The sequence below is a fragment of the Actinomadura macrotermitis genome, from assembly GCF_009604375.1.
Taxonomy (GTDB): domain Bacteria; phylum Actinomycetota; class Actinomycetes; order Streptosporangiales; family Streptosporangiaceae; genus Spirillospora; species Spirillospora macrotermitis.
Map to the genome: position 1 here is coordinate 611,498 of NZ_WEGH01000002.1, position 54,346 is coordinate 665,843.

Below are 54,346 nucleotides of genomic sequence, written 5' to 3' on the forward strand. Positions count from 1 at the left end.
CGGGCGACCGCACCCAGCTCGGCCAGCTCTTCCAGAACCTGGTCGGCAACGCGATCAAGTTCCGCCGCCCGGGCGTGCCGCCCGAGGTGCGCGTCACCGCCGAGCTCCGCGACGACGGGATGTGGGAGTTCGCCTGCGCCGACAACGGCATCGGCATCGAGCCGCGCTACGCCGACCGGATCTTCCTGATCTTCCAGCGGCTGCACCCGCGCGAGGAGTACACCGGGACCGGGATCGGGCTGGCGCTCTGCAAGAAGATCGTGGAGTATCACGGCGGCGAGATCTGGCTGGGCGAGGGGGACCCGGACCGGCCGGGCACGACCATCCGATGGACCATGCCCGCGGGGGCGAAGGAGACGAACGACGATGAGTGACCCACTGCAGTCCGGCCGCCCGATCGAGGTCCTGCTGGTCGAGGACGACCCCGGCGACGTGCTGCTCACCACCGAGGCGTTCGAGCACAACAAGGTCAAGAACAACCTGCACGTGGTCAACGACGGCGAGCAGGCGATCGCGTTCCTGCGGCACGAGGAGCCCTACGCCGGCTCGCCGCGGCCGGACCTGATCCTGCTCGACCTCAACCTGCCCCGCAAGGACGGCCGGGAGGTGCTGGAGGAGGTCAAGGCCGACGCCGGGCTGCGCAGCATCCCGGTCGTGGTGCTGACCACCTCCGAGGCCGACGAGGACATACTGCGCAGCTACCACCTGCACGCCAACGCCTACGTGACCAAGCCGGTCGACTTCGACCAGTTCATCAGGGTGGTCCGGCAGATCGACGACTTCTTCGTCACGGTCGTCAAGCTGCCCCGCTGATCCCCGGGCCTCCCGGCGGGGCCCCTCAGCCGGCGGACGTCTTGCCCGTCCAGTCCAGGCAGACGACCACCGCGTCGTCGGCCGGCTCGGCGCCGCCGTGGTACTCCAGGAAGTGCCGGATGAACGTGCGCACCGCCTCGGGCGGGTTCTGCAGCCGGGTCTCGCGGATCGCCTGCATCAGCGCCACCGTCCCGTACAGCTCGCCGGAGTCCGACGCGGCGGCGTGCACGCCGTCGCTGACGATGATCAGCCGGTCGCCGGGCTCCACCGCGAACTCCTCGGCGCTGTAGTGCGAGTCGCCGAACATGCCGAGCGGCAGCTGCGCGTCGAAGTCCAGCGCCTCGGTGGTGTTGCCGCGCAGCCGGAAGGCCTTCGGCGACCCGGCGTCCACGACCCGCGCCCGGCCGGTGACCAGGTCGAAGTCGAGCAGCAGCGTGGACAGGTACCGGTCGCCGCGGTGGTGGGCGTACAGCGTCTGGTCGGCCAGCGCGGCCTGCTCGGCCAGGCCCGCGCCCGAGCGGCGGGCGTTGCGCAGCGCGCTGATCGCCAGGTGGGTGAGCGCGGCGGCCGCGGTGCCCGACCCCATCCCGTTGGTGATCGTCAGCGTGAGGTGGCGCTCGGACACCGACCAGTCGAAGTTGTCGCCCCACACCGCGTAGGCCGGCTCCAGGTGCCCGGCCAGGTGGAACTCGCCGGTGCTGCAGGCCCGGCCGGGCAGCAGCTCCCACTGCATCTCGGCGGCCAGCGTCAGCCGGGACCGCCGCCGGATCCGGCGGTACAGGTCGGTGTGGGCGTCGGCGAGCTTCAGCGCGCGCGCCAGCACCGTCGCGATCAGCGCGAGCCGGGTCCGCGGCTCCCCGGCGGCGTCCCCGGGCAGCGTGACCGACAGCACCCCGAGCCGGTCGCCGTGCACGCTCAGCGGCAGGTGCAGCGTGTGCTCGTCCTCGGGGTCGGCGATGATCTGCTGCGCGGCGAACGCGTGGCCGGGCGCGGTGTTGTCGACGGCGACGTCGGGCTCGTCCTCCCGGACCGGGATCAGCCGCGACTGCCGGTAGTCGGCGAGCAGGATCCGCACCGCGGTCGCACCGGTGCACGCCTTGACGGCGTTGACGGCGACGTCCGGCAGCTCGTGCGGCTGCGCGCTCCAGATGGCATGCTCAAGGTCATGCGCTCCCGTGTCCTGCATGATTCCTCGTCATAGTGGTAGTGCCGCCCGGGACCGCCCCGGCCGAGCCGGGGTGGGTGAGATGCCAGGGCCGACGCAGTATGTAACAGTGGGGGGCATGGTCGCTATGCCGGGTGAGGACGCCGCGGAACAGGCGGCCGCCCTCGATCGGGCCGCGAACAGCCTGATGAACGTGTGGTCGCGGGCGCACAACGCGCCCGACGTGCCGGTTCCGGCCACCCAGCTGCGGGCCCTGCTCGTGCTGGAACGCGGCCCCGTCAACGTCAGCGCGCTCGCCGCCGAGCTCGGCGCCCTGGTGTCGTCGGCGAGCCGGCTCTGCGACCGGCTGGAGGCGGCCGGGCTGCTGCTCCGCGACAGCGGCGGCGGCGACCGGCGCGAGGTGACCGTCCGGCTCACCGCCGAGGGGCGCGGGCTGCTGGAGCGGATCCGGCTGCGGCGGCGCGAGGAGCTGTCGCGGGTGCTGGCGGCCATGTCGGCCCCGGCCCTGCAGGCGCTGCTGTGGGGGCTGGCGCAGTTCCAGGAGGCCGCGTCGGCCAAGCCCGTGGAACCGGACGACTCGTTCTCGCTGCCCGCCTGATCCCGCCCGCGGCCGGTCGCTCGGCCCCATCACCGGCTCCTGTCCGCGCGGTCGTGCGCTGAGCGGAGAATACAGCGGCGGCGGCGCACTCTGAACGCCCGAATCCATAACGAACGCGCAGCATTCCCTGGAAAACCGGCCGACGGTCCCCATGGAACGCTCCACGCGGCAGTAGTGGCCGACAATTCGGGAATTGCCCGACCTATCCGCTGATCATTTTCGTGCGGGCCGGGTAAATTCCCTTCCCGCTTTTCAGAGCCTTGAACATGCCTGAGCGGATACGGCTAGCATCCGGCGAGATGGCGACCACGACCACCTTTCCCGAAGTCGCCAGGAAATGGACCCGACGCCTCCTGGAGGCCCTCGAATGATCGAACGCCGTACCCTGCTCGGCGGCGCGCTGCTGCCGGCGGCCGCCGCGCTCCTGCTCGGCGGCTGCGGCGGCGGCGACCCCGCCGGCCGCGGCGCGGCCGGCGGGGCCCCGGCGGACAACGGCGGGGCGTTCCAGGCGACCGAGAGCACCACCTACACCCGGGTGCCCGCCGCCCCGGCCGACACCCGGACCGGCGGCGACACCAAGGGCATGGTGGTGCACCCGGACACGCCGGTGCCGGTCCTGGACCGTCCCGGCGGCAAGCCGGTCGCCACGCTGCCCGCCCGCCAGCTCGGCGGGCCGACCTGGGTGCCGGTGGTGGAGACCTCGGGCGACTGGCTGCGCGTGCTGCTGCCGAGCCGGCCGAACGGGTCGAGCGGCTGGATCTCCGGCCGCGGCCAGGGGCTGCGCACCGCGCGCTCCCCCTACGCCGTCCGGGTCGACCTGTCCGAACGGCGCCTCACCCTGCTGAAGTCCGGGCGCAAGACCGGCTCCTGGACGGTGGCGGTGGGCGCGCCGAAGACCCCGACGCCGAGCGGCCGCACGTTCGTGCTGGCGGTGCTGGAACCGGCCAAGCGCACCCCCAGCCCGCTGGTGCTGCCGCTCGGTGCGCACTCGGCGTCGCTGGACTCCTTCGGCGGCGGGCCGGGCACCGTGGCCTTCCACGCGTGGCCGGACCGCTCGGTCTTCGGCAAGGCCGTCACGCACGGCTGCGTGCGGGTCCCGGACAAGGCGCTGCGCGCGCTGTCGGCCGTCCCGCTCGGAACCCTCGTAAACATCACCGGCTGATCTCCACGTCGGCCGTCCTGAACGTGAATCGGAGACGATCCATGCGCCATATCAAGTTCGCCCAGACGGGCCTGCTCGCCGTCGCGCTCGGCCTGACCATGGCCGCGCCCGCCGCCGCCTCGCCCGCCGCGGGCTCGGACGCGGGCAGCGGCTCGGCGTTCGGTCTCGCCGGCGCCGGCCCGGTGCCGGTCGCGCCGCTGCCCGCGGTGTCGTCCGCCGGCGACGTGGTCAGCCGCACCCTGCTGCGCGAGAACCGCACCCAGTACGTCAACGCCGGGGCGCTGGACGTCAAGGCCGCCCGGGAGCAGGCGCACTCTCATGTCGCCGACCTCACCGTCCCCCTCGCCGGGCTGCAGGCCGAGTCCGTCAGCGCGACCTGCCGGCAGGGGCAGGGCGCGGCGCACCTGACGCAGGCCGTCGTCGCGGGCAAGCGGCTGGACTCCTCCCCGCCGCCGAACACCACCATCCCGGTCAAGGTGGACGGCGTCGGCAACGCCGACCTGGTGCTGAACAAGCAGGAGCGGATGCGCGACGGGCGGCTGAACGTCACCGCCGTCGCGCTGGACCTGCCGGTCAACGGCAAGACCGAGTCGCTGCGCGTCGCGTCGGCGACCTGCGGGAAGCGGCGGCCGGCGCACCACGCCAAGCCGCCCGCGCACCACGCCAAGCCGCCGGTGCGGCCGGCCGGCGAGGCGCCGAAGCCGACTCCGGTGAAGGGCGACCTGCCCGTCACGGGCTGACCGCGGCGCAGGCCCGGGCCCCTCGACCGCGGAGGGGCCCGGGCCTGCGGCGTGTCACGGCTCCAGCACGCCCTCGCCGGCCGGCCGCACCGCGTCCTCCACCGTCTCGTGCAGAGGGAAGATCCTGGTCAGCTGGGTGACGTGGAAGACCTCGCGGACGCGCGGGGCGCCGCCGGCGATGGCCAGCGTCCCGTTCCCGGCGCGCAGCCGGTGGAAGATCCCGACGAAGACGCCGAGGCCGGTGGAGTCCAGGAAGGTCACCTGGTCCAGGTCGACCACCAGGCGGCGGGACCCGGCCCCGACCAGCTCGATGAGGAGCTCGCGCAGCCGCTGGCTCGAATGGACGTCGATGTCGCCCGTGAGCGCGACGATGGTGTGCTCGCCGTAACGGCGGTGGCCGGCGCTGAACTCCACGGTCTCTCCTGGCGGGTGATCGGCGTGAAACGTGGATATGTGCGCCGAGCCTAGCGAATCAGGCCGATCGATTGGCGCCGATCCGCCGACCCTTTCCGCTTTCCCGGATCAGCCCGCCAGTGATTTCTCGAAATGCACGATCGCGCCGTTTTTGTGGGCTCGATCCTTGATGTGCAGTTCCTCCGTGAACGCTTGGATCAGCTGGAGGCCGCGGCCGTGCTCGGCGTTCAGCGGCGCCCCGGTGCCGTCCCAGGCCACCGGGTCGGTGTCCCGCCCGCCGTCGATCACGTCGATGACGCAGCGCCGGTCGTCCACATGGGCGCGGACCTCGTACTCGCGGCTGGCCCGGGCGTGCTGGATCACGTTCGCGCACGCCTCGCCCAGCGCGAGCGCTATGTCGGCCCGGATGTCGAAGGTGACGCCGAGCCCCCGCAGCGAGGCGTCGAGCGTGTGCCTGGCGAGGGGCGCGCTGCCGGCGTCCCTCGGCAAGGTCATCTCGAGCACGACCTTCATGACCCCTCCGTATCCCTCGATAGAGGCAGACTGCCCGGAAGTGACCGAGGGAAACGCAAGGTGCGATGAATGTGACGACCGCCCCAAGGAAAAGGTTATGCAACAGAAGCTAGTCGGCTATGGCGGCCATCGCCGCGGCGGCCTCGTCGGCGACCTGCGCCACGGGCGAATGGGCCAGGCCGTGATCGAGCACGGTCCCCGCGGCGTCCAGGGCGGCCCGGGCCGTGACGAGGCAGGTCCGGGCACGTTCGACCTCGCCCAGCCCGATGCAGTCGAAGGCGACCCGCGCGTCGTGGATCGCCAGCTGCAACTGGCGGACGACTTCTTCCATGCCCATCTCTCTGCCCCCCGATGGCAATGACCTGTGCCGCGCTTTGTTCGCCCCGCCGTGCAAGGGCGCTCACTTCCCGGCAATCTTCCACTCCCATAGGGGCCGAACACCCTGCTTTACCCGGCCGCTCCCGTCAATCCTTTTATAAAAATACCCGTTCCGTTACCACCCCATTACCCGGCGCGCTCTAACGGCCGCGCCGCCGGAGGCGGTCAGACCTCCAGCGACACGGCGTGGATCTCGTCCGCGGGATGGCCGGCGCGCTGGTGGATCCGCTGGACGGCGTCCGCGGTCGGCGCCTCCGACAGGCAGTAGACGACGCCCGTCTCAGGGTCGGCCCAGGCGTGCTCGAAGACGACGCCCTCCTCGTCCTGGATCTGGAGATCGGCCTGATGCGCCTGGTTCAGATCCTCGGCGCTGATCCCGCTCATGCCCCTGTGGACGTCCATGAACTTCGACATCGTCTTCCCCCCTGTTCGAACGCGTGTCCTCCTCCAATGCTGCGCCTCCGTCACGCAAGAGCACCAGCCCGGGCGGCGCCGCACCCCGGGGTTTCCGCTGCTCAGAGACGGTTCTGTCGCGGCCTGAAAAACTTCGGCCGGGATGTCGATCCAGGGCGGGCCCGCTCGACGCGTCAGCGAAGACCGAGCGAGAGGGAGCACGACATGGCGAAGCCCAGCACCGTCCAGGAGTACATCGAGGCCGTCCCCGCGCCGCTGCGGGAGGTCGCGGAGAAGGCCCGGCAGATCATCGACGCCGCGCTGCCGGACGCCGGGGCCCTCTGGCACGGGCACCCGACGTGGAGCCTCGGCGGCGCCCCCGGCCGCGAGCCGGTCGCGCTGCTGAAGGCCTACAAGGACTACGTGACGTTCGGGCTGTGGCAGGGGCAGGAGGTCGACGACCCGTCCGGGCGGCTGGAGGCCGGCGCGCGGCGGATGGCGAGCGTCAGGCTCCGCGGCCTGGACGACATCGACCCCGGCCTGTTCGCGGACTGGCTGCGGCAGGCGTCGCAGGGGTGAGGCCCGGTCAGCCGGACTGCCACAGCTCGATCCGGTTGCCCTCGGGGTCGGTGACCCAGCCGAACCGGCCGACGCCTGCCATGTCCTGGGTCTCCTCGGCCACGTCCGCGCCCTTGGCGCGCAACTGCGCGAGCATCGCGTCCAGGTCGCGGACACGGAAGTTGAGCATCGTCTGCTGGGCGCGGGAGCCGAAGTACTCGGTCCCGGACTCGAAAGGCGCGAACACCGTCGGCCCGGCCTCCTGGAGCCACAGGCCGTTCTCGTCGGCGTCCAGGCCCAGGAAATCGCGGTACCAGGCCGCGAGGGCCGCCGGGTCGGCGGCCCTCATGAAGTATCCGCCGATTCCAAGCACGCGTTCCATGCGGCCATCCTGTCAGTGCCGCGGGATGCCTTCGCGCACAACGGGTACGCCTGTGCGGAGGAGGCGTCATGAGACTCAGCCGGACCGCCGACCTGTGGTGGAAGAACGCCGTCGTCTACTGCCTCGACGCCGAGACCTACCAGGACGGCGACGGCGACGGGTGCGGCGACTTCCACGGCCTCACCCAGCGGATCGACCACCTGCACCGGCTCGGCGTCACCTGCATCTGGCTGATGCCGTTCTACCCGACGCCCGACCGCGACGACGGATACGACATCACCGACTTCTACGGCGTCGACCCGCGGCTCGGCACCCACGGCGACCTGGTGGAGTTCCTGCGCACCGCCCGCGACCGCGGCATCCGGGTGATCGCCGACCTGGTCGTCAACCACACCTCCGACCGCCACCCCTGGTTCCAGGACGCCCGCGGTTCCCGCGACGCGCGCCACCGCGACTGGTACGTCTGGGCGGACGAGCCGCCCGCCGACGGCCCGAAGGGCGTGGTCTTCCCCGACAAGGAGAAGGGGCTGTGGACCTATGACCGCAGGACCCGCCAGTACTACCTGCACCGCTTCTACCGGCACCAGCCCGACCTGAACATCGCCAACCCCGAGGTCCGCGACGAGATCGCCCGGATCATGGGGTTCTGGATGGAGCTCGGCCTGTCGGGGTTCCGGGTGGACGCGGTCCCGTTCATGCTGGAGACGGCCGGCCAGGCCGACGCGGCGCGACTGCCCGACCCGCACGACTACCTCGCCGACCTGCGCTCCTTCCTGGACCGCCGGGACGGCCAGGCCGTCCTGCTGGGCGAGGTGAACCTGCCGTACAAGGACACGATGGCCTTCTACGGCGAGGAGGCGTCGGAGCTGACGATGTGCTTCGACTTCATCGGCATGCAGCAGATGTATCTTGCGCTGGCGCGGGGTGATGCGCGTCCGCTCGTCGATGCGCTGCGCGCGCGCCCGCTGCCCCCTCCGGACGGGCACTGGGCCACTTTCGTCCGCAACCACGACGAGCTGACCCTGGACAAGCTGTCCGACGCCGAACGCCAGGAGGTCTTCGACGCGTTCGGCCCCGACAAGGGCATGCAGCTGTACGACCGGGGTCTGCGCCGTCGTCTTCCGCCGATGCTGAACGGCGACCTGCCCCGCATCAAGCTGGTCTACAGCCTGATGTTCTCCCTGCCGGGCACGCCCGTGCTCTTCTACGGGGAGGAGATAGGGATGGGCGAGAACCTGGAGGAGGAGGGGCGTAACGCTGTTCGCACGCCGATGCAGTGGCGTCCCGGGCCTGGAGCGGGGTTCTCTACGGCCGACCCGTCCCGCTTCCCCGCGCAGCTGGTCGAGGGCGAATACGGGCCCGATCGCGTCAATGTGGCGTCCCAGCGCCGCGACCCGGCGTCGCTGCTGTCCTGGATACAGCTCCTCATCGGGCGCTACCGGGAGACGCCGGAAATGGCCTGGGGCGATTTCGCCCTGCTGGAGTCGGGTTCCGACGCGGTCATGGCGCACTGCTACACGATCGACGGCGGCACCATCGTCGCCGTCCACAACCTCGGGGACACCGAGACCGGCGTAGAGCTGCACCTTGAAGGGCTGGACGATTCCTGCGTGCTGAGCGACCTGCTGGTGGACGGCGACACCGCCGTCTCCGCCGAAGGGCGCGTCACGCTGCACCTACCGGCCTACGGCTGCCGGTGGCTGCGCGCCGTCCGCCCGGACGAGACCCCTGTCTGACGGAATCCTTTCCGATCACCTGGGTAAAGCCTCCGCGTGCACCCATATCGTCGGAACACCGCCATCGTCACGCTCGGATTGACGGCCGCGCTCACCTGTGCGGGATGTGATCGCGCCGGTGACGACACCGACGTCCGCCGGGCCGCGCTGTCGTTCCTGGAGGCCGCCCAGCGCCATGACGGCGCCGCGGCGTGCGCGGCACTGGCGCCGAAGGCCCGGTCCGGCCTGGAGTCGGGCGGCGACGAGTGCGCCAAGGAGATCGTCGGCCGCGGCCTGCGCACCGGCGCGGTCACCGGCGTCCAGGTGTGGGGCGAACGCGCCCAGGTCCGGCTCGCCGGCGACACCGTCTTCCTCGCCCGCTTCCCCGGCGGCTGGAAGGTCACCGCCGCCGCCTGCGAGAGCAGGCCGAAGGGCCCCTACGACTGCCAGGTGGAGGCCTGACATGCGCACGGTCTTCGCGCTGACGCTGTTCATCATCGTGGGCGGGCTCGCCTACGTCATCACCATCGGCCTGCTGGGGAGGTGACCGCGATGCGCCGTTTCCTCCGCGACAACGCGCTCACCCTGTTCTTCCTCGCCATCCTGCTCCTGGCGCTCGCCGGCCAGGCGGTCTCGGGCTGGTACGGGTACAACGACGACCAGCTCGCGCAGGCGGGCGCCGAGATCTCGTTCGGCCGCTACCTCACCTCGTCCCAGTTCGCGGTGGACGTCGCGGAGAACTGGCAGTCCGAGTACCTGCAGTTCTTCCTCTACATCTTCGTGACCGTCTGGCTCGTCCAGCGCGGCTCGCCCGAGTCCAAGAAGCCCGGCGAGGAGGGCGAGGAGTCCGACCGCGAGCAGAAGACCGGCCGGCACGCCGACGCCGGCTCCCCGCACTGGGCCGCGGCCGGGGGCCTGCGCGGCGCGCTGTTCGCGCGCTCGCTCGGCCTGGTGATGGGCGCGATCTTCCTGGTGTCCTGGCTGGCCCAGTCGATCGCGGGCCGCGTCGCCTACAACGCCGAGCAGCTCGCCGACTACGAGGACCCGGTGACCTGGTCCGGCTACGTCACCTCGGCCGACTTCTGGAACCGGACGCTGCAGAACTGGCAGTCGGAGTTCCTGGCCGTCGCGTCGATGGCCGCGCTCAGCATCTACCTGCGGCAGCGCGGCTCGTCCCAGTCCAAGCCGGTCGGCACCTCCGACGAGGCCACCGGCGTCGAGGGCTGACCCGCGCGTGCACGACGAGAGGACCGCCATGCGCATCGACCCGGCCAACGCCGACCAGGCGCGCTCCTGGGACGGGGACGCGGGCGAGTACTGGGCCCGGCACGCCGACCGGTTCGACCGCAACCTGGCCGGCTACCGGGCCCCGCTCCAGGAGGCCGCCGCCGTCGGCCCCGCCGACCAGGTGCTGGACATCGGCTGCGGCGCCGGCCGGACCGCGCTGGACGCCGCCCGCCGCGCCGTCCGCGGGGGTGTTCTCGGCGTGGACCTGTCGGCGCGGATGCTGCAGGTCGCGCGCGACCGGGCCGCCGCCGAAGGGATCTCCAACGCCGTCTTCGAGCAGGCCGACGCCCAGGTGCACCCCTTCCCCGACGCGCACTTCGACGTGGCCGTCAGCCGCACCGGCACGATGTTCTTCGCCGACCCCGCCGCCGCGTTCGCCAACGTGGCCCGCACCCTGCGCCCCGGCGGCCGCCTCGTGCAGCTGGTCTGGCAACCGTTGCAGGCCAACGAGTGGTTCCTGTCCCTGGCCGGCGCCCTCGCCGCCGGCCGCCCGCTGCCCCCGCCGCAGCCCGGCGCGCCCGGCCCCTTCGCCCTGGCCGACCCCGGGCGGGTCCGCGGCCTGCTCACCGGCGCCGGGTTCACCGATCCGGACATACGCCCGTTGCAGAAGTCCATGTGCTTCGGCGCCGACCCCGACGAGGCCTACGACTTCCTCGCCGGCCTGCTCGGCTGGATGCTCGAAGGGCTGGACGACGACCGGCGCCGCCAGGCCCTCGGCGCCCTGCGGGCCACGCTGGAGGAGCACCACGGCCCGGACGGCGTCCGCTACGCCTCGGCGGCCTGGCTGATCACCACGACCCGCTCTTAGGACACGCGGACCGCTCGCGGCCGGAACGGGCATCCGGGGTTGCCTTCGATCAGGATCCTCCGCAACGGTGAGGACCGTGCGCATCCCAGCGGTGACCGAAAGCATCATGACCGCCGTGATCTCCGCCTGCCTTTTGACGGCTTGCTCCGGCTCGGACACCCCGCCCGCCCAGGGACGGACGAGGCCGTCTGCGAGCGGCTCACCGCAAACCGGGGCCATGGAAGAGGGCTGGAAGCGCAACCGTGCGTGCGCCGCTTCCAAGGCGTTCACCGGTCAAGCCGCGACATACCGGCGCAGTGGCCCCAACCTGTTCACCCAGGAATGGTTCAACGGCGGTTACACGGCGGTTCCCACACCCGAGTTCCCGCGCGATGACGATGCGTTGCTCGCGAAAGTGTTCCTCCCCGACGGGTGGGAGCCCGGCCCTCGCGAGGGTTACCAGGTGACCGCCGCGGCGCTGGTGCTCTGCCATACCGCCACGCCGTCCGGGAAGCGCCGGGTCGCGACGTGCGAGTTCAGGGACATCGGGGGGCCGGGCTCGCACACGAGCACGGTCCCGGTCGTGCCGGCGACGCATCACTTCGAGGTCTACGCGTCCAAGTCCGGCCGGCTCGTCACGTCGTTCGACCTCAGCGGAACCGATCGGGACCAAGCGGCGCCGTGCCCCGACAGCGCCCACTGGGTCAGCCGTCTGGACGTGATCGCCCAGCCGCCGTCGAGGCGGGCCCTGGTGGACAGGCTCCAGCCGCTCCGCGACGGTGTGACCCCGTGATCCCCTGAGGAATCCCGAACCTGGCACCGGGCTACCGGCGGCGTTGACAGAATATGTAGATCGGTCTACTTTTCGACCATGGGACGGAAGGGCGCCGAGACGCGGGACCGCTTGCTGGACGCGACCCAGGAGCTCATCGAGTCCGGGGGCTACTACGGCGCCGGCCTCAACCAGGTCATCGCTGCCAGCGGCGCGCCGCGCGGCTCGCTCTACTTCCACTTCCCCGGCGGTAAGGACGAACTGGTCGGCGCGTCCCTGCGCAGGGCGGGCCAGGAGATCGCCGCCACCCTGGACGGACCGGCCGCCCCCTCGGCGGCGGAACTCGTCGAGGCGATCCTGCGGGCCCTGGGCGCCCGCATGGAGGAATCGGACTGGCGCAAGGGATGCCCGATCGCGACCGTGGCCCTGGAAATGGCCGCCGGCAACGATCCGCTGCAAAAAGCGTGCTCGGAAATCTACACCTCATGGGAGGAGGCACTGCGCGCGCGCTTGGCCGACCGCCCGGACGCCGACGACCTGGCCGTCACGATCCTGGCCCTGATCGAAGGGGCGCTCCTGCTGGCCCGGGCGCACCGCAGCAGAGAGCCGCTGACCCGCGTCACCCGCCAGATCACCGCACTCCTGCACTGAACCGGCCCGCCGTGACCGGCGGGCTTTTTCCTGCTCCAAAAATATGTAGACCGATCTATTTCAGGAGTCCGCATGGACGCGCTCGTCTTCGGTGCGACCGGCTTCATCGGCCGCCACCTGGTCGCTGAACTCCTCAGCCAGGGACAACAGGTGGCCGCAGTGGTCCGCGACGACACCCGTACCCCCTGGCCGACCGACACCAGCGGGCTGACCGTCATCGCCGCCGACATCGCCCAGCCCCTCTCCGGTCTGCCCGCTGCGCGTGACGTCTACAACGCCGCCGCCCGCTATGCCTTCGGCCTCGGCGTGGAAGAGGCGCGGGCGGTCAACGTGACCGGGGCCGTCAACGTGCTCGAATGGGCCGCCACGCTGCCCGCTTTGCGGCGGCTCGTACACATCAGCGGGTATCGGGTGAGCGCGCCCGACGGACGTCCCGACTACGCCGCCCTGGGCGCGTACGAGGCGTCCAAGTTCGAGGGCGACCTCGCGGTACGCCGCCGGGCGCGCGAACTGGACGTCCCGCTGACCATCGCCAACCCCAGCACCGTGATCGGGCCGGGCCAGTACATCGGCCTGGCCGGCCTCGTCGCGGACCTGTGGCACCGGCGGCTCCCGGCGCTTCCGGGCGGCCCTGACACCTTCGTGCCGATCGTCACGATCGACTACTTCACCCGCTTCCTAGCAAAGATCCCGGAAGCACCAGCCGGAGAACACCACTGGGTGCTCGACGACGACACACCCCTCTTACCGGAACTGGTCAGCACGCTCGCCGCCCACCTGGGCGTGCCGACACCCCGCCGCGCCATACCCGTCGCCCTGCTGCGACGGCTGCCGCGCAGGCTCACCGGCGCCGACCCGGAGACGCTGTCGTTCCTGTCGCCCGACCGCTACCCGACAGCCTCCGCCCGCGCCCTCGCCGAGGCCGCCGGCCTGGAGATGCCCCCGGCCGCCGAAGCCCTGCGCACCTGGGCCGACGACCTGGTGGGCGCACGCTTCGGCACCACGACACCCTGGCTGGAGCCCTATGGCTTCCACGACCGCACCTGGATCATGGGCGAGCGGCACCGTCCCGGCCACGTCCTGCTGCACGGGGCACCGATGAACGCCGACCTCTGGGCACCCCTCGCCGCCCACCTGCCCGGCCCGATCCTGGCGCCCGACCTACCGGGACTCGGCCGCTCGGCCTCCGCCCACTCAACGGACGCGTGGCTAGCCGACCTGATGGCTCCAGTGCAGACCCGCCCGGTCCTGGTGGCGCACTCACTGGCCTGCGGCCCCGTACTTCGGTACGCCGCCGCACATCCCGAAAGAATCGACGGGCTCGTCCTCATCGCCCCGTCATTCCTGCAGGCCGCCAGCCCGCGCTTCACCCGCTCACTCCTGGCCCCACCACTCCTACGCCGCCTGTCCCCCGCCCGCCTCGCCAAGACGCTAGGGCTCCCAGAGGGCGCCGAAATCAAAAGCGCAGCCATCGACCTGCACCGCCCCGGCGTCGCCCACCGGACGATCCAGGCTCTGCGCAAGGACCACGCCGAACGCGAGGAATCAAGAGCCCTCCTGGCCCGGCTGACCGTCCCCACCCACATCATCACCGGCTCGGCCGACCCGCTGACCGCACCCACCATCCACCCGGTAACCGAGATCGCCGGCGCTGGCCACTACCCCCAACTCACCCACCCGGCCCAGATCGCCGGCCTTCGGCTCGTCAGATCGCGCGGTGCATGATGTGCAGCCCGACATAGCCCTCTGTCGGGTGACGGAAGCCCTCCGGCAACGTGCCCAGCACCTCGAAGCCCAGCGACTCGTACAGCTTCACCGCCCGCACGTTCGTCTCCACGACCGCGTTGAACTGCATCGCTCGGTAACCAGCCGCACGCGCCCATTCCAGCGTGTACTCGCACAACGCACGCCCCACGCCCCGCCCGGCATGCGCGGGATCGACCATGTAGCTGGCGCTTGCGATATGCGATGCGTTCCCCATGTGGTTGCGGTTCATCTTCGCCGTGCCCAGGACAACGCCCGCATCGTCCACCGCCACAACCGTCCGGTCGGGAGCGGGCAGGAGCCACCAGTCACGTCCCTGCTCCTCACCGAGGTCCGTCGGGTAGGTGAAGCTCTCACCTGCGGCAACGATCGAGTGGAAGAAAGGCCAGATGGCAGGCCAGTCATCCGCGGTGGCTTCCCTGATCAGCATCCGGCCAGGATGCCCGCACGGCCACGGCTTCTCCACCCCTTATCGACGCATGATGCGAGGCTGCGCCGATGGTGAGAAGCAGTGGCTAACGCCAGAGGTAGTCATATCGCTCTGGCGCTCGGCCGATGACGAGAAAGAGCCCGCAGACACGGTCGTCGTCCTCGTCAGCGGCGGGAAGTGCAGCGATCTTCCGGATCAGGTCGAGAACCTCGTGCTCGGAGCGAACCGCCCGGGCGTAGCACGCAGCGTCGAGCCAGCCGCCTTGCGGGAAGGTCCACCCCTCGGCATCTCCGTCGCGGATAATGCGCTCGGCGTCGGCTTTCTGCTCATAGAACTCCAGCCAGCCGCGTATGTAGACCCAGATGGCTGCCGCGCACGTCTTCGCCGAAAAGACGGACCTGGCGGCACATGGCCAGAGATCGACCTGAGCGAGGACCTCCGGAAGGCAGAGGGGACCAGAGAACGGCGTCGCCAACAGGATGGCGGCACGCCCTCGTGGCCACCGTTCGGACGGAAGTTGCGAGAGGCGCCCGCCAGCCATCACTACTCCATGAGCAAGCCCGCGCCCACCTTGAACTGCGGCGGCCTGAAGGCTGTCCCATACTGGCTGTCGAGGCGTGCGATGGGCCTGCGCGATCTTGCACTGGATCAGCTGGCTTCGCTCCACGGCGAAGACGTCCTGCCCATCCGGCGTCTCCACCGCATCCGGTGAAGCCGTGGAGATCTCAACGATCGCGTTCTCGGCCGCAGCCGCGTCTCCGCGGACCTCGCACCTCAACCGGAAAGACCACATCAGGGGTCAGTACATCGAGTCGGCCAAAGATCACGCACTGTCAATCAGGGACCAGCGCCGACCTGCCGCATCGACGACCTGAACCTCGACGACGCACGGCCACGACTCATCGTCGATCCAGCGAACCGCTTCACAACGCAACTCCGGCACCTAACGACGCTGGACGCCAGTACGTCCCGGGAGGATCCCGGACTTAGGGACGCCATTCCTGGCGGTAGTCAGGGTGTTCGGCATACGACTGCGCAAGAACACGAAGCGCGTGGGCAAGACCGGCCGAGCGAGGGTCGTCGGGCCCCATGGCTGTGTAGTCCCTGGCCAGACTGTCGATCAGATCAAGCATGGGCAGGTGGCTGTCGAGGAGGGCCTCACCGCCGAAGACCTGAGCCACGTAGGCAAAGGCGTGACAGTCCGCCTCATAGCGAGCGTGGATAAACCTCACGAGATTATCCATGCCCTCATCCTCCAGCACCCAGGCCGACGGCCCCCAACGTAACCACATTGAGCGGCGCAGCCCCTGATTCGAGCTCGTTCAGCCAGCGAGCCGGCAGTAGGCTTCAGGCATGACGATCAACCGAAAGGATCGTGCCGCGTAAGCGGCCCGGCCGGCTGCGGACCGACGTGCTTCCTCGTCGGCTACCGCGGCCCAGCCGTCGAACTTCCCATCTGCCTGGGCTTTCTCCCCACGGCCTACATGTAGTCGCTTTGCTGGAGAGCCACAGGTTTTGGCCTGGCATCACCGCTGAAGCGTTGCGACTCTGGTCGGGTCACATCCACAATCCTGCTCACCGCGTCCACGATGACGCCAGCGGTTGCGGCAAATGGGGATGCTGTACGCCCATGACAGACGTGCGCCATGTTCTTGAAGTCGTTGCCCATAACCTGTTAGGCCGCGACGGCCGCAAGTTCCGGGCCCATCTGGCCGAACTTGATGAGCGTTGGTGAGCACGCCAGCCGCGCAGCGACGCGAACACCGCCTCCCCATGATCCCAACATCCAAGGCTCAATAAGCCCTGGTCACAGGGCATGCGCACTCCGCTGGCGCCACCAGTAGAGGACGGTGTAGTCGTCTGGCCGGAGAGCCAAAGGGGCAGCGCGAGGTTCGAAGCGGTCCCGACGAGGGTCGATGGGGCGCCAGCCCTGGTCTATCGGTTCGTCGTCTCGGGCCGGCCGGACGTGCTTCGCCATCCGCTCCTCACAGGCACCGAGCGTCTTGTAGTTCTGCTGTGCCTGGATCAGGGAGACCCGGTTGGGAGGTGCCGCCCAGTCCGGCCACCGCAACTGATCCGCATCGTCCTCCTAAAGCACACAGGACAGATCTGGTAAGAATCCGGCGACGCCTCCATCGTCAGATGGCCGCAGCACACGCAGGGGTACCTCAAGTCCGTGCGGCCATCCTGGTAGACGCCGCATGGTCTCACTGACATGGCTCTTTGCACCGATCTATCCGGTCGATGTTTCTACAGCCTCCGATCTAGGCTGCATGGGTGAGTCGACGCAGCCCCCAGGACAAGAAGCGCCTGAGCTATGCCCGCGACCGCCGCGACGACTACGGCGAGAACAACAAAAGTTCGCGAACCGCCATCCGCTTGAACAAGCGGTTCCCTCACAGAGCCAACCGGCACCGCGCCCGCCAGACCCTGCACGCAGCCACCGGCACTCCCGATCTCGAACGCGCGGACCTCGCTGAGAACACCCTCGGATCCCGGCGCTCGAAGGTATGGCGCAAGGTTCCCGACAGGGCACTCGGCGACCATGTCGAAGCGATCCTGATGCGTCGGATCCGCACAGACTCCAACGACACGACCTCTGTTCCCCGCCTGGCGAGCGTCCGCGCACACCGCTCCAACCCGAGCGACTGGACCTATCCGGGATCACCACTCAGCACTGGTGAGACCTGACTAGAGCCGCTGTTCACAAGTGAGATCAACACCGTCCAGATCACCCACGCGCGCATGGTCAGCTACCTCTCCCAACCTGCGGTCGCGGTGCGACGGCGGACGGGAGCGGTGGGCGTCGGCATACGTGGTGAGCGATGACCGACGCTTGTTCGCCTGATGGCGGGCCGGTGGCCGATGTGCCAGGGGCGGCGCTGCGGCTGGAACGACGAAGGCCCAGGTTCAGGAGTTGTCCCCGGCCTGGGCCTTGTGTGGAGCGGATGACGGGAATCGAACCCGCGCTATCAGCTTGGGAAGCTGAAGTTCTGCCATTGAACTACATCCGCGTCGACGGGGGTGCCGTCGTTCGGACATGGTACCGGATAGTCGGGGGGCTGCGGGAACCGTGGCGGGTGGGCGGACTCCCCGCTGGAGCCGGTACCGTTCTGACGTGCTGCTCTCCGATCGCGATATCAGGGCCGAAGTCGAGTCCGGGCGGGTCAGGATCGACCCGTTCGAGCCGGACATGGTCCAGCCGTCCAGTGTGGACTGCCGGCTCGACCGGTACTTCCGGGTGTTCGAGAACCACAAGTACCCGCACATCGACCCCGCCATCGAGCAGAGCGATCTGACGCGGCTGGTGGAGGTCGAGCCCGACGAGGCGTTCGTGCTTCATCCGGGCGAGTTCGTGCTGGCCTCGACGTATGAGGTGTTCGCGCTGCCCGATGATCTGGCTGCCAGGTTGGAGGGCAAGAGCTCCCTCGGGCGGCTCGGGTTGCTGACGCACTCGACGGCCGGGTGGATCGACCCCGGGTTCACCGGGCACGTGACGTTGGAGCTGTCCAATGTGGCGACGCTGCCGATCAAGTTGTGGCCCGGGATGAAGATCGGGCAGATGTGCCTGTTCCGGACGAGTTCGCCGGCGGAGTACCCGTACGGGTCGGAGAAGTATGGTTCGCGCTATCAGAACCAGCGGGGGCCGACGCCGTCGCGGTCGTATCTGAACTTCCACCAGAGCAAGGTCTGACGTCCGGTCGATGCGCCCCCCGCCACTGGTGGGGGGCGTTTTCTGTGGCCGGGATCACTCAAAGATGAAATATCTGCTCTTTACAGGTACTTTCGCTTGACGCACAGTCAGGGTGCCTGTTTTGCCTGCGGTTTACTCACGTGCGGCATCGGGCGCCGGAGAGCTCTGAACCGGTCTCCACGTGCCTCCGCCCAGGGGACGGCGCCCGTGCGGCGTCGCGCCCTGGGCCGACGCGCGCAGGGGACCTCCGGGAGGAGAACATGTCCACACTGCGCGCCGAGGGCGTCACCAAGATCTTCGGCCGGAAGGCCGCCGAAGCGCAACGCAGGCTGAGGGACGGCGCGGACATCGCCGGGCTGGGCGTCACGCCCGCCGTGCTCGACGTGTCGTTCGAGGTACGGCCCGGAGAGATCTTCGTGGTCATGGGCCTGTCGGGGTCGGGCAAGTCGACCCTGATCCGCATGCTGAACGGGCTGCTGGAGCCGACGGCGGGGCGGGTGCTGATCGACGGCACCGACCTGACCCGCCTTTCGCCGAAGGGCCTGCGCGAGGTGCGGCAGAAGAAGATCAGCATGGTCTTCCAGCACTTCGCGCTGTTCCCGCACCGCACGGTGCTGGAGAACGCCGCCTATGCCCTTGAAGTTCAGAACGTCCCGAAGGAGGAACGGCTGGGCAAGGCCCGTGAGTTCCTGCGGGTCGTCGGCCTGGAGGGCTGGGAGGACAAGCTGCCGGGCGAGCTGTCGGGCGGCATGCAGCAGCGCGTCGGGATCGCGCGGGCCCTCACGGCCGGCACCGACATCATGCTGATGGACGAGGCGTTCAGCGCCCTCGACCCGCTGATCCGGCGGGAGATGCAGGAGCTGCTGCTGGAGCTGCAGTCCGGGCTGGGCAAGACGATCGTGTTCATCACCCACGACCTGAACGAGGCGATGCGGCTCGGCGACCGGGTCGCGATGATGCGCGGCGGCCGGGTCATGCAGATCGGCACCGCCGAGGAGATCCTGACCGACCCCGCCAACGACTACGTGGCCCAGTTCGTGGCCGACGTGGACCGGGCGCGGGTGCTCACCGCCGACTCGGTGATGGAGAAGCCGCTGGCGATCGTGGACGCCGGGAACGGCCCGCGGGCGGCGGTGCGGGCGATGCGCGAGACCCAGTCCGCGGGCGCCTTCGTCGTCGGCCGGGACCGCCGGCTGATCGGCGTCGTGCACGCCGAGCCCGCCGCGCGGGCCGTCCGCGACGGCGTCTCGTCGCTGGAGGGGCTGATCGACCGCGAGGTGGCGCCGGTGAGCCCCGACACCGCGCTCGCCGACCTGTTCGGCCGGTGCGCCGAGAGCCCGGTGCCGGTGCCGGTGGCCGACGGGGCCGGGCGGCTGCTCGGCGTCATCCCGCGCGTCACGCTGCTGGCCGCGCTCGGCAACGCCGGGGAGGTGGCCGCGCATGCGTAAGCTCCCGATCGGGGACCGCGTCGACGACGCCGTCTCCTTCCTCACCGAGCACGGCCGGCCCGTCTTCGACGTGGTCAAGGACGCCGTGTCCGGCCTGGTCGACGGGGTGGAGGCGGTGCTGTCCGGCCCGCCCGCGCTCGTCATGGCGCTGATCGTGGCGCTGCTCGGCTGGTGGCTGCGCGGCCCGCTGTTCGCGCTGTTCGGCCTCGCCGGGATGCTGCTCATCGACAACCTCGGCGAGTGGGACTCGGCGATGAAGACGCTGGCCCTGGTGCTGGTGTCGAGCGTGGTGGCGCTGGCGGTGGGCGTCCCGCTCGGCGTCTGGTCGGCGCGCCGCCCGCGGGTGGCGGCGGTGGTCCAGCCGCTGCTGGACTTCATGCAGACGATGCCGGCGTTCGTCTACCTGATCCCGGCGATCTTCTTCTTCGGGGTCGGCCAGGTGCCCGGCGTCATCGCCACGATGATCTTCGCGCTGCCGCCGGGGGTGCGGCTGACCCGGCTCGGCATCGCCCAGGTCGACACCGAGACGGTGGAGGCCGCGCAGGCGTTCGGCAGCCCGCCCGCGCGCATCCTGACCCGGGTGCAGCTGCCGCTGGCGCTCGGCACCATCATGACCGGCGTGAACCAGGTGATCATGCTGTCGCTGTCGATGGTGGTCACCGCCGGCATGGTCGGCGCGGGCGGCCTCGGCGCCGAGGTGTTCGGCGCGATCACCCAGCTGGACGTCGGCAAGGGCTTCGAGGCGGGCCTGGCGGTCGTCGTCCTCGCCATCACCCTGGACCGGCTGACCGGCGCGCTCGGCTCCCGGCTCAGCCCGGCCGGGCGCACGCGCACCGCCGAGGCGGGCCGCCGCGCCGTGCTGGCCTACCGGCCGCGCCCGGCGTTCGCGCTCGGCGGCGTGCTGGTGCTGGCGCTGGTGTCGGCGGGGTTCGGGCTGACCGGCGCGGACGGCGTCAAGGGGAAGAAGCTGACCATCGGCTACATCCCCTGGGACGAGGACGTCGCGATCAGTCACCTGTGGAAGCGGGAGCTGGAGAAGAAGGGTTACGACGTCAAGCTGCAGCAGGTCGACGCGGGCCCGCTGTACTCGGGCCTGGCCTCCGGCGACGTCGACCTGTTCCTGGACTCGTGGCTGCCCGCCACGCACGCCGACTACTACACCCGGTACAAGGACAAGATCGAGACGATCGGGCCCTGGTACGGCGACGCGAGCATGCAGCTGGCGGTGCTGAAGGACGACCCGGCGAACAGCGTCGCCGACCTGGCGAAGAACCCGGGCCGCTACAAGAGGCGGATCGTCGGCATCGAGCCGAGCGCCGGCGAGATGAAGATCGTCAAGGGCAAGGTGATCCCGGGCTACGGGCTGGCCGGCAAGTACGAGCTGGTGCAGGGCTCCACGCCCGCGATGCTGGCCGAGCTCAGCCGGTCGGCGGCGGCGAAGCAGCCGATCGTGGTGACGCTGTGGAAGCCGCACTGGGCCTACAGCAAGTTCCCGATCAAGCCGCTGGCCGACCCGAAGAAGGCGTTCGGCGACGCCGAGAAGGCCACCATGCTGGCCCGCCAGGGCTTCGCGAAGGACTTCCCCGAGCTGAACGGGTGGCTGAAGAGGTTCACCATGACCGACGACAAGCTCTTCCCGCTGGAAGATCTCGTGATCAACCAGCACAAGGGCGACCCGGCGGCCGGGGTGGACGCCTGGACCAAGGCCAACCCGGACTTCATGTCCAAGATCATGAGCTGAGCCGGCGCCGGGACCGGCCCGCCCGCCAAGGGGCCGGTCCCGGGACCGCCGCTCATGCATGATGGGCCCATGAGCAGCGAGGGACCGCCGGTCGACCCCGGCACCGCCCACAACGCCCGGGTCTGGAACCACTGGCTCGGCGGCAAGGACAACTTCCCCGCCGACCGCGCCGTCGGCGACCGGGTCTTCCAGATGTATCCGAGCATCGTGCGGGTGGCCCGCGCCGACCGGGCCTTCCTCGGCCGCGCGGTGCGGTTCCTGGCGGGCGAGGCCGGCATCCGGCAGTTCCTGGACATCGGCACCGGCCTGCCCACCGCCGACAACGTCCACGAGGTCGCCCAGCGCATCGCCCCGGACGTGCGGGTGGTCTACGTCGACCACGACCCGCTGGTGCTGCGGCAGGCGCGCGCCCTGCTGACCAGCACCCCCGAGGGCGCCACCGCCTACGTGCAGGCCGACGCCCGCGACCCCGGCACGATCCTGCGCGAGGCGGCCCGCACCCTGGACTTCGCGCGGCCGATCGCGATCATGATGCTCGGCATCGTCAACTTCCTGCTGGACGACGCCGAGGCCCACCGCGTCGTGGACCGCCTGGTCGAGGCGGTGCCGTCCGGCTCCTACCTGGTGCTCACCCACCCGACGCTGGAGCTCGGCGGCGAGCACAACGTCCAGGCGATGGACTTCTGGAACCGCAACGCCGAGCCGCCGATCCGGGCCCGCACCGGCGCGCAGATCGCCGGGCTGCTGCACGGCGTCGAGCTGGTCGAGCCGGGGCTGGTGTCGTGCTCGCGGTGGCGGCCCGAGGGCGGCGTCCCGGACGAGGTGGCGCAGTACGGCGCGGTGGGCCGCAAACCCTGACCGCTCAGTGCGAGAGGGCGACGACGGCGAAGACCGTCAGCAGCCCGGCCCCCGTCAGGCACAGCGTGAGGACGCGCGGGTGCGGGCTGTGCGCCTCCGGCAGGATCTCGGCGGCCGCCAGGTAGAGCAGGACGCCCGCGAAGAACCCCAGGTAGGGGCCGAGGACGGCCTTCGGCACCGGCACCAGCAGCGCGATCCCCGCGCCCGCGATCGGGGCGAGCGCGTCCAGCAGCAGCAGGATCCGCGCGGGCCGCTGGTCGCTGCGGTTCAGCGACGCGGCGGTGAAGGTGTTGAACCCGTCGGCGAGGTCGTGCACGATCACCGCCATCGCCACGACGATCCCGGACCGGGCGTCGGCCTGGAAGCCCAGGCCGATGCTGAGGCCGTCCACGAGGCTGTGCCCGACCAGCGCGCACGCCGCCAGGATGCCGACCCGCCCCCCGGCCGAGCCGTGCGCGTGGGTGTGCGGCGCGTACTCGCCCTCGTGCCCCTGGTGCAGCGCCGCCGCCTGCTCCACCAGGTGCAGCAGCAGGAACCCGGCGGCGAACCCGATCATCGGCAGCGGGACGTGCAGCAGCTCGGTATCGGAGATCTCCAGCGACTCCGGCAGCAGGTCGAACGCGACGACGCCGAGGATCAGCCCGCCGGCCAGGCCGAGCACCAGGTGCCGGCGGTCGCGCACGCGCATGGCGAGCAGGCCGCCGGTCAGCGTCATCAGGAAGGCCACGACGGCCAGGAGCAGCGCCATTCCCCGGTCCTACCAGCGCGCCGGGCCGCCGCGCCGGGAAAGCGCGATCAGCGGCGGGCCATGAGGGCCTAGAGATCCCTTGACCCGCCGGGGACGGCGAACGGCCCCGCTCCGTCGGGAGCGGGGCCGTCCACAGGGTGTTGCTACTCGGCGGCGACGGGCTCCTTCGGCGCCTCACCCTTGACCGAGCGGATGAGGAGCTGGGAGACGTCGACGACCTCGAGGGTCTCCTTGGCGGCGCCCTCGTTCTTCTTCTCGTTGATGGCGTCGCCCAGCATCACCAGGCAGAACGGGCAGGCGGTGGAGACGGTGTCGGGGTTGGTCTCCAGCGCCTCGTCCACGCGCTCGGTGTTGATGCGCTTGCCGATGCGCTCTTCCATCCACATGCGCGCGCCGCCGGCGCCGCAGCAGAAGCCGCGGTCCTTGTGGCGGTGCATCTCCTGGGTCTTGACGCCCGGGACGGTGGCCATGATGTCGCGCGGCTGCTTGTAGACCTTGTTGTGGCGGCCGAGGAAGCAGGGGTCGTGGTAGGTGATGTTCTCCTCGATCGGGGTGACCGGGGTGAGCTTGCCCTCCTCGACCAGGTGCGCCAGCAGCTGGGTGTGGTGCACGACCTCGTACTCGCCGCCGATCTGCGGGTACTCGTTGGCCAGGGTGTTGAAGCAGTGCGGGCAGGTCGCCACGATCTTCTTGGCGCCGACCTCGTTCAGCGTCTCCACGTTCTGCTGGCCGAGCATCTGGAAGACGAACTCCATGCCCAGGCGGCGGGCCGGGTCACCGGTGCAGGCCTCCATGCCGCCCAGCACCGCGAACTTCACGCCCGCGATGTGCAGCAGCTCGGCGACGGCCTTGGTGGTCTTCTTGGCCCGGTCCTCCAGCGCGCCGGCGCAGCCGACCCAGAACAGGTACTCGGTGCCCTCGGGCAGGGAGTCCTCGACGACGGGGACCTCGAAGTCCACTTCCTCGACCCACTCGAGGCGCTTGGACTCCGACATGCCCCACGGGTTGCCCTTGTTCTCCAGGTTCTTCAGCATGACGCCGGCCTCGGAGGGGAACGAGGACTCGATCATGACCTGGAAGCGGCGCATGTCCAGGATGTGGTCGATGTGCTCGATGTCGACCGGGCACTGCTCGACGCAGGCGCCGCAGTTGGTGCAGGACCACAGGACGTCGGGGTGGATGACGCCGTTCTCGCCGACCAGCTCCTTGTCCACCTGCATCTCGAGCTTCTGCTCGTCGGTGAACTTCTCGCGCTCCTCCTCGGAGGCGATCAGGTAGGGGGCCTTGGCGAAGGCGTGGTCGCGCAGCTCCAGGATGACCATCTTGGGCGACAGCGGCTTGCCGGTGTTCCACGCCGGGCACTGGGACTGGCAGCGACCGCACTCGGTGCAGGTCGCCATGTCCAGCAGGCCCTTCCAGGTGAAGTCCTCGATCTTGCCGCGGCCGAAGGTGTCCTCGTCGGGGTCGGCCTCCTCGAAGTCGAGGGGCTTGCCCTTGCTCATCATCGGCTGCGCGGCGCCCAGGCCGTTCGGGCGGCGCTTGAACATGACGTTCAGCGGCGCGATGAAGATGTGCAGGTGCTTGGAGTTCACCACGATGACCAGGAACACCAGCGCGACGCCGATGTGGGCCAGCAGGCCGACCGACTCCAGGATCTCCAGCGTGTGGTGGCTGAGGCCCTCGAAGGGGGTGCCCGACAGGTAGGAGAAGTAGGCCGCCTTGCCGTAGGCCAGGTTGCCGTTGGCCCGCTCGACGCCGCGGAAGAAGAACATCGTCCACACGACGTTGAAGATCATGAAGAGGATGACCCAGGCGCCGCCGGTGTGCGAGCCCTTGAAGCGGGACTTGCGGTCCAGCCGCTTGGGCGAGTCCTTGAACCGGATGATCGCGAACACGATCAGGCCGAGCGCGCACAGCAGCGCGATGGTGTCCTGGACGAAGCCGATCGGGCCCCAGGTCTGCAGGAACGGGATGTGCTTGTCCAGCCCGAACAGCAGCGCGACGCCGGCCTCGAGGTAGACGGTGGCCAGCAGGAAGAACGCCCACATCACCGCGGCGTGCGCGAGACCGGCAACGGTCCATTTCAGCAGCTTGCGCTGCCCGAGGACCTCGGTCACCTGTCCTTCGACGTCACCCTTGGGGTCGCGCTTGACCTGCAGCACGCGCTCGGGATCGGGCTGTCCGCTCTTGAAGAGCTTCCATAGGAACAACACGCGCTTGCCGGCGAGCGCCAACGCGACCGCCGTTCCGGCAAGGCCGATCAGCAAAGTGGCCAGGAACACTGTTCCGTCCTCCTGAGGTACGGGCGTTGGCTGTCAGCGTAGGGCGCGCGACAGACTGCTCTTCATCCGGGGGCCGAATACTACTCGTCAGTAGCTTATGCCGTCACCGGTGCGGTACCGGACGTTACCGAACCGAGGTATGTGCGCTTGCTCACGTATTGCCTAACCCTGCGGCGATGACTTTCCCGCGCCGGACCGGTCTACCCCCGTATGGAACCCGAATTCGATCTGGGCCCGGCGGCGCGCGCCGTGGCCGGCCTGCTCGCGGACGTCACCGACGAGCAGCTCAAAGGCCCCACCCCCTGTCCCGGCTACACCCTCGGCGACCTGATCGACCACGTCGGCGGGCTGAGCCAGGCACTCGTTCACTCCGCCCGCAAGGAGCCCAAGGAGGAGAGGCCCGGCGACGCGTCCCGGCTCCCCGCCGGCTGGCGCGAGGAGTTCGCCGGGCGGCTGGACGGCCTCGCCGAGGCGTGGCGCGACCCGGCCGCCTGGGACGGCATGACGCAGGCGGGCGGTCTGGACCTGCCCGGCGCCGTCGTCGCCACCGTCGCGCTGAACGAGCTGGTCGTGCACGGCTGGGACGTCGCCCGCGCCACCGGCCGCCCCTGGACGGCCGAGCCCGCCCACATCGAAGCCTGCATGAAGCTTTACGCGGGGCTGCCCGACGAGGCGCGGGAACCCGGCGGCCCGTTCGGCCCGCGGGCGGAGGTCCCGGCGGACGCCACGCCCCTGGACGAACTGGTCGCCTTGTCCGGCCGCGACCCGTCCTGGCGCCCCTAGACCCGCTCGAAGACCGCCGCGAGGCCCTGGCCGCCGCCGATGCACATCGTCTCCAGGCCGTAGCGGGCCTCGCGGCGGTGCATCTCGCGCGCGAGCGTGGCGAGGATGCGGGCGCCGGTGGCGCCGACGGGGTGGCCGAGGGAGATGCCGGAGCCGTTGACGTTGGTGCGGTCCCAGTCGGCGTCCTTGAAGTCCCACTCGCGGGTGACGGCCAGGACCTGCGCGGCGAACGCCTCGTTCAGCTCGATCAGGTCGATGTCGGCCAGGGACAGGCCCGCCGCCGCCAGGGCCCTGGCCGTCGCGGGGACGGGGCCGATGCCCATCGTGCGCGGCGGCACGCCCGCGTGCGCCCAGGAGACCAGCCGGACCAGCGGGTTCAGGCCGAGCTCGGCGGCGCGCTCGGGGGTGGTGACGACGCAGACCGCGGCGGCGTCGTTCTGGCCGCTGGCGTTCCCGGCGGTGACGGTCGCCTCGGGGTCGGCCTTGCCGAGGATCGGGCGCAGCCCGGCGAGGGTCTCCACGGTGGTGCCGGGGCGCGGGTGCTCGTCGGTGTCCACGACCGTGTCGCCCTTGCGGGACGCGATGGTGACGGGGACGATCTCGTCCGCGAACCGGCCCGCCTGCTGCGCGGCGACGGCGCGCTCGTGCGAGCGGGCGGCGACCTCGTCCTGCTCCACCCGGCCGATGCCGTACTCGCGGCGCAGGTTCTCGGCGGTCTCCAGCATCCCGCCGGGCACGGGGTGGTGGTCGCCGCCGGCGGTGACGCGGCCCCGGGCGAGGGCGTCGTGCAGTTCCAGGCTCGGGCCGCGGACGCCCCAGCGGGCGTCGGTCGTGTAGAAGGGCGCGTTGCTCATGCTCTCCACGCCGCCCGCGATGATCAGGTCGTCGACGCCGGTCTGGACCTGCATGGCCGCGTTGATCACGGCCTGCAGCCCCGAGCCGCAGCGGCGGTCCAGCTGGACGCCGCCGACGGTGACCGGCAGGCCCGCGTCGAGGGCGGCGACCCGGCCGATGGCGGGCGCGTCGGAGCTGGGGTTGCACTGACCGAGGATCACCTCGCCGACCGCGTCGCCGGGCAGGCCGGTGCGGGCCAGCAGCTCGCGGATCACGGTGGCGGCGAGCGCGGCCGGGGTGACGGCCTTCAGCGCGCCGCCGAACCGGCCGATGGGGGTACGCAGGGGTTCGCAGATCACCACGTCGCGCATCGTGCTCCTCCGGGGTCGGGCGTCGCCCGCAGGGTATGCCCCCTCGGTCCGGGCGGTTGAATGAGGGGCGTGGAGACGATGCGGCAGTGGGCGGAACAGGTGGCGGCGGTCCGGGTGATCGGGACCGGGGTGATGGGGCGCGGGATCGCGCAGCTGGCGGCGGCGGGCGGGCTGCGGGTGGAGCTCGCCGACGCCCGGATGGACGCGGTCGTCCAGGCGGTGGAGCAGATCGGCGCGATGTTCGACCGGCTGGCGGCCAAGGGGCGGATGTCGCCGGCCGACGCGGCGGACGCCAAGACGCGCCTGGTCCCGGTCGGTGATCCGCTGACGCCGCTGCAGGACTGCGACCTGGTGATCGAGGCCGTCCGGGAGGACTTGGCCGTCAAGCAGGAGCTGTTCGCGGCGCTGGAGAAGGCCGCGCCCGCGCACACCGTGCTGGCCACCAACACCAGCTCGCTGTCGGTCACCGCGATCGGCGCGGCGCTGCGCGACCCGTCCCGGCTCGCGGGCCTGCACTTCTTCAACCCGGTGCCGCTGATGCGGCTGGTGGAGGTCGTGCCGGGGGCGCGGACGGCGCCGTGGCTGCAGGGCGCGCTCGCGGACCTGGTGCGGCGGCTCGGGCACGAGCCGGTGCTGGCCGCGGACACGCCGGGTTTCCTGGTCAACCACGCCGGGCGCGGCCTGGTCACCGAGGCGCTGCAGCTGCTGGCGGAGGGCGTGGCCGAGCCGGTGGACGTGGACCGCGTCGCGCGCGACGTCCTCGGGCTGAAGATGGGCCCGTTCGAGCTGATGGACCTGACCGGGCTGGACGTGTCGCACCCGGTGCTGGAGAGCATCTGGGCCGGGTTCTACGACGAGCCGCGCCTTCGCCCGTCGCGGATCACGCGGGCGCGGATGGAGGCGGGGCTGCTCGGCCGCAAGACCGGCGAGGGCTTCTACCGCTATGCGGACGGCGCTCAGGAGGTGCCGCCCGAGCCGGCCGCGCCGCAGGTGGAGGCGCGCCCGGTGTGGATCGCCGAGGACGTGCGGGAGACGCTCGGCGCGCTGCTCGGCACGAACGGCGTCCAGGTGGAGTCGGGCGAGCGGCCCTCGGCGGAGGCCGTCGCGCTGGTCGCGCCGTGGGGGCGCAGCGCGCTGGACGCGGCGCGCGACGCGGGGCTGCCGGTGGAGCGGACCCTCGGCGTCGACCCGTTCGGCGGCTTCTTCACCCGGCTGACGCTGGCCGTCCACCCCGGCGTGGACCCGGCGGCGGGGCGGGCGGCGTGGGCGGCGCTCGCCGCGTCCGGCCGCGCGGTGACGGTCGTGCGGGACGCGCCGGGGACGGTCGCGCAGCGGCTGCTCGCCTCGATCGTCAACGTCGGCTGCGAGATCGCGGCGCAGCGGCTGGCGTCCCCGGCCGACATCGACACCGCGGTGCGGCTCGGCCTCGGCTACCCGCGCGGGCCGCTGGAGTGGGGCGACCAGGCGGGCGCCGGGAACGTGCTCGGCGTGCTGCGCGGCCTGCAGGAGGCGACCGGCGACCCCCGCTACCGGCCGAGCCGGTGGCTGGTGGAGCGGGCCGGGCTCGGTCTCTCCCTGTCCGAGCCCGGCACGTCCCCGGCGGACCTGCTCGGCTAGCCCCCGGAACGGCTCATCCGCGGACAAAGAACCCGGGACGCCGCACTGCACAAGCGCGCATGCTGTGGCGGAAGGCGCGCTATATGGGCACTGCACCCTTAAGATCCGGAATGTGATTCTTCTGGTGGTGGGCGGGGCCCTGCTCGCGGGCGCCGTGCTCGCCTGGAAGACGGCCGGGTCCCGGCCGCGCGCCGGCGTCGGCGTGCTGGCCGCCACCGCGCTCGTCCCGCTCGCCGCCGCGGCGGCGGGCGGCACGGGCTGGACCGCCGCGCTCGTCACCGCGGCGGCCTTCCTCATCGCGATGAGCCTGCCGGTGATCCTGCTCGCCGTGAAGCACGACGACGGCGCGCTGTACCTCTCCATGATCGCCCTCTTCGCCGCCGGCGCGGTCGCCTTCTTCTCCGGCGTCGCGGTCCACATGGCGGCACCGGAGCGGCCGGCGGGCACCAGGGACCGGCTGGTCTTCACCACCGAGCCGGTGACGCCGGTGAACCCGCGCGGCGCGGACCGGGTGCGCGCCGCCGCCACCGCGCTGCTGAAGGCCGACGCGGCGGGCGACGCCGCCGGGGTCTGGAACCTGTGGACCACCGCAGGTCAGCGCCTCATGTCCCAGAAGGCCTACACGCGGCTGCTGAAGCGGTGCCGTCCCCTCCACCAGGGCGCCCCCTACACGATCACGAGCGTGCGGGTGAAGGGCGACACCGCGACCGTCCGCACCGTCCAGGCCGGTACCCGCAGGTTGCGGCGGTTCGCCCTGGAGCAGGGGGAATGGCGGCTCGTCCTCGCCAAGAAGGACGCCCGCGACTACCGGCTCGGCGTCAAGCGCCTGGTCGCCAAGCGGAAAAACCTGGGGCTCTGCGCCGCCTAGCGGCGTACAACAGAGGGCATGGAAGAACAGCGCCTGCCGGGAGGCAGGCATGTGGGCGGCGTCCGCGTCGGCGACACCGTCCACCGGCCCGCCCATCCCTGGACGCCCGCCGTCCACGACGTGCTGCGCCACCTGGAGGCGGCCGGGTTCCAGGGCGCGCCCCGCGTGCTCGGCTTCGACGAGCAGGGCCGCGAGGTCCTGACCTACCTGCACGGCGACACGATCGGGGAGCGCCGCCCGTGGCCGGGCTGGGCGCACGCCGACGAGGCGCTGGAGCAGGCCGGGGCGTGGCTGCGGCGGCTGCACGACACGACCGCCGGGTACGTCCCGCCGGACGGCGCGGTCTGGCTGTCGGGACGCCCGTGGCGGCCCGGCCTGGTCATCGGCCACCACGACGCCTCGCCGTACAACGCGGTGTGGGACGACGGCCTGGTCGGCTTCGTCGACTGGGACACCGCGGGCCCCTCCTCACGCGAGCTCGACCTGGCGTTCACCGCGCTGACCTGGGTGCCGCTGCACGCCCGCCGGGTCGTCCGGGCGACCGGGTTCACCGCCTTCGACGAGCGCTCCCGCCGCCTCGCCCTGCTGCTGGACGCCTACGGGTACGAGGGCGACCGGGCCGCGTTCGGGGCCACGGTCGCCGCCCGCGCCCGGCTGAACGCCGCGATCATCCGCGGCATGGGCGGTGCGGTGCCGATGTCGGTCGCCGCCGACTTCGAGCAGGCCGCGGTCGAGATCGAGGCGCTGCCCGCGTCGTTCTGGACCTGACCCGGTCAGGACCCGTACCGCTTGCAGGCCTCCTTGACCGGGACGCCGTCCTTGGTGAGGTTGCGGCGCTCGGCGGGCAGGGCGGGCCGCCGGGCGGTCCAGCGCGCCTCCTGGATCAGCTCGTACCGAAGGAGCTGGCCCTTGCGCCGCTCGATGCCCGGGTACAGGGCGACCTCCTCGGTCGACAGCAGGCGGCCCGTCGCCGGGTCCACCACGATCCGGGTCTCCACGGCGTTGCGGCTCATCGCGATCGCCTGCCCCGTCCGGCCGAGCGCGTCGGTGACCCGGCCCCGCCCGGCCACTCCGGGCAGCGCGGCCAGCATGCGGTAGACGGCGGCGCGGAGGGCGGACGGCGCGGGCCGGTCGACCAGCAGCCTGATGCCGAGATCGAAGATCCACGCGTCGAGGTCCCTGGCCGTCATGCCGTCGCCGAAGCGCTTCATGTCCTTCAGCAGCCGGACCTTGAGCGCGCCGGGATCGACCGGCATCGCGGCCAGCTGGGCCACGGAGTAGCTGTGGCCGGCGTATCCCGACCAGCCCGGCTGCGCACCCCAGGGGAGGGCGTACCGCTCCCCCGGTGACGCCGTGACGGTCAGGGACCTGTTCATGCCTTCACCGAGGGGCCCGATGCAGCCGGCCCTCCCGGCCGGGAAGTCGCCGTCGCCCCGCACCTTCCATTCGCGGGGCGAGCCGTCGCGCTTCCACGCGGCCTCGTCGACCGGCTTGATGCCGAGGAGCCGCTCGATGCCCCAGGAGTACTCCTTCGGGGAGGAGGGGGCCCAGACCTCCCGTTCGACCCGGCGGTCGAGGAGGTAGTCCTTGCCGAGCGGGAACCTCTGCATGCCGTCGATGCGCTTGGTGTACCAGTACGCGCCCTTCGACGGTTCCTTCTCCGCCTTCGTCGCGGCGGCCAGCAGGAGGGCCTGAGGAGACAGCACCGTTCCGGGCGGCTTCGGGGTGCCACCGGACGGGAGCAGGGTGAGCGCGGCGGCCCCGGCCGTGGCGGCGGCGACCAGGCCGAGGCCGGCCTTCAGCCGCCACCGGCGGCGGGGCGGCGGCGCTGCGGCGGTCATCCGCAGCCGGGCGGCGGCGACGGTGTGCGCGGACGGCGCGGGCGGGTCCTCCGGGTACAGCGCGCGGACGGCGTCGAGGTCGTTCATCGGGAGGCCCCTTCCTGGTCGTCGAGCAGCGGATCGGTGTCGCCGAGGGCCTTGCGCAGCTTCTTGCGGGCCCGGTTCAGCCGCGAGGAGACGGTGCCGAACGGGACGTCCAGCGCCACCGCGACCTCCTCGTAGGACAGTCCGCCGAGCACGACGAGCAGCAGCACGTCGCGCTGGCCCGCGGGCAGCGCGGCGACGGCGCGGGCGAGCGGGCCGCGCACGCCCTCGGCGGTGACGCGGGCGGCCACGGCGTCCTCGTGGCCGGCCGCGGCGGCGCCGGGGCCGACCCGGGCGAGCGCGGTCAGCTTGCGCCGCTCGTCGCGGCGGTGCCGGCCCGCCAGGTTGGTGGCGATCCCGTACAGCCAGGGCCGCGCGTTCGGGCGGGACAGGTCGTAGCGGTCGCGGCCGCGGAAGGCCACCGCGAACGTCTCGGCCGCCAGGTCGTCGGCGGTGTGCGCGTCCAGGCGGCGGGCCAGGTAGCGGTGGATCTCGGCGAAATAGGCGTCGAAGATCGCACCGAACAGCTCCGGCTCGTCCCGCGACCGCCCGATCACCCCGGCGTCGCCGGGCGGGGCCTCGGGGGGAGCGATCATGCGCGGCTCCTTGTGGTGACGGTGCTGTGCTGGGCGATGGTCACCCCTTGTTGTCCGCTCGCGCGATCGCCTTCCCCGGAAATGGAGGAAGCGGGCCGCCCGCGAAGGACGGCCCGCTCAAGGATGGATCAGAACGGCAGCCTGGCCGGCGGCTTCGGCTGGCTTTCGGCCCAGCCGAGCCCGCGCACCAGCACGTAGTTGATGACGAACCCGGGCCGCTGGGCGCGGTACGGGCCGCCCGGCTCGACCAGCTCCTCGTGCTGCCCGAGCAGCGCCCCGGTCTTCTGGTCGAAGACGATGACCGCGCGGCTGGAGAAGGTGCCCTGCTCGGCCTTCGGCGCGCCGAACTCGCCGGTGGCGGTATTGCGGACCGGGTCGGAGGCGAGCGCGACGCCGGTCCGGCCGAGCAGGTCGGTGACCTTGCCGATGGGGTGGATCCCCGGCTGCCTGGCGAGGGCCCGCATCAGGCCGGCCCGGACGGCGGGCGACACCGGCAGCTCCTCCAGCAGCGTCCCGACGGTGAGGACCTTGAGGCGCGGGGTGTTCAAGGCGAGCCCCTTGGCATCCCCCGGCTTCGGCTTCAGGAACCTGGCGGCGAGGGCGGCGGGATCTGACGGCAGGTCATGGACCTGCCGGGTGGTGAGCCGGCCGAAGGTGCCGCCTCCGATCGCGGACGGGCGGTCCACCTTCCAGTCCGTCGCCGCGGCCGTGTAGGTGTAGTAGTGGTCGTTGGACCAGACGCGGAAGGACTTCGGGGAGCCGTCGCGCTTCCAGACCGCCTCGTCCGCGGCGGTGAGCGGCCGGGCGGGCAGGTCACGGCCCCAGAACCCCTCGCCCATGCCCTTGCGGGCGCCGGCCCAGCGGAAGAACTCGGTATGCGCGCCGGCGATCGCGTACGTGCCGGCCTTGGTCCGCATGATGTAGGACTGCCCGGTGATGTGGTCGGAGTACCAGTACTTGCCGGCGGGCACCTGCTCGGCCTTGGACGCCGCCGCCAGCACGGCCTCGCGGTCCAGGTCGACCTGGGCGTGCGGGGCACCGGGCGTCCCTCCGCCGCCGCCGGGGCCGGTGAGCGCGATGGCGACGGACGCCGCCGCTCCTACCGCGACCAGGCCGATCCCGGCCTTCAGCCGCCACCGCCTCCGGCGCGGGGGCGCCTCATCGGTGAACAGCGCGCGCGCACGGGTCATCTCCCGCAGGGTCGGCGGGGCGGGCTCGCCATAGGCCTCGCGGACCATCCGGATCTCATCCATCGTCTTCCTCCAGGTCGAGCATCGGGTTGGTCCCGCCGAGCGCCTTACGCAGCCTTTTCCTGGCCCGGCTCAACCGGGACCCCACCGTGCCGTAGGGGATGGCCAGGGCGGCCGCCACCTCCTCGTGGCTGAGGTCGGCGAGCGCGACGAGCAGCAGCACGTCGCGCTCGCCGTCCGGCAGCGCGGCGATCGCGCCCGCGAGCGCGCCGCGCAGGCCCTGCGCGCTCACCCGCGCGTTCACCCGGTCGGCGTGGCCCTCGGCGGGCGGCGCGGCGCCGAGGCGGGCGCGGGCCCGGAGCGCGCGCTGCTCGGTGCGGCGGTGCTTGCCGATGAGGTTGGTGGCGATGCCGTACAGCCAGCTGCGCACCGTCCCGCGCGACCCGTCGAAGCGGTGCCGGCCCCGGAACGCCTCCAGGAACGTCTGGGACGCGACGTCGTAGGCGGCGTCGCGGTCCTCCAGGCGCCGGGCGGCGTAGCGGTGGATCTCGGCGAAGTGCCCGTCGAAGATCTCGGCGAACCGCTCCGGGTCGTGCAGGGACGGTGCCGGCACGGGCTTCTCCAGCACGGGTGAGTCGCCGTTGAGTGGCTCCCCTGTCATTGGCGGCCTTTCGTGGCGCGGACGGCGGTCACCCCGGTATCACCCGGTACCGCCGATCGCTTTCGCGGGTCGTCCGCGCGGCGGAGCCGCCCTCATCCCCGCAGCCGATTCTGCGGCGCACGGCGCGGTTCGGGGAACCGGAATAGGGCACTCACACGTCCTGTTGTAGAGGACATCAGCAAAGTTGAGCCGGGTGGACTCAAGTCATTTGACAACCGGAACCGCCCACGGCACCCTGTACTGCAGAGAGAGCTACGACCGGGCGCGCCTTCGGGGGCATCGCGGCCGGACCTGAACAGGCAAGAGCAACGACGGAGGACGAGAGACATGGCACGTGCGGTCGGCATCGACCTCGGGACGACCAACTCGGTCGTCGCGATCCTGGAGGGCGGCGAGCCCACCGTCATCGCCAACGCGGAGGGGTCGCGGACCACGCCGTCCGTCGTCGCCTTCGCCAAGAACGGCGAGGTCCTGGTGGGCGAGGTCGCCAAGCGCCAGGCGGTGACCAACGTGGACCGGACGATCCGTTCGGTCAAGCGCGAGATGGGCACCGACTGGAAGACCACCGTCGACGGCAAGGACTTCACGCCGCAGCAGATCAGCGCGTTCGTGCTGCAGAAGCTCAAGCGCGACGCCGAGGCCTACCTGGGCGAGAAGGTCACCGACGCGGTCATCACCGTCCCGGCCTACTTCTCCGACCACCAGCGCCAGGCCACCAAGGAGGCCGGCCAGATCGCGGGCCTGAACGTCCTGCGCATCATCAACGAGCCCACCTCCGCCGCGCTGGCGTACCACCTGGAGAAGGAGAACGAGGCCACCATCCTGGTGTTCGACCTCGGCGGCGGCACGTTCGACGTGTCCCTCCTGGAGGTCGGCGACGGCGTGGTCGAGGTCAAGGCCACCTCCGGCGACAACCACCTGGGCGGCGACGACTGGGACGACGCCGTCGTCAAGTGGCTGGTGGAGAAGTTCAAGAACGCCAACGGCGTCGACCTGTCCAAGGACAAGATGGCGCTGCAGCGGCTGCGCGAGGCGGCCGAGAAGGCCAAGATCGAGCTGTCCAGCTCGACCGAGACCCAGATCAACCTGCCCTACATCACCGCCTCGGCCGAGGGCCCGCTGCACCTGGACGAGAAGCTGTCGCGGGCGGAGTTCCAGCGCCTGACCGCCGACCTGCTCGAGCGCACCAAGGCGCCGTTCAACAACGTCCTGAAGGACGCCGGCATCTCGGTCTCGGGCATCGACCAGGTCGTCCTGGTCGGCGGCTCGACCCGCATGCCCGCGGTGTCGGAGCTGGTCAAGGAGCTGACCGGCGGCAAGGAGCCCAACAAGGGCGTCAACCCCGACGAGGTCGTCGCGATCGGCGCCTCGCTGCAGGCCGGCGTGCTGAAGGGCGAGGTCAAGGACGTCCTGCTGCTGGACGTGACCCCGCTGTCGCTCGGCATCGAGACCAAGGGCGGCATCTTCACCAAGATCATCGAGCGGAACACCACGATCCCGACCAAGCGCTCGGAGACCTTCACCACCGCCGACGACAACCAGCCCTCGGTGGAGATCCAGGTCTACCAGGGCGAGCGCGAGATCGCCGCCTACAACAAGAAGCTCGGCACCTTCCAGCTGACCGGCCTGCCGCCGGCGCCGCGCGGCGTCCCGCAGATCGAGGTCACCTTCGACATCGACGCCAACGGCATCGTCAACGTCTCGGCCAAGGACCAGGGCACCGGCCGCGAGCAGTCGATGGTCATCACCGGCGGCTCGGCGCTGCCCAAGGACGACATCGAGAAGATGATGCGCGACGCCGAGGAGTACGCCGAGGAGGACCGCCGGCGCAAGGAGGAGGCCGAGGTCCGCAACCAGGCCGACACCCTGGCCTACTCGACCGAGAAGTTCCTGCGCGAGAACGACGAGAAGGTCCCCGCGGAGCTGAAGTCCGAGGTCGAGGGCGCCGTCGCCGAGGTGAAGCAGGCCCTGGAGGGCACCGACACCGACGCGATCAAGGCCTCCGCCGAGAAGCTCGCCCAGGTCAGCCAGAAGATGGGCGCGGCGATGTACGCGCAGAACCCCGAGGGCGCGGCCGCGGCCGGCGACCAGGGCCCGACCGCCGACGCGCAGGGCCCGCAGAACGACGACGAGGTCGTCGACGCCGAGATCGTGGACGACGAGAAGCCGAAGGGCGGTGCCTGACCCGTGAGCGAAGCGAACAAAATGATGGAGCACCCGAGGACACGCGGCTCCGAGCCGCTAGGCGAGGAGGCGCCGTGACCTCCCCCGGTAAGGGCGAGGAGCAGGACGGTCCCGTGATCCGCGACAGGCGGCGCATCGACCCCGAGACCGGCGAGGTGCGGGAGGCGGCGGCGACGCCGTCCCCCGAGGCCCCGGCCGCCGGGCCGGCGCCCGCCGCGGACGGCGAGGCCGCCGCGCTCAAGGAGCAGCTCGCCGAGCGCACCGCCGACCTGCAGCGGCTGCAGGCCGAGTACGCCAACTACCGCAAGCGCGTCGACCGCGACAAGGGTCAGCTGCGCGAGCACGTGGTCGGCAACGTGCTGGGCGACCTGCTCCCGATCCTGGACGACATCGGCCGGGCCCGCGAGCACAACGAGCTGACCGGCGGGTTCAAGTCGGTCGCCGAGGCCCTGGAGGCCACCACCGGCAAGCTCGGCCTGGAGCGCTTCGGCGAGCCCGGCGAGGCGTTCGACCCGAACGTGCACGAGGCGCTCATGCACTCGTACTCGCCGGACGTGACCGAGACGAGCGTGGTGAACGTCCTGCAGCCCGGTTACCGCATCGGTGAGCGGATCCTGCGGCCCGCGCGCGTCGCGGTCGCCGAGCCCGAGGCGGGCGGCGACGCCGCCGGCGCGGGCGAGTAGCACCAAACCCGGAAGGCCCCGTCCCGCACGGGGCGGGGCCGCCCGGGGCATGAACGACATGAGGTTTCGGCAGTAGCGGAGAGCGGGGCGTTGTGAGCACCAAGGACTACCTGGACAAGGACTACTACAAGGTCCTCGGTGTCTCGAAGACCGCCACGACCGACGAGATCAAGAAGTCGTACCGCAAGCTGGCCCGCAAGTACCACCCCGACACCAACAAGGGCGACGCCGAGGCCGAGGAGCGCTTCAAGGAGATCTCCGAGGCGCACTCGGTGCTGTCGGACGACAAGCGCCGCAAGGAGTACGACGCGGTCCGCTCCATGCCGAGCGGGTTCCGCGGCGGCGGCCAGCCGGGCGGCGGCTTCGGGTTCGACCTCGGCGACCTGTTCGGGCAGCAGGGCGGCGGCGCCGGCACCGGGGAACGCATCGGCGACCTGTTCGGCGGGCTGTTCAACCGGGGCGGGGCGACCCGTCCGGGCACCGGCGCCCGGCGGGCCCGTCGTGGCGCCGACATCGAGACCGAGGTGACGCTGTCGTTCGGCCGCGCCATGAACGGCGTGACCGTCCCCCTGAAGCTGACCAGCGAGGCGGCCTGCCCGACCTGCCACGGCACCGGCGCCAAGTCCGGCACCGTGCCGCGGGTCTGCGCGAACTGCGAGGGCACCGGCCAGGAGACCCGCAACCTCGGCAAGTTCGGCTTCCAGGAGCCCTGCCATGTCTGCCACGGCCGCGGCCTGGTCGTCGACGACCCGTGCCCCACCTGCAGCGGCAGCGGCCGCGCCACCGGCACCCGCACCATCCAGGCCCGCATCCCCGCGGGCGTCGCCGACGGCCAGAAGATCCGGCTGAAGGGCAAGGGCGCCCCCGGCGAGAACGGCGGCCCGCACGGCGACCTGTACGTCAACATCAAGGTGCTGCCGCACGCGGTGTTCGGGCGCAGCGGCGACAACCTGACGCTGGAGGTCCCGGTGATGTTCGCCGAGGCCGCGCTCGGCGGCGAGATCAAGGTGCCCACGTTCCAGGGCCAGCCGGTGACGCTGCGGCTGCCCGAGGGCACCCCCAACGGCCGGGTGCTGCGGGTCAAGGGCCGCGGCGCGACCCGGCGCGACGGCACCAAGGGCGATCTGCTGGTCACCGTCGCCGTGCAGATCCCGCAGAAGATCGACGACGACACCCGCGCGGCGCTGGAGCGGCTGCGCGCGGCGGGCGGCGGCGAGGACCTGCGCGCCGAGCTGCTGCAGCAGGCCAAGGAGGAGTAGGCGCCATGAGCACCGCCCCGTTCGGCGACGACACCCCCGTCTACGTGATCTCGGTGGCGGCGCAGCTGTCCGGGCTGCACCCGCAGACGCTGCGGACCTACGACCGGCTCGGCCTGGTCTCCCCCGGCCGCACGGCCGGGCGGGGCCGCCGCTACTCGATGCGCGACATCGTGATGCTCCGCGAGATCCAGCGGCTCTCCCAGGAGGAGGGCATCAACCTGACGGGCATCAAGCACATCCTCGAACTCCAGCGCGACAACGCCCGCCTGCACGACGAGCTGGCGCTGGCGCGCCGCGCGCTGGAGGAACTCAGCAACGAACTCGAATCGACCCGTGCCGTCGCCGCGCGCCTCGCGCAGCAGCAGCGGCGGGGCGGGGCCTCCGGTGGCACTCCAGGATCCGACCTGGTGCCGATCCGCCGCACCGGCGTCGTGGTGTGGCACGAGCGCAACCGGGACTAGGACCTTCCACGGGGAGCCGTAGATGAGCAGCAACCTGACCCTGAAGAGCCGCGAGGCGATGACGGTCGCGATCCGGCGGGCCGCGACCGAGGGGAACCCCCAGATCGAGCCCGTCCACCTGCTGGCGGCGCTGCTGGCGCAGCCCGAGGGCACCACCGCGCCGCTGCTGGAGGCCGTCGGCGCCGACCCCGCCGCCATCCGCCGCCTCGCCGAGGAGCAGCTGGCGCGGCTGCCGAAGGCCAGCGGCGCCACCGTGCCCGAGCCGCGCATCGGCGGGCAGCTCCAGCGGGTGCTGGCGACCGCCGAGCACCGCGCCGAGGAACTGCAGGACCAGTACGTCTCCACCGAGCACCTGCTCGTCGGCCTCGCCGCCGACGGCGGCCCCGCCGCCGCGCTGCTGAAGGACGCCGGCGCGACCCCGCAGGCGCTGCTGGACGCGTTCGAGAAGGTCCGCGGGCACGCCCGCGTCACCTCCGAGAACCCCGAGGAGACCTACCAGGCGCTGGAGAAGTACGGCGTCGACCTCACCGCCGCCGCCCGCGACGGCAAGCTCGACCCCGTCATCGGCCGCGACACCGAGATCCGCCGCGTGGTGCAGGTGCTGTCGCGGCGCACCAAGAACAACCCGGTGCTGATCGGCGAGCCGGGCGTCGGCAAGACCGCCGTCGTGGAGGGCCTCGCCCAGCGGATCGTCGCCGGCGACGTGCCCGAGTCGCTGCGCGGCAAGCGCCTGGTCTCCCTGGACCTGTCGGCGATGGTCGCCGGCGCCAAGTACCGCGGCGAGTTCGAGGAGCGGCTGAAGGCCGTCCTCGGCGAGATCAAGGAGAGCGACGGGCAGGTCGTCACGTTCATCGACGAGCTGCACACCATGGTCGGCGCCGGCGCCGCCGAGGGCGCGATGGACGCCGGCAACATGCTGAAGCCGATGCTGGCCCGCGGCGAGCTGCGCATGATCGGCGCGACCACGCTGGACGAGTACCGCGAGCGCATCGAGAAGGACCCGGCGCTGGAGCGCCGCTTCCAGCAGGTCTTCGTCGGCGAGCCGACCGTCGAGGACACCATCGCGATCCTGCGCGGGCTGAAGGGCCGCTACGAGGCGCACCACAAGGTGCAGATCAACGACTCGGCGCTCGTCGCCGCGGCGACGCTGTCGGACCGCTACATCACCGCCCGGTTCCTGCCCGACAAGGCCATCGACCTGGTCGACGAGGCCGCGTCCCGGCTCCGCATGGAGATCGACTCGCGGCCCGTCGAGGTCGACGAGCTGCAGCGCGCGGTGGACCGGCTGAAGATGGAGGAGCTGAACCTCGCCAAGGAGACCGACGAGGCGTCCAAGGCGCGGCTGGAGCGGCTGCGCCGCGACCTGGCCGACAAGCAGGAGTCGCTGAACGCCCTGGTCGCCCGCTGGGAGCGGGAGAAGGCCGGGCTGAACCGCGTCGGCGAGATCAAGGAGCGCATCGACGCCGCCCGCGGCGAGGCCGAGCGGGCCCAGCGCGACGGCGACCTGGAGACCTCCGCGCGGCTCACCTACGGCGAGATCCCCGAGCTGGAGAAGCAGCTGGCGCAGGCCGCCGAGGCCGCCGACGACCGCGACGCCATGGTCAAGGAGGAGGTCGGCCCCGACGACGTCGCCGACGTGGTGGGGTCGTGGACCGGCATCCCCTCCGGCCGGCTCCTGGAGGGCGAGACCGAGAAGCTGCTGCGGATGGAGGACGAGCTCGGCCGCCGCCTCATCGGCCAGTCCGCCGCGGTGCGCGCGGTGTCGGACGCGGTCCGGCGCGCCCGCGCCGGCGTCGCCGACCCCGACCGCCCCACCGGCTCGTTCCTGTTCCTCGGCCCGACCGGCGTCGGCAAGACCGAGCTGGCCAAGGCCCTCGCGGAGTTCCTGTTCGACGACGAGCGGGCGATGACCCGCATCGACATGAGCGAGTACGCCGAGAAGCACTCGGTGGCCCGCCTGGTCGGCGCGCCGCCCGGATACGTCGGCTACGAGGAGGGCGGCCAGCTCACCGAGGCCGTCCGGCGCCGCCCCTACTCGGTGGTGCTGCTCGACGAGGTGGAGAAGGCCCACCCCGAGGTCTTCGACGTCCTGCTGCAGGTCCTGGACGACGGGCGGCTCACCGACGGGCAGGGCCGCACGGTCGACTTCCGCAACACGATCCTGATCCTGACCTCCAACCTGGGGTCGCAGTTCCTGGTCGACCCGACGATGGAGAACGGCGCCAAGCGCGAGGCCGTCATGACGGCGGTGCGGACGGCGTTCAAGCCCGAGTTCCTGAACCGGCTCGACGACGTGATCCTGTTCGACGCCCTGTCCACCGAGGAGCTGACCCGGATCGTCGACCTGCAGGTCGACCGCCTGGCCCGCCGCCTGGCCGACCGGCAGCTGCGGCTGAAGGTCACCGACGCGGCCCGCGAGTGGCTCGCGCTCACCGGCTACGACCCGCTGTACGGGGCGCGGCCGCTGCGCCGGCTGGTGCAGACCGCGATCGGCGACAAGCTCGCCCGCGAGCTGCTGAGCGGCGAGATCCGCGACGGCGACGAGGTGCTGGTCGACCTGGACGAGGCCGCCGACACCCTCACCGTCGGCCCCGCCCGCGGGCTCACGGTCGTCAAATAGAGGGACGCGAACGGCTCCGCCTGAGGGCACAATGACGTGAACGCGGATCATTTGCCCGGGCGGAGCCGACCAGCGTGGAACTCGATCTGACCGACGGCGCCAAACGGACGCTGACGGACGCGGTGGCCCTCGCCACCGCGTCCGAGCATGTCCGGACCGAGCCGCCGCACCTGCTGCTGGCGCTGCTGGACCGGGCCGCCGCGCTGCTGCGGGCGGTGCGCGCCGACCCGGCGGACCTGCGCGCGGAGGCCGCCGCGCTGGCCGGGCGGCCGTCCGCGACGGTGTCGCTGGTGCGGTCCGGCCCGACGCCGCCGCTGTCGCGGGCGGGCGTCGCGGTGATGCGGGCCGCCGCCCGGCACGCGCGGGAACTGGGCGACCCGGCCATCTCGGCGGGCCACATGCTGATCGCGCTGGCGGAGGAGGGCGACGGCTGCGGCGCCCTGCTGGCCCGCCACGGCGCGGACGTGCCGTCCTTGCGTGAGGCGTTCGTCCGTTTCCAGGCCGCCGCCGCCCAGGCCGCATCCGGCCACTCCCGGCCCCCGCACCCCTCCGAACCGGCACCAGGCCCAGCGCACTCTCCGACCCCACAAGCCCCCGGACCCGCACAACCCCGGGACCCGCAGCCCTCTCGACCGGCATCTGATCCCGCCCAGTCTTCGGAACAACAACCGTCCCGATCGGCGACAGGTCCCGCGTCACCTCCGCAACCGCGCCCCCAAGCGGCGCCGCGACCCGTGCACCCCTCCAACCAGCAACCGCCCAGGCCTGCAGCAGGTCACGCATCACCTCCCCAACCACGCCCTGAACCGGCGCTGGGACCTGCGCACCCTTCGAACCAGCAACCGCCCAGATCGGCGACAGGCCACACGTCACCTCCGCAACCGCGCCCTGAAATGGCGCCGGGACCCGCGCACCCCCCGAACCAACAACCGTCCAGGCCTGCGGCAGGCCCCGCTTCGTCTTCTCAGCCGGGTCCTGCCCGTGCGCTGCCGTCGTATCTGGCGGATCTGGCGGCGGGGCGGGAGCCGGTGCTGGGGCGGGACGAGGTGATCCGGCGGCTGGTCGGGGTCCTCGGGCGCCGGGACCGGGGCAATCCGCTGCTGGTCGGGGAGTCCGGCGTCGGCAAGTCGGCCGTGCTCGGCGGGCTCGCGCATGCGCTCGCCCCCGTCCGGCTGCTGGCGCTGACCGGGCCGGTGGCGGATCGGGCCGCGTTCCGCGCGGCGCTGGCGGACGGCGCGGTGGTCGCGCTGGACGACCTGCACACCGCCGTGGCGTCCGACGGCTCCCTGCCCGATCTGCTGGCGTGGCTGCTGGCGGACGCCGGGGTCCGGGTCGTCGCGACCGTCACGCCCGCCGGGCACCGCGCGTGGGCCGAGCGGCTGCCCGGGTTGTTCCGGCATTTCCGGCCGGTCCCGCTGGACGAGCCGGACCTCGACGCCACCGTGGCGATCCTGCGCGGCCTGCGGCCCCGGTACGAGGAGCACCACCGGCTGGCGATCGGCGACGACGCGCTGGTGGCGGCCGCCGCGCTCGCGGGCCGGCACGTCACCGCCGGGTTCCAGCCGGAGAAGGCCATCGACCTGCTCGACGAGGCCGCCGCGCGGCACCGGCTGGGCGGCGGCGCGCGTCCCGGCGCCGAGGCGCCCCCGGACCTGGTGGCCGAGGCCCTCGCCGGGCACGCCGGGCTGCTGCGCGTCCTGGCGGAGGCGCGGCAGCGGCGGCAGGCGGAGGCGGCCAAGCTGGCGGGGCTCGTCGAGCGGCGGCGGGCGCAGGCCGAGCAGGCCCGGCGGGCCGGTGACCGGGCGGAGGAGGAGCGCCTCACCGGCACCGTGCTGCCCGCCCTGGAGCGGCGGCTCGCCGCCACCGTCCAGCTGACCGCCGGGGACGTCGCCGAGGTCGTCCCCGCGCCGCCCACCTCGACGCTGCTGCTGCCGGGCGCCGACGAGCTGGAGCCCGGCGACCCGCGCGCGCTCGGCCGGTACCGGATCGTGCGGCGGATCGGCGCGGGCGGGCAGGGCGTGGTCTACCTGGGCGAGGACGCGTCCGGCGGGCAGGTCGCGATCAAGGTGCTGCGCGCGGAGGTCACCCGGAGCCCGCAGGCGCACGACCGGTTCCAGCGGGAGGTCGCGGCGGCCCGCCGGGTCGCCTCGTTCTGCACCGCGCAGGTGCTGGAGTCCGGCTTCGAGGGACGGCGGCCCTACGTGGTCAGCGAGTTCGTGGACGGCCCGTCGCTGCGCGAGGCGATCGCGGTGCGCGGCACCCGCTCGGGCGCGGCGCTGGACCGGCTCGCGATCGGCACGATCACCGCGCTGGCCGCGATCGCCGAGGCCGGCATCGTGCACCGCGACTTCAAGCCCGACAACGTGCTGCTCGCCCCGGACGGGCCGCGGGTGATCGACTTCGGGGTGGCCCGCGCGCTGGACGCGGCGTCGCTGACCGGCCAGGCGATCGGCACGCCCGCCTACATGGCGCCCGAACAGGTGCGCGGCGGCGCGGTCGGCCCGGCCGCCGACGTGTACGCGTGGGCGTGCACGCTCGTCTACGCCGCGCTCGGCCGCCCGCCGCACGGCGCCGACGGGGTGCAGCAGGTCATGCACCGCAAGCTGTACGGCGAGCCCGACCTGGCGGGGTTCGCCGAGGCGGCGTCGGCTCCGCTCGCCGACCTGGTCGTGCGGTCGCTGGCGCGCGACCCGGCCGCCCGGCCGACCGCCGAGCGCATCCTGTTCCGGCTGCTCGGCCGGGACGACCCGGCGGACGGCGGGCTGCTCGCCGAGGGCGCCGCCGTCGCCACCCGCGTCAACGAGTGACGGCGAGGTCGAGGGCGCGCTCGACGTGGACGCGGGTGGAGTCGAACACCGGGAGCGGAACGTCCCGCGGGCCGATCAGCAGGGTGATCTCGGTGCAGCCGAGGACGACGCCCTGCGCGCCGCGCCCGGCCAGCTCCCCGATGATGCGCTGGTAGTCCTTGCGGGAGGAGTCCTCGACGCGGCCCTGGGTGAGCTCCTGGTAGATGACGTCGTGCACGAGCGTGCGGTCCGGTTCGTCCGGCACCATCACCTGGACGCCGTGGTCGAGCATCCGGCGCCGGTAGAACTCCATCTCCATGGTGAACCGGGTGCCCAGCAGCGCGACGGTGGTCAGCCCCGCCGCGGCGATCCGCTCCGCGGTGGCGTCGACGATGTGCACGAACGGCACGCGGGTCGCGGCCTCGATGGCGTCCGCGACGTGGTGCATGGTGTTGGTGCACAGCATGATCAGGTCCGCGCCGGCCCGTTCGAGGGTCGCCGCGGCCTCGGCGAGGCGCCGCCCGGCCTCGTCCCACTCGCCCGCGCGCTGCATGGCCTCGATCTCGGCGAAGTCCACGGTGAGCATGAGGCTGGGCGCGCAGTGGTGCCCGCCGAGCCGCCGCCGGGTCCCCTCGTTGAGCAGCCGGTAGTACTCGGCCGACGATTCCCAGCTCATGCCGCCGATGAGTCCGATGGTCCGCATCATGCGCGCCATCCTCACCCACCCGCGTCCTCATAGGTAGACCTGGGTTTCCTGGATGACATCCAAAGAGAACTTATGGCTTGGCCACGATGCCGTGGAAGAGCGTGCCGGCTCCGGTGTGCGCGGGCGGCGGGGTCACCGAGCCCATCGCCCCCGCCGCGACGAGCGCGACGGCCACGAGCGCCCGCCGCCGCAGCCTGCCGCCCTTCCGCGGTCCGGTGGTGTGATGCGCGTCCATGATGTTCCCCCTGTCGTGCGTTGCCTGCACTTTCGAACCTAGGCCGCCGCCGCCCGCCACCACATCCGTGTAGCCCCCCTGATCGAGGGTGGGGTCAACCCCACCCCGCCCTGAGCACCCGTACTCACCCGGCTCTGTTTGAGCGACTGCTCAAGGGAGCGCTACGCTTCCGTTGAGCAGTCGCTCAAACGAGCATCGGGGAAGCATGGAAACACGCGTCAAGCTGCTGGAAGGAGCGCTGGAGGTCCTGCGCACGCGCGGGATCGCCGGTGCTTCGGCCCGGGTCATCGCGGCCGCCGCCGGGGTCAACCAGGCGCTGGTCTTCTACCATTTCGGGACCGTCGACGATCTGCTCGTCGCGGCCCTCGGGCACGGCGCGGAGAGCCGGGTGGCGCGCTACCGGGAGCGGTTCGCCGGGATCGACTCGATCGGCGGGCTCGTCGAGCTGGGCCGCGCCGTCCGCGAGGAGGAGCAGGCGGCCGGCAACTTCACGGTGCTCGCGCAGCTCCTGGCGGGCGGGCAGGCCAACCCCAAGCTGGCCGAGGCGACGGCGGCGGGCCTGGCGCTGTGGACGCGCGAGGTCGAGGCCGTGCTGGCGCGCGTCCTGGCCGGCACCCCGCTCGCGGAGTTCGTGCACGTCGGCGGCCTCGCCCGGGCGCTCGCGTCGTCGTTCATCGGGCTGGAGCTGTACGCGGGCGTCGACGCGGACGCGGCCCGCCAGGCGACCGGGGCGCTGGACGAGCTGGCGATGCTCATGTCGGTGCTGGACGATCTCGGCCCGGTCGTGCGCCGCGCCGTCCGCGCCCGCCTCCGCCGGACCGCCCGGTGAACGGCGAACCGGCTCTCCGGCCGGTGTGGCGTCTGCTGGCGCTGTGCTTGATGGCGGGCCTGATCGGCACGTTCGTGCTGCCCGTCTGGGCGTTCCTCGCCGTGTGGATCGGCAGCGACCTGATCGGCGGCGGCGTGGGCTCGCTGCGCCACAGCTGGCCCGGTGCGGTGACCGTCGTCGCCGCGCCGTTCCTGGTCTTCGCGCTCATCCGCGCGATGGCGCGGGCGTGCTAGGTGCGCATGGCCGAGGAAGCCGACGCCGGACGCATGCGCCGGGTCCACCCGTTGCGAACGCTCGCCAGGAAGCCGGTGTGGCGGCTGGTGTCGCTGTTCCTGGTGCTGGGATCGCTGGGCACCTTCGTGATGCCCGTCTGGGACTTCGCCACGTTGCTGACCATTGTTTATCTGGTCGCGAACGGGCCGGGCCTGTTGCTGATCGCATGGCCGGTCGCGCTGGGGCTCGTCGTCGTGGCGATCTTGATCCTCGCGTTGACCGGTGCGCTGGTCCAGAACGTCCCCCAGGTCTCCATGGGGCCACTGCGGTGGAGCATGGTGCTGTATGCGGCTTCCTCCGTTTTCTGGTTCCTGGGATTCAGCTATCCCTGGCCTATCTTTGGGATCTTCTTCTTCGTGAAAGGCGGCGCGGCGACCGTGCTGACCGCCGCCGCGCTCACCCGTGTTCGCCGGCTCGCGTGGCCCGCGCGGCTGCTGCTGGCCGTGCATACCGTCACGGCGGTCTGCCTCTGGTTCATCCGCTGAGGATGTCCAGGAGAGCGTCGGCCAGGCGGTCGGGGGCCTCGATGGACGGCCAGTGGCCCACGTCGGGCCACAGGACCAGTTCGGTCCCCGCGCGGAGGACGGCCAGGCGGCGGGGCATGTCGGCCACGGCGATCGGGTCGAGTTCGCCCCAGATCGCGGTGAGCGGGCCGGCGTAGTCCACGAGGGCGGCGGTCCAGCGGTCCTGGTGGCGGCGGCGCTCCTCGATGTAGCGGATGAGGCGCGGCAGCAGGCGGTCGCCGTCGTCGTGGAGCACCAGGGCGACCAGGGCGTCCACCTCGGGAGAGTCGGCCCAGCCCGGCGGGAACGAGTCGGCGATGCTGCGGCGGAGCAGGTCGCGGGGCAGCGGATCGGCCAGGGTCTCGTCGGGCAGGGACAGCAGGAGTTGCTGGCCGTCGCTGAGCCGCGCCATGTCGATGAAGATCGAGCCGTTGGTGAGGACGGTGCGCTCGATCGTGAACGGCAGCTCGCCCGCGTTCTGGCGGGCCAGCAGCTCGGCCGCGACGGTGTCGCCCATGTCGTGCGCGACCACGACGCACCGTTCCACACCGTGCGCGACGGCGACGAGGGTGGCCAGGTCGGCCTGGTCGAACAGGGAGTAGGAGGCGCCCGCGGGCTTGTCCGACAGGCCGTGGCCGAGGAAGTCGAAGGCGATCACGCAGTGCTCGGCGGCGAGCCGGGCCTGCACGGCGCGCCAGTCGCAGGACGAGCCGGGGAAGCCGTGCAGCAGCAGCACCGGCAGGTCCCCGGCGCCTTGGTCGGTGACGAAGATGTCGTAGCCGCCGAGCGTCATCGTGCGCCCGGCGTCGCGGTGGCGGCGTGCCTCTTCGGGCAGTTCGTCGGACATGATCAGTATTGTGACCCGGGACTCGGACGTTCCGAAGCGTGCGCGGTGAGCCAGCGGACCGCGCCGATGCCGGCGACCAGCGCGCCGGCGGCCAGGACCAGCCCCAGCGACGGCCCGAGGTGGTGCACGCCCGCGAGCATGCTCGACTCGGCCTGGCCGTTGTCGAGCTGCGCCGCGGCGAGCGCGCCCTGGCCGCCCGCGACGAGCGCGGCGAGGACCGGGCCGAGCACCGCGGGCGTCCCGCCGCGCCGGGTGGTGACCCGGGCGGCGGCCGCGACGGTGCAGGTCGCCGTGGCCACCAGCAGGGCGAGCAGCAGGGCGGCGGGGATCCACCGGCCCTGCGCGACGATCTTCTCCGGGGCGCCGCCGGTCGCGGCCACCGCGATCAGCAGGACCAGCGCGCACAGCACCGTGCCGCCGGCCGCGACGGGCGTCCGCCACTTCGTCCGGGCCAGGACGGCGCCCGCGACGAGGCCGGTCAGCGCGGCGGCGAGCCCGGCCGTCCGGTGGAAGGCCACGCCGTAGGAGCCGAGCAGCAGCGGCGCGGCGACGCCGGCCTGCACGGTCGCCGCCGCCGCGACGCCCGCCAGGCCCCACACCCCCGCCAGCGTCGCGATCAGCACCGCGCACCCCAGGATCACCAGGCCGGTCAGCGCGGACTGCGCGGCGTCGCGGCGCGCCAGCGAGTCCGCCGAGACCTCCAGGATGCGGGCGGCGCGGGAGGTGGTCAGCACCGGCGTGACGAACACCAGGGCCGCCGCCAGCCCGCCCGCGATCACCGGCAGCGCGTGCGGGCGCGGCCCGGCCGCGCCGCGCAGCCGTGCCACGGCCACCGCCCCACCGGCGGCGCCCGCGAGGGCGAGCAGCAGGTGCGCCGCGTTCACGCCGGCCGGAAGGCTCAGCCAGGCGGCGCCGACGAACGCCGCCCCGGTGAGGAGGGCGCCCGCCGTGCAGCCGCAGAGGGCGGCCCCGGCGCCGGTCGCGCTGGCCTCCATGAGCTCCTGCGCGGCGGCGAGGACGGCGATCAGCACCAGCCACGTCCCGGCGTAGCCGAGGGTGCGCAGGGAGGGGTGCGCGCCGAACTGCGTGATGTAGGGCGTCAGCACGGCGGGGAGGGTGAGCAGGGAGCCGCCGAGCAGCAGCCACGGCCAGCGGCGGATCAGCAGCAGGCCGGCGACGACGGCGGCGACGGGCATCGCCGTGTGCACGTGCACCTCGGCGGACAGCGCGGTCACCCCCGGCCAGCCGCCGATCAGCTGGGACGGCGCGCCGAGCCCGGACGCGGCGTTGACCAGCACACCGAGGCCGCTCGCGGCGGTGGCCAGCACCACCGTGGGGTTACGTCCGGCTTTGTCCATGGGCAGGAGCGTGCCATGGATGATCAGCGCCGTCTTGAGCGAAAGTGCTCAGATCCGACCTGAGTCCCTCATCGAAGTAGCGGCCGAACCCCGCCCCGCCGAGGGCGGCGCGGGCCGCGGCGGTGACGCGGCCGACGTCGCCGCGTTCGGCATCGAAGATGCGACGGTCCGCTTCCTCTACGGCTCCCTCGGGAAAAACTTCTCCGGCGATGTCGAGAACCCGGCCGCCGCTCCGACCAGTGGGCAAGAGGCACCCGGAAAGGGCGCCGGCGCAGCAAGGAGACGGACGATGAGCAAGGTCACCTGTGACATCGCGATGTCGGTGGACGGTTTCGTGGCGGGCCCGGCCCAGAGCCTGGACACGCCGCTCGGCGAGAACGGCGAGCTGCTGCACCGCTGGATGTTCGAGCAGGCCGAGGCCAACACGGCGGAGATCGAGGCCATCACGGAGGCGGGCGCCTACATCATGGGCCGCAACATGTTCGGCCCCGTGCGCGGCGACTGGGACCAGGACTGGAACGGCTGGTGGGGTGAGAACCCGCCCTACCACGCGCCGGTGTTCGTCCTCACCCACCACTCGCGCGAGCCGGTCACCATGGAGGGTGGCACCGTCTTCAACTTCGTCACCGGCGGCATCACCGAGGCGATGGACCTGGCCCGCGCCGCCGCCGGCGACCGCACCGTGTCGGTCGCCGGCGGCGCCAGCACCGTGAACCAGTACCTGTCCGCCGGGCTGATCGACGAGCTGCGGCTGCACATCGCCCCCGTGCTGCTGGGCGCCGGGGAGCGCCTGTTCGCCGGCGTCGCCGACCTCGGCCTGCAGCCCGTCCGGACGACGGGCACCGACATGGTCACCCACGTCACCTACCGCAAGCCCTGATCAGGCGGCGGAAGTTGTCCGCGGCCACAAGCCGGGCCGGACAACTTGCGTGAGAACTCCATAGAGCGGGATTCGGGCGCACTGGTTCCATGAGCACCGCGTGTGGCGCCCGCCACACGCAGCCGGAGGAGCCCCCCATGCCCCGTACATCCCGCAGGTCCTGGCGCCGTATCGCGATCCTCGGCCCGGCACTCGCCGCCCTGGCGGCGTTCTCAGTGCCGGGCCCGGCCAGTGCCGACACCCCGCTGCCGGTGGTCTACAACTCGCTGGCCGGCCTCCCGGGGCAGTTCTCCAGCGCGCCGCCGCCCGGCGCCAACGACTTCTCCTGCAAGCCGAGCGCCGCCCACCCGCGCCCGGTGGTGCTGGTCGAGGGGACGAGCGCCACGATGGCGCTCAACTTCAACGCCATCTCGCCGCTGCTGAAGAACAACGGCTACTGCGTCTTCGCCCTGAACTACGGCGGCTACGGCGTCCTGACCGCGACCGGCGACATCCCCACCTCCGCCGGCCAGCTCGCCGCGTTCGTCGACAAGGTCCTCGCCGCGACCGGCAGCGACAAGGTCGACCTCGTCGGCCACTCGCAGGGCGGCGGGGTGACGCCGCGCTGGTACCTGAAGTTCCTCGGCGGCGCCGCCAAGGTCGCCAACCTGGTCGGCCTGGCCCCCAGCAACCACGGCGCCAGCGTGAGCGGCTTCGCCGACCTGCTGAAGACCTTCCCCTTCCTGCAGGTCCCCCTGGACGCCCTCGCCGGCCCCGCCTGGGCCCAGCAGGCCCCCGGATCCGCCGTCCTCACCAAGCTCAACACCGGCGGCGACACCATGCCCGGCGTGCGCTACACCGTGATCGCCACCAAGTACGACCAGGTCGTCACCCCCTACCGGTCGACCTACCTGACCGGCCCGGACGTCACCAACATCACCGTCCAGGACCTCTGCGAGCAGGACTACACCGAGCACCTGGCGATCGCCTACGACCACGTCGCGCTCCGCGTCATGCTCAACTCCCTCGACCCGGCGCACGCGGTCCAGCCGGTCTGCAGCCAGGTGCTCCCCCTCATCGGCGGCTGAGCCTTCCCGGCCCGCCGAGCCGCGGAAAGAATGGACGAAAGCCCCCTCGGTCGGCTAGAGAGGCCAGATGACGGCTTTGGTACTGGGCCCGCTGCTGCGGCATGTCGGTGAGCACACCGCGACGATCTGGGTCGAGACCGCCCACCCCTGCGAGGTGCGCGTCTTCGACGACGAGCACGGGCTCGACGCGCGGGCCTCGACGTTCACGGTGCACGGGCACCACTACGCGCTCGTGGAGGTCGACGGCCTGGAGGCGGGCGCGCGCGTCCCCTACCAGGTGGCGCTCGACGGGAAGACGGTGTGGCCGGCCCGGGAGACGCGGTTCCCGGCCAGCCAGATCAGGACGATGGACGCGCGGGAGACGCTGCGCATCTCGTTCGGGTCGTGCCGCCGGGCCCCCGACACCGCCAAGGTGTTCGGGGTCGACGCGCTCGCCGCGCTCGCGCACCGGCTGACCGACGACCCGGACGCGGCCTGGCCGAGCGTGCTGCTGATGGTCGGCGACCAGGTGTACGCCGACGAGCTCAGCGAGGAGATGCGCACGTTCATCCGCGCGCGGCGCGAGCCCGGCACCGAGCCCGAGGACGAGCTGGCCGACTACGAGGACTACACCCACCTGTACGCGCTGGCGTGGCGGGAGGACCCGGCGGTGCAGTGGCTGCTGTCCACCGTGCCGACGCTGGTGATCTTCGATGACCACGACATCCGCGACGACTGGAACACCTCCTTCACGTGGCGGCAGCAGATGTGGGCCAAGCCGTGGTGGCGGGACCGGATCGTCGGCGGCATCGCCTCGTACTGGGTGTACCAGCACCTGGGCAACCTCGCGCCGGGCGAGCGGGCCGCCGACCCGGTCTACCGGGCGGTGCTGGAGGCGGCGGCGAAGGGCGAGGACGCCGGGCCGCTGCTGGACGAGTTCGCCGAGAAGGCCGACAAGGAGCCCGCGTCCACCCGGTGGAGCTACTCGCACGACTGGGGCGGCACCCGCTTGGTGGTGGTGGACAGCCGCTGCTCGCGGCTGCTGACCGAGGACCGCCGGGGCATGCTCGACGACGACGAGTTCCAGTGGCTGGACGGCCGGCTGCAGGGCGGCATGGACCATCTGCTCATCGCCAGCTCACTGCCGTATCTGCTCGCCCCCGCCATCCACCATGCGGAGGCGTGGAACGAGGCCGTCGCCGCGGGCGCCTGGGGCGCGCGCGCGGGCCGGTTCGGGGAGAAGGTCCGCCAGGCCGCCGACCTGGAGCACTGGGGCGCGTTCGAGAAGTCGTTCAACGAGGTCGCCAAGGACATCGTCGCGGTCGGGCGGGGCGAGCGGGGCGCGCCCCCCGCGACCATCGCGTTCCTGTCCGGCGACGTGCACTACTCGTATGTGGCGCGGGTGACGTCGCCCGAGACGACGTCGCAGATCGCGCAGCTGGTGTGCTCGCCGTTCCGCAACCCGCTGCCGGCGCACTTCCGGTTCGCGCAGCGGCTCGGCGTCACCCGGCCGATGGCGGGGATCACCCGGCTGCTGGCCCGGCGGGCGAAGGTGCCGCTGCCGCCGCTGCGGTGGCGGCTGACCGACGGCCCCTGGTTCGACAACGCGGTCGCGACCGTGGAGCTGACGGGGCGGACCAGCCGGGTCCGCTGGGACACCCCGGCGTCGGAGACCGACATGAGGCAGCTGGCGGGCGTGCGGATCGCCGGCTGAGCGGGCCCGCCGCGCCCCCTCGCCGCGGCGGGCCCGCGGCTCACCCGCCCGCCGGCAGTTCCAGCAGCGCCAGCGCCACGGTGAGGTCGCACGGCAGGCGCTCCACCCACACCTCCAGGTCCTCGCCCTCCAGGGTGCGCGCGAGCAGCTCGCGCGCACCGGCCACCGCGCGGCCGAGGCCGGGCCCGGCCGGGGCGAGGGCCACGACGCGGCCGGTGCCGACCAGCGACAGCGTCTCGCCGCCGGTGAACACCGTCCGCAGGTCGTGCCCGACGACGACGGCGCGGGCCAGCCGCTGCCACGGCTCGGTGTTCTCGGGCAGGTCGACCATGACCAGGACGTGGCCGCCGGGCGCGGCGGCCGTCCGGTACAGCTCGGCCAGCCTGCTGCGCAGGTAGGCCGGGGTCATCAGGCCGGTGAGCGGGTCCTCGCAGGTCCCCGCGGGCGGCAGCAGGCCCGACTCGGCCCAGCCCTCGGCGGTGCAACGCACCAGCGCCAGCGGCGGGTGCGGCCAGCGCAGCTCGGTGAACAGCGCGCCGAGGTCGCCCAGGGTCTCGGCGATCCCGACGCCGGCGCGGCCGCGCGCCTGGCCGAGCCGGGCGCAGGCGGCGGCGAGGCCGTGGCCGTCGCAGGCCGCCGCCAGCACGAACTCGACGGCGGGCGCCCACCAGTCGGCGGGCATCACCCAGCCGGTCTCCGCGCTGCGCGCCCGCCACCGCTCGCGCAGTTCGTCCGGGCCCGGGGCGAGCCGGCCGCCGGCCTGGGTCCCGCTCCACAGGTACGCCATCACGCCACTCCTCAGCTGGTCGTCGGTTCGTGTTCCGCCCCTCCCACGGGGGTCCGGCCGGGTCATGACGCGAGATGCGCGACCAATTCCGCGACACTGGGTGTGCGGCCGGTCACCTTGTGCGATCATCGGGTCCGCCGTCCAGTAAGCGACCCCCGCGCCGCCGCCGCGGGCCACCGGCGAGGAGGCTCCTGTGAGCGAGAGCGTGACGGACACCGCCGTGGCCGAGGCCAGCGACGCGGCGCTCATCGCCCGCATCCGGGCCGGTGAGCACGCCGCCTACGGCACGTTGTACGAACGCCATCTGGACGCGGCGCGCGGCCTGGCCCGGCACCTGATCGGCGGGGACGCCGCCGAGGACGCGGTGCAGGAGACCTTCGCCAAGATCCTGGACGTGCTGCAGCGCGGCGGCGGCCCGCAGGAGGGGTTCCGCCCCTACCTGCTGACGTCGGTCCGGCGCACCGTCTACGACCGGTACCGGGGCGAGAAGCGGCTGCACACCACCGACGAGATCGAGGTGTTCGACCCCGGGGTGCCGTTCGAGGACCCGGCGCTGGCGGGCCTGGAGCGGTCGATGATCGTGCGGGCGTTCCGGGCGCTGCCCGAGCGCTGGCAGGCGGTGCTGTGGCACACCGAGATCGAGGGCGCCCGGCCCGCCGAGGTGGCGCCGCTGCTCGGCCTCACCGCCAACGGCGTCGCGGCGCTGGCCTACCGGGCCCGCGAGGGGCTGCGGCAGGCGTACCTGCAGATGCACCTGGCCGAGCCGGACGCGCCGATCGGCTCCGGCGCGGCCGTCCCGCCCGCGACCGACCGCTGCCGCCCGGTGCTGGACAAGCTCGGCGCGTACGTGCGCGACGGCCTGGCCCGCCGCGACGCGCGGTCCGTCGAGCGGCACCTGGACGACTGCGCCCGCTGCAAGGCCATCTACGCCGAGATCGCCGACGTCAACGGCACGCTGCGCGAGGGTCTCGGCCCGCTGGTGCTCGGCGCCGCGGCCGCCGCCTACCTGGCGGCGGCCAAGGGCGGCGGCCTGGCCG

General features: G+C 72.2%; 57 protein-coding genes, 1 tRNA gene and 2 pseudogenes (2 of these 60 cut by a window edge). 36 read left to right on the forward strand and 24 right to left on the reverse strand.

Features of this window, described 5'->3' with window-relative positions; genetic code table 11:
* Both ACRB68_RS14680 and ACRB68_RS14685 read left to right on the forward strand, forming a co-directional pair.
* Positions 1-374, forward strand: the 3' end of a protein-coding gene (locus ACRB68_RS14680) for a sensor histidine kinase (protein WP_153533035.1). Its footprint begins 1,279 nt before the window's first position; the window shows 374 of its 1,653 coding nt (coding positions 1,280-1,653); its start codon lies off the left edge, out of view; it ends in the stop codon at positions 372-374.
* Positions 367-813 carry a response regulator gene (locus tag ACRB68_RS14685; RefSeq protein WP_153533036.1) on the forward strand — a complete coding sequence of 149 codons (447 nt, stop codon included), beginning with the start codon at positions 367-369 and terminating at the stop codon, positions 811-813. The genes ACRB68_RS14680 and ACRB68_RS14685 overlap by 8 nt, the downstream gene beginning before the upstream one ends.
* Before the next feature lie 25 nt (positions 814-838).
* On the opposite strand, the gene ACRB68_RS14690 is transcribed toward ACRB68_RS14685, so the two are convergent.
* Positions 839-1,999: a PP2C family protein-serine/threonine phosphatase gene (locus ACRB68_RS14690; RefSeq protein WP_153533037.1), complete on the reverse strand. Its 1,161-nt coding sequence runs from the start codon at positions 1,997-1,999 to the stop codon at positions 839-841.
* 97 nt (positions 2,000-2,096) lie between these two features.
* Here ACRB68_RS14690 and ACRB68_RS14695 point away from each other — a divergent pair, with 97 nt between their 5' ends.
* From ACRB68_RS14695 to ACRB68_RS14705, 3 genes are all read left to right on the forward strand, one after another.
* Positions 2,097-2,576, forward strand: a complete 480-nt coding sequence (locus ACRB68_RS14695; protein WP_153533038.1) for a MarR family winged helix-turn-helix transcriptional regulator — start codon at positions 2,097-2,099, stop codon at positions 2,574-2,576.
* Between the two features lie 367 nt (positions 2,577-2,943).
* Positions 2,944-3,738, forward strand: a complete 795-nt coding sequence (locus ACRB68_RS14700) for a L,D-transpeptidase (RefSeq protein ID WP_153533039.1) — start codon at positions 2,944-2,946, stop codon at positions 3,736-3,738.
* A gap of 41 nt (positions 3,739-3,779) precedes the next feature.
* Positions 3,780-4,478, forward strand: coding sequence for a choice-of-anchor P family protein (locus tag ACRB68_RS14705; RefSeq protein WP_153533040.1), 699 nt, complete (start codon positions 3,780-3,782; stop codon positions 4,476-4,478).
* A 54-nt stretch (positions 4,479-4,532) separates the two neighbouring features.
* Here ACRB68_RS14705 and ACRB68_RS14710 read toward each other — a convergent pair whose 3' ends face one another.
* The 4 genes from ACRB68_RS14710 to ACRB68_RS14725 form a co-directional block, all read right to left on the reverse strand.
* On the reverse strand, positions 4,533-4,892 hold the full coding sequence (locus ACRB68_RS14710) for an STAS domain-containing protein (protein WP_328594214.1): 360 nt from the start codon (positions 4,890-4,892) through the stop codon (positions 4,533-4,535).
* 108 nt (positions 4,893-5,000) lie between these two features.
* Entirely contained in the window at positions 5,001-5,405 is a 405-nt protein-coding gene (locus tag ACRB68_RS14715) for an ATP-binding protein (protein WP_153533041.1), read from the reverse strand.
* Positions 5,406-5,514: 109 nt separating this feature from the next.
* Positions 5,515-5,742 carry a hypothetical protein gene (locus ACRB68_RS14720; protein ID WP_153533042.1) on the reverse strand — a complete coding sequence of 76 codons (228 nt, stop codon included), beginning with the start codon at positions 5,740-5,742 and terminating at the stop codon, positions 5,515-5,517.
* Positions 5,743-5,948: 206 nt separating this feature from the next.
* A complete protein-coding gene (locus tag ACRB68_RS14725; RefSeq protein ID WP_235959389.1) occupies positions 5,949-6,185 on the reverse strand; it encodes an SCO4226 family nickel-binding protein in 237 nt (78 codons plus the stop codon).
* A gap of 216 nt (positions 6,186-6,401) precedes the next feature.
* On the opposite strand from ACRB68_RS14725, the gene ACRB68_RS14730 reads away from it, so the two are divergent.
* Complete coding sequence (locus tag ACRB68_RS14730; protein WP_153533044.1) at positions 6,402-6,755, forward strand: DUF1801 domain-containing protein; 354 nt, start codon at positions 6,402-6,404, stop codon at positions 6,753-6,755.
* Between the two features lie 7 nt (positions 6,756-6,762).
* Here the strand turns inward: ACRB68_RS14730 and ACRB68_RS14735 are convergent, their stop codons facing one another.
* Entirely contained in the window at positions 6,763-7,116 is a 354-nt protein-coding gene (locus tag ACRB68_RS14735) for a VOC family protein (protein ID WP_153533045.1), read from the reverse strand.
* Between the two features lie 68 nt (positions 7,117-7,184).
* Here ACRB68_RS14735 and ACRB68_RS14740 point away from each other — a divergent pair, with 68 nt between their 5' ends.
* From ACRB68_RS14740 to ACRB68_RS14770, 7 genes are all read left to right on the forward strand, one after another.
* The gene (locus tag ACRB68_RS14740; protein WP_153533046.1) at positions 7,185-8,852 is read left to right on the forward strand and encodes an alpha-amylase family protein; all 1,668 of its coding nucleotides are present in this window, start codon (positions 7,185-7,187) and stop codon (positions 8,850-8,852) included.
* 36 nt (positions 8,853-8,888) lie between these two features.
* On the forward strand, positions 8,889-9,293 hold the full coding sequence (locus tag ACRB68_RS14745; protein WP_153533047.1) for a hypothetical protein: 405 nt from the start codon (positions 8,889-8,891) through the stop codon (positions 9,291-9,293).
* Positions 9,294-9,383: 90 nt separating this feature from the next.
* Positions 9,384-10,058, forward strand: a complete 675-nt coding sequence (locus ACRB68_RS14750; RefSeq protein WP_153533048.1) for a DUF6766 family protein — start codon at positions 9,384-9,386, stop codon at positions 10,056-10,058.
* A 7-nt stretch (positions 10,059-10,065) separates the two neighbouring features.
* A complete protein-coding gene (locus ACRB68_RS14755) occupies positions 10,066-10,926 on the forward strand; it encodes a class I SAM-dependent methyltransferase (protein ID WP_207709697.1) in 861 nt (286 codons plus the stop codon).
* Positions 10,927-11,017: 91 nt separating this feature from the next.
* Positions 11,018-11,698 carry a hypothetical protein gene (locus ACRB68_RS14760; RefSeq protein WP_153533050.1) on the forward strand — a complete coding sequence of 227 codons (681 nt, stop codon included), beginning with the start codon at positions 11,018-11,020 and terminating at the stop codon, positions 11,696-11,698.
* Between the two features lie 78 nt (positions 11,699-11,776).
* Positions 11,777-12,328 carry a TetR/AcrR family transcriptional regulator gene (locus ACRB68_RS14765; RefSeq protein ID WP_153533051.1) on the forward strand — a complete coding sequence of 184 codons (552 nt, stop codon included), beginning with the start codon at positions 11,777-11,779 and terminating at the stop codon, positions 12,326-12,328.
* Positions 12,329-12,400: 72 nt separating this feature from the next.
* Positions 12,401-14,053 (forward strand): alpha/beta fold hydrolase, encoded by a 1,653-nt coding sequence (locus ACRB68_RS14770; protein ID WP_153533052.1) that lies wholly within the window; start codon positions 12,401-12,403, stop codon positions 14,051-14,053.
* On the opposite strand, the gene ACRB68_RS14775 is transcribed toward ACRB68_RS14770, so the two are convergent.
* The 5 genes and pseudogenes from ACRB68_RS14775 to ACRB68_RS42815 form a co-directional block, all read right to left on the reverse strand.
* Complete coding sequence (locus tag ACRB68_RS14775) at positions 14,034-14,522, reverse strand: GNAT family N-acetyltransferase (RefSeq protein ID WP_153533053.1); 489 nt, start codon at positions 14,520-14,522, stop codon at positions 14,034-14,036. The two genes, ACRB68_RS14770 and ACRB68_RS14775, sit on opposite strands and share 20 nt — an antisense overlap.
* Positions 14,523-14,607: 85 nt before the next feature.
* Entirely contained in the window at positions 14,608-15,315 is a 708-nt protein-coding gene (locus ACRB68_RS14780) for a hypothetical protein (RefSeq protein ID WP_153533054.1), read from the reverse strand.
* Between the two features lie 193 nt (positions 15,316-15,508).
* Positions 15,509-15,766: a DUF6221 family protein gene (locus ACRB68_RS14785; RefSeq protein ID WP_153533055.1), complete on the reverse strand. Its 258-nt coding sequence runs from the start codon at positions 15,764-15,766 to the stop codon at positions 15,509-15,511.
* Between the two features lie 563 nt (positions 15,767-16,329).
* A pseudogene (locus tag ACRB68_RS42810) lies at positions 16,330-16,599 on the reverse strand (CPCC family cysteine-rich protein); the annotation flags it as partial.
* Positions 16,548-16,739 carry a CPCC family cysteine-rich protein gene (locus ACRB68_RS42815; protein ID WP_407924289.1) on the reverse strand — a complete coding sequence of 64 codons (192 nt, stop codon included), beginning with the start codon at positions 16,737-16,739 and terminating at the stop codon, positions 16,548-16,550. The pseudogene ACRB68_RS42810 and the gene ACRB68_RS42815, both read right to left, overlap by 52 nt.
* A 60-nt stretch (positions 16,740-16,799) precedes the next feature.
* Between ACRB68_RS42815 and ACRB68_RS14795 the strand changes: the two genes are divergently transcribed.
* A complete protein-coding gene (locus ACRB68_RS14795) occupies positions 16,800-17,213 on the forward strand; it encodes a hypothetical protein (protein WP_153533056.1) in 414 nt (137 codons plus the stop codon).
* Between the two features lie 249 nt (positions 17,214-17,462).
* Here ACRB68_RS14795 and ACRB68_RS14800 read toward each other — a convergent pair.
* Positions 17,463-17,536 (reverse strand) — tRNA-Gly (locus tag ACRB68_RS14800).
* A 104-nt stretch (positions 17,537-17,640) separates the two neighbouring features.
* Between ACRB68_RS14800 and dcd the strand changes: the two genes are divergently transcribed.
* The 4 genes from dcd to ACRB68_RS14820 all read left to right on the forward strand — a co-directional run bounded on the left by dcd (position 17,641) and on the right by ACRB68_RS14820 (position 22,263).
* Positions 17,641-18,216 carry a dCTP deaminase gene (dcd, locus tag ACRB68_RS14805; RefSeq protein WP_328594216.1) on the forward strand — a complete coding sequence of 192 codons (576 nt, stop codon included), beginning with the start codon at positions 17,641-17,643 and terminating at the stop codon, positions 18,214-18,216.
* A gap of 260 nt (positions 18,217-18,476) precedes the next feature.
* On the forward strand, positions 18,477-19,664 hold the full coding sequence (locus tag ACRB68_RS14810) for a quaternary amine ABC transporter ATP-binding protein (RefSeq protein WP_153533057.1): 1,188 nt from the start codon (positions 18,477-18,479) through the stop codon (positions 19,662-19,664).
* The gene (locus tag ACRB68_RS41240) at positions 19,657-21,405 is read left to right on the forward strand and encodes an ABC transporter permease/substrate binding protein (protein ID WP_153533058.1); all 1,749 of its coding nucleotides are present in this window, start codon (positions 19,657-19,659) and stop codon (positions 21,403-21,405) included. Before ACRB68_RS14810 ends, ACRB68_RS41240 begins: the two co-directional genes overlap by 8 nt.
* Positions 21,406-21,474: 69 nt before the next feature.
* Complete coding sequence (locus ACRB68_RS14820; protein WP_207709700.1) at positions 21,475-22,263, forward strand: SAM-dependent methyltransferase; 789 nt, start codon at positions 21,475-21,477, stop codon at positions 22,261-22,263.
* Positions 22,264-22,267: 4 nt separating this feature from the next.
* On the opposite strand, the gene ACRB68_RS14825 is transcribed toward ACRB68_RS14820, so the two are convergent.
* Both ACRB68_RS14825 and ACRB68_RS14830 read right to left on the reverse strand, forming a co-directional pair.
* A complete protein-coding gene (locus ACRB68_RS14825) occupies positions 22,268-23,011 on the reverse strand; it encodes a ZIP family metal transporter (protein WP_153533060.1) in 744 nt (247 codons plus the stop codon).
* 143 nt (positions 23,012-23,154) lie between these two features.
* Positions 23,155-25,293 (reverse strand): (Fe-S)-binding protein, encoded by a 2,139-nt coding sequence (locus ACRB68_RS14830; protein WP_328594217.1) that lies wholly within the window; start codon positions 25,291-25,293, stop codon positions 23,155-23,157.
* A gap of 210 nt (positions 25,294-25,503) precedes the next feature.
* On the opposite strand from ACRB68_RS14830, the gene ACRB68_RS14835 reads away from it, so the two are divergent.
* Positions 25,504-26,076, forward strand: a complete 573-nt coding sequence (locus ACRB68_RS14835; RefSeq protein ID WP_153533061.1) for a TIGR03086 family metal-binding protein — start codon at positions 25,504-25,506, stop codon at positions 26,074-26,076.
* Here the strand turns inward: ACRB68_RS14835 and ACRB68_RS14840 are convergent.
* Entirely contained in the window at positions 26,073-27,281 is a 1,209-nt protein-coding gene (locus ACRB68_RS14840) for an acetyl-CoA C-acetyltransferase (RefSeq protein ID WP_153533062.1), read from the reverse strand. The genes ACRB68_RS14835 and ACRB68_RS14840 overlap by 4 nt on opposite strands.
* Before the next feature lie 78 nt (positions 27,282-27,359).
* On the opposite strand from ACRB68_RS14840, the gene ACRB68_RS14845 reads away from it, so the two are divergent.
* From ACRB68_RS14845 to ACRB68_RS14855, 3 genes are all read left to right on the forward strand, one after another.
* Positions 27,360-28,898, forward strand: a complete 1,539-nt coding sequence (locus ACRB68_RS14845; RefSeq protein WP_153534849.1) for a 3-hydroxyacyl-CoA dehydrogenase — start codon at positions 27,360-27,362, stop codon at positions 28,896-28,898.
* A 112-nt stretch (positions 28,899-29,010) separates the two neighbouring features.
* Entirely contained in the window at positions 29,011-29,766 is a 756-nt protein-coding gene (locus ACRB68_RS14850) for a hypothetical protein (RefSeq protein ID WP_153533063.1), read from the forward strand.
* An 18-nt stretch (positions 29,767-29,784) separates the two neighbouring features.
* Positions 29,785-30,534, forward strand: a complete 750-nt coding sequence (locus ACRB68_RS14855; RefSeq protein WP_153533064.1) for a phosphotransferase — start codon at positions 29,785-29,787, stop codon at positions 30,532-30,534.
* Positions 30,535-30,539: 5 nt separating this feature from the next.
* Here the strand turns inward: ACRB68_RS14855 and ACRB68_RS14860 are convergent, their stop codons facing one another.
* The 4 genes from ACRB68_RS14860 to ACRB68_RS14875 all read right to left on the reverse strand — a co-directional run bounded on the left by ACRB68_RS14860 (position 30,540) and on the right by ACRB68_RS14875 (position 34,090).
* Positions 30,540-31,694, reverse strand: a complete 1,155-nt coding sequence (locus ACRB68_RS14860; RefSeq protein ID WP_153533065.1) for a CU044_5270 family protein — start codon at positions 31,692-31,694, stop codon at positions 30,540-30,542.
* The gene (locus ACRB68_RS14865) at positions 31,691-32,287 is read right to left on the reverse strand and encodes an RNA polymerase sigma factor (protein ID WP_153533066.1); all 597 of its coding nucleotides are present in this window, start codon (positions 32,285-32,287) and stop codon (positions 31,691-31,693) included. The genes ACRB68_RS14860 and ACRB68_RS14865 overlap by 4 nt, the downstream gene beginning before the upstream one ends.
* Positions 32,288-32,415: 128 nt before the next feature.
* A complete protein-coding gene (locus tag ACRB68_RS14870; protein ID WP_153533067.1) occupies positions 32,416-33,540 on the reverse strand; it encodes a CU044_5270 family protein in 1,125 nt (374 codons plus the stop codon).
* A complete protein-coding gene (locus ACRB68_RS14875; protein WP_328594218.1) occupies positions 33,533-34,090 on the reverse strand; it encodes an RNA polymerase sigma factor in 558 nt (185 codons plus the stop codon). Before ACRB68_RS14875 ends, ACRB68_RS14870 begins: the two co-directional genes overlap by 8 nt.
* Positions 34,091-34,465: 375 nt before the next feature.
* Here ACRB68_RS14875 and dnaK point away from each other — a divergent pair, with 375 nt between their 5' ends.
* From dnaK to ACRB68_RS41245, 7 genes and pseudogenes are all read left to right on the forward strand, one after another.
* Complete coding sequence (dnaK, locus tag ACRB68_RS14880) at positions 34,466-36,322, forward strand: molecular chaperone DnaK (protein ID WP_153533069.1); 1,857 nt, start codon at positions 34,466-34,468, stop codon at positions 36,320-36,322.
* Positions 36,323-36,396: 74 nt separating this feature from the next.
* The gene (gene grpE / locus ACRB68_RS14885; RefSeq protein WP_328594219.1) at positions 36,397-37,005 is read left to right on the forward strand and encodes a nucleotide exchange factor GrpE; all 609 of its coding nucleotides are present in this window, start codon (positions 36,397-36,399) and stop codon (positions 37,003-37,005) included.
* Between the two features lie 92 nt (positions 37,006-37,097).
* The gene (gene dnaJ / locus ACRB68_RS14890) at positions 37,098-38,264 is read left to right on the forward strand and encodes a molecular chaperone DnaJ (RefSeq protein WP_328594220.1); all 1,167 of its coding nucleotides are present in this window, start codon (positions 37,098-37,100) and stop codon (positions 38,262-38,264) included.
* Between the two features lie 5 nt (positions 38,265-38,269).
* Entirely contained in the window at positions 38,270-38,725 is a 456-nt protein-coding gene (locus tag ACRB68_RS14895; protein WP_153533070.1) for a heat shock protein transcriptional repressor HspR, read from the forward strand.
* Between the two features lie 22 nt (positions 38,726-38,747).
* On the forward strand, positions 38,748-41,345 hold the full coding sequence (gene clpB, locus ACRB68_RS14900; RefSeq protein ID WP_153533071.1) for an ATP-dependent chaperone ClpB: 2,598 nt from the start codon (positions 38,748-38,750) through the stop codon (positions 41,343-41,345).
* Between the two features lie 122 nt (positions 41,346-41,467).
* Positions 41,468-41,821 (forward strand): annotated as a pseudogene (locus ACRB68_RS42820) (Clp protease N-terminal domain-containing protein); the annotation flags it as partial.
* A gap of 552 nt (positions 41,822-42,373) precedes the next feature.
* Positions 42,374-44,152 carry a protein kinase domain-containing protein gene (locus ACRB68_RS41245; RefSeq protein WP_328594222.1) on the forward strand — a complete coding sequence of 593 codons (1,779 nt, stop codon included), beginning with the start codon at positions 42,374-42,376 and terminating at the stop codon, positions 44,150-44,152.
* On the opposite strand, the gene ACRB68_RS14910 is transcribed toward ACRB68_RS41245, so the two are convergent.
* Both ACRB68_RS14910 and ACRB68_RS14915 read right to left on the reverse strand, forming a co-directional pair.
* Positions 44,142-44,837, reverse strand: a complete 696-nt coding sequence (locus tag ACRB68_RS14910) for an aspartate/glutamate racemase family protein (RefSeq protein WP_235959390.1) — start codon at positions 44,835-44,837, stop codon at positions 44,142-44,144. The two genes, ACRB68_RS41245 and ACRB68_RS14910, sit on opposite strands and share 11 nt — an antisense overlap.
* A 70-nt stretch (positions 44,838-44,907) precedes the next feature.
* Complete coding sequence (locus ACRB68_RS14915) at positions 44,908-45,072, reverse strand: hypothetical protein (RefSeq protein WP_153533073.1); 165 nt, start codon at positions 45,070-45,072, stop codon at positions 44,908-44,910.
* A gap of 205 nt (positions 45,073-45,277) precedes the next feature.
* Here ACRB68_RS14915 and ACRB68_RS14920 point away from each other — a divergent pair, with 205 nt between their 5' ends.
* The 3 genes from ACRB68_RS14920 to ACRB68_RS14930 are packed head-to-tail and all read left to right on the forward strand — an operon-like array spanning position 45,278 to position 46,659.
* Positions 45,278-45,901, forward strand: a complete 624-nt coding sequence (locus tag ACRB68_RS14920; protein ID WP_153533074.1) for a TetR/AcrR family transcriptional regulator — start codon at positions 45,278-45,280, stop codon at positions 45,899-45,901.
* Between the two features lie 23 nt (positions 45,902-45,924).
* Positions 45,925-46,134 carry a hypothetical protein gene (locus tag ACRB68_RS14925; protein ID WP_194293318.1) on the forward strand — a complete coding sequence of 70 codons (210 nt, stop codon included), beginning with the start codon at positions 45,925-45,927 and terminating at the stop codon, positions 46,132-46,134.
* A gap of 6 nt (positions 46,135-46,140) precedes the next feature.
* The gene (locus ACRB68_RS14930) at positions 46,141-46,659 is read left to right on the forward strand and encodes a hypothetical protein (protein WP_153533076.1); all 519 of its coding nucleotides are present in this window, start codon (positions 46,141-46,143) and stop codon (positions 46,657-46,659) included.
* Here the strand turns inward: ACRB68_RS14930 and ACRB68_RS14935 are convergent.
* Positions 46,649-47,524 (reverse strand): alpha/beta fold hydrolase, encoded by an 876-nt coding sequence (locus ACRB68_RS14935; RefSeq protein ID WP_153533077.1) that lies wholly within the window; start codon positions 47,522-47,524, stop codon positions 46,649-46,651. The genes ACRB68_RS14930 and ACRB68_RS14935 overlap by 11 nt on opposite strands.
* Before the next feature lie 2 nt (positions 47,525-47,526).
* Entirely contained in the window at positions 47,527-48,882 is a 1,356-nt protein-coding gene (locus ACRB68_RS14940; RefSeq protein WP_153533078.1) for a hypothetical protein, read from the reverse strand.
* A 289-nt stretch (positions 48,883-49,171) separates the two neighbouring features.
* Here ACRB68_RS14940 and ACRB68_RS14945 point away from each other — a divergent pair, with 289 nt between their 5' ends.
* From ACRB68_RS14945 to ACRB68_RS14955, 3 genes are all read left to right on the forward strand, one after another.
* On the forward strand, positions 49,172-49,762 hold the full coding sequence (locus ACRB68_RS14945; RefSeq protein ID WP_153533079.1) for a dihydrofolate reductase family protein: 591 nt from the start codon (positions 49,172-49,174) through the stop codon (positions 49,760-49,762).
* A 137-nt stretch (positions 49,763-49,899) separates the two neighbouring features.
* Positions 49,900-50,829, forward strand: coding sequence for an esterase/lipase family protein (locus tag ACRB68_RS14950; RefSeq protein ID WP_153533080.1), 930 nt, complete (start codon positions 49,900-49,902; stop codon positions 50,827-50,829).
* Between the two features lie 67 nt (positions 50,830-50,896).
* Positions 50,897-52,522, forward strand: a complete 1,626-nt coding sequence (locus ACRB68_RS14955; protein WP_153533081.1) for an alkaline phosphatase D family protein — start codon at positions 50,897-50,899, stop codon at positions 52,520-52,522.
* Between the two features lie 40 nt (positions 52,523-52,562).
* On the opposite strand, the gene ACRB68_RS14960 is transcribed toward ACRB68_RS14955, so the two are convergent.
* Positions 52,563-53,309 (reverse strand): hypothetical protein, encoded by a 747-nt coding sequence (locus ACRB68_RS14960; protein WP_153533082.1) that lies wholly within the window; start codon positions 53,307-53,309, stop codon positions 52,563-52,565.
* A gap of 193 nt (positions 53,310-53,502) precedes the next feature.
* On the opposite strand from ACRB68_RS14960, the gene ACRB68_RS14965 reads away from it, so the two are divergent.
* Positions 53,503-54,346, forward strand: partial view of a sigma-70 family RNA polymerase sigma factor gene (locus ACRB68_RS14965; RefSeq protein WP_328594224.1) — the beginning only. 1,613 nt of this gene lie beyond the right edge of the window; the window shows 844 of its 2,457 coding nt (coding positions 1-844); it begins with the start codon at positions 53,503-53,505; its stop codon lies off the right edge, out of view.

What these genes read in the sequence shown, in the direction of transcription:
- ACRB68_RS14685 (WP_153533036.1), top strand. Translation starts at nt 367, where the DNA reads ATGAGTGACCCACTGCAGTCCGGCCGCCCGATCGAGGTCCTGCTGGTC.
- ACRB68_RS14690 (WP_153533037.1), bottom strand. Translation starts at nt 1,999, where the DNA reads ATGCAGGACACGGGAGCGCATGACCTTGAGCATGCCATCTGGAGCGCG.
- ACRB68_RS14695 (WP_153533038.1), top strand. Translation starts at nt 2,097, where the DNA reads ATGGTCGCTATGCCGGGTGAGGACGCCGCGGAACAGGCGGCCGCCCTC.
- ACRB68_RS14700 (WP_153533039.1), top strand. Translation starts at nt 2,944, where the DNA reads ATGATCGAACGCCGTACCCTGCTCGGCGGCGCGCTGCTGCCGGCGGCC.
- ACRB68_RS14705 (WP_153533040.1), top strand. Translation starts at nt 3,780, where the DNA reads ATGCGCCATATCAAGTTCGCCCAGACGGGCCTGCTCGCCGTCGCGCTC.
- ACRB68_RS14715 (WP_153533041.1), bottom strand. Translation starts at nt 5,405, where the DNA reads ATGAAGGTCGTGCTCGAGATGACCTTGCCGAGGGACGCCGGCAGCGCG.
- ACRB68_RS14720 (WP_153533042.1), bottom strand. Translation starts at nt 5,742, where the DNA reads ATGGGCATGGAAGAAGTCGTCCGCCAGTTGCAGCTGGCGATCCACGAC.
- ACRB68_RS14725 (WP_235959389.1), bottom strand. Translation starts at nt 6,185, where the DNA reads ATGGACGTCCACAGGGGCATGAGCGGGATCAGCGCCGAGGATCTGAAC.
- ACRB68_RS14730 (WP_153533044.1), top strand. Translation starts at nt 6,402, where the DNA reads ATGGCGAAGCCCAGCACCGTCCAGGAGTACATCGAGGCCGTCCCCGCG.
- ACRB68_RS14735 (WP_153533045.1), bottom strand. Translation starts at nt 7,116, where the DNA reads ATGGAACGCGTGCTTGGAATCGGCGGATACTTCATGAGGGCCGCCGAC.
- ACRB68_RS14740 (WP_153533046.1), top strand. Translation starts at nt 7,185, where the DNA reads ATGAGACTCAGCCGGACCGCCGACCTGTGGTGGAAGAACGCCGTCGTC.
- ACRB68_RS14750 (WP_153533048.1), top strand. Translation starts at nt 9,384, where the DNA reads ATGCGCCGTTTCCTCCGCGACAACGCGCTCACCCTGTTCTTCCTCGCC.
- ACRB68_RS14765 (WP_153533051.1), top strand. Translation starts at nt 11,777, where the DNA reads ATGGGACGGAAGGGCGCCGAGACGCGGGACCGCTTGCTGGACGCGACC.
- ACRB68_RS14770 (WP_153533052.1), top strand. Translation starts at nt 12,401, where the DNA reads ATGGACGCGCTCGTCTTCGGTGCGACCGGCTTCATCGGCCGCCACCTG.
- ACRB68_RS14775 (WP_153533053.1), bottom strand. Translation starts at nt 14,522, where the DNA reads ATGCTGATCAGGGAAGCCACCGCGGATGACTGGCCTGCCATCTGGCCT.
- ACRB68_RS14780 (WP_153533054.1), bottom strand. Translation starts at nt 15,315, where the DNA reads ATGTGGTCTTTCCGGTTGAGGTGCGAGGTCCGCGGAGACGCGGCTGCG.
- ACRB68_RS14785 (WP_153533055.1), bottom strand. Translation starts at nt 15,766, where the DNA reads ATGGATAATCTCGTGAGGTTTATCCACGCTCGCTATGAGGCGGACTGT.
- ACRB68_RS42815 (WP_407924289.1), bottom strand. Translation starts at nt 16,739, where the DNA reads ATGTCAGTGAGACCATGCGGCGTCTACCAGGATGGCCGCACGGACTTG.
- ACRB68_RS14810 (WP_153533057.1), top strand. Translation starts at nt 18,477, where the DNA reads ATGTCCACACTGCGCGCCGAGGGCGTCACCAAGATCTTCGGCCGGAAG.
- ACRB68_RS41240 (WP_153533058.1), top strand. Translation starts at nt 19,657, where the DNA reads ATGCGTAAGCTCCCGATCGGGGACCGCGTCGACGACGCCGTCTCCTTC.
- ACRB68_RS14820 (WP_207709700.1), top strand. Translation starts at nt 21,475, where the DNA reads ATGAGCAGCGAGGGACCGCCGGTCGACCCCGGCACCGCCCACAACGCC.
- ACRB68_RS14825 (WP_153533060.1), bottom strand. Translation starts at nt 23,011, where the DNA reads ATGGCGCTGCTCCTGGCCGTCGTGGCCTTCCTGATGACGCTGACCGGC.
- ACRB68_RS14835 (WP_153533061.1), top strand. Translation starts at nt 25,504, where the DNA reads ATGGAACCCGAATTCGATCTGGGCCCGGCGGCGCGCGCCGTGGCCGGC.
- ACRB68_RS14840 (WP_153533062.1), bottom strand. Translation starts at nt 27,281, where the DNA reads ATGCGCGACGTGGTGATCTGCGAACCCCTGCGTACCCCCATCGGCCGG.
- ACRB68_RS14845 (WP_153534849.1), top strand. Translation starts at nt 27,360, where the DNA reads ATGCGGCAGTGGGCGGAACAGGTGGCGGCGGTCCGGGTGATCGGGACC.
- ACRB68_RS14855 (WP_153533064.1), top strand. Translation starts at nt 29,785, where the DNA reads ATGGAAGAACAGCGCCTGCCGGGAGGCAGGCATGTGGGCGGCGTCCGC.
- ACRB68_RS14860 (WP_153533065.1), bottom strand. Translation starts at nt 31,694, where the DNA reads ATGAACGACCTCGACGCCGTCCGCGCGCTGTACCCGGAGGACCCGCCC.
- ACRB68_RS14865 (WP_153533066.1), bottom strand. Translation starts at nt 32,287, where the DNA reads ATGATCGCTCCCCCCGAGGCCCCGCCCGGCGACGCCGGGGTGATCGGG.
- ACRB68_RS14870 (WP_153533067.1), bottom strand. Translation starts at nt 33,540, where the DNA reads ATGGATGAGATCCGGATGGTCCGCGAGGCCTATGGCGAGCCCGCCCCG.
- dnaK (WP_153533069.1), top strand. Translation starts at nt 34,466, where the DNA reads ATGGCACGTGCGGTCGGCATCGACCTCGGGACGACCAACTCGGTCGTC.
- ACRB68_RS14895 (WP_153533070.1), top strand. Translation starts at nt 38,270, where the DNA reads ATGAGCACCGCCCCGTTCGGCGACGACACCCCCGTCTACGTGATCTCG.
- clpB (WP_153533071.1), top strand. Translation starts at nt 38,748, where the DNA reads ATGAGCAGCAACCTGACCCTGAAGAGCCGCGAGGCGATGACGGTCGCG.
- ACRB68_RS14910 (WP_235959390.1), bottom strand. Translation starts at nt 44,837, where the DNA reads ATGATGCGGACCATCGGACTCATCGGCGGCATGAGCTGGGAATCGTCG.
- ACRB68_RS14915 (WP_153533073.1), bottom strand. Translation starts at nt 45,072, where the DNA reads ATGGACGCGCATCACACCACCGGACCGCGGAAGGGCGGCAGGCTGCGG.
- ACRB68_RS14920 (WP_153533074.1), top strand. Translation starts at nt 45,278, where the DNA reads ATGGAAACACGCGTCAAGCTGCTGGAAGGAGCGCTGGAGGTCCTGCGC.
- ACRB68_RS14930 (WP_153533076.1), top strand. Translation starts at nt 46,141, where the DNA reads ATGGCCGAGGAAGCCGACGCCGGACGCATGCGCCGGGTCCACCCGTTG.
- ACRB68_RS14935 (WP_153533077.1), bottom strand. Translation starts at nt 47,524, where the DNA reads ATGTCCGACGAACTGCCCGAAGAGGCACGCCGCCACCGCGACGCCGGG.
- ACRB68_RS14940 (WP_153533078.1), bottom strand. Translation starts at nt 48,882, where the DNA reads ATGGACAAAGCCGGACGTAACCCCACGGTGGTGCTGGCCACCGCCGCG.
- ACRB68_RS14945 (WP_153533079.1), top strand. Translation starts at nt 49,172, where the DNA reads ATGAGCAAGGTCACCTGTGACATCGCGATGTCGGTGGACGGTTTCGTG.
- ACRB68_RS14950 (WP_153533080.1), top strand. Translation starts at nt 49,900, where the DNA reads ATGCCCCGTACATCCCGCAGGTCCTGGCGCCGTATCGCGATCCTCGGC.
- ACRB68_RS14955 (WP_153533081.1), top strand. Translation starts at nt 50,897, where the DNA reads ATGACGGCTTTGGTACTGGGCCCGCTGCTGCGGCATGTCGGTGAGCAC.
- ACRB68_RS14960 (WP_153533082.1), bottom strand. Translation starts at nt 53,309, where the DNA reads ATGGCGTACCTGTGGAGCGGGACCCAGGCCGGCGGCCGGCTCGCCCCG.